Annotated in this window: 54 protein-coding genes, 1 tRNA gene and 1 other RNA gene (2 of these 56 running past the window's edge); 38 read left to right on the top strand and 18 right to left on the bottom strand. The window is 70.3% G+C overall.

All coding sequences use genetic code 11. The annotated features are described in order from the left end of the window. Window positions 1–685, bottom strand: the 5' portion of a protein-coding gene (locus MJ607_RS05820) for an MFS transporter (RefSeq protein ID WP_243074634.1). It extends 587 nt beyond the left edge of the window; only the first 685 of its 1,272 coding nucleotides appear in the window; its start codon is at window positions 683–685; its stop codon lies beyond the left edge, outside the window. 25 nt (window positions 686–710) lie between these two features. Between MJ607_RS05820 and prfB the strand changes: the two genes are divergently transcribed. Beyond that, window positions 711–1,817 carry a peptide chain release factor 2 gene (gene prfB, locus MJ607_RS05825; protein ID WP_243074635.1) on the top strand — a complete coding sequence of 369 codons (1,107 nt, stop codon included), beginning with the start codon at window positions 711–713 and terminating at the stop codon, window positions 1,815–1,817. A gap of 130 nt (window positions 1,818–1,947) precedes the next feature. Here prfB and MJ607_RS05830 read toward each other — a convergent pair whose 3' ends face one another. Beyond that, complete coding sequence (locus tag MJ607_RS05830; protein ID WP_243074636.1) at window positions 1,948–2,553, bottom strand: Ltp family lipoprotein; 606 nt, start codon at window positions 2,551–2,553, stop codon at window positions 1,948–1,950. 95 nt (window positions 2,554–2,648) lie between these two features. Continuing rightward, a complete protein-coding gene (locus MJ607_RS05835; protein ID WP_243074637.1) occupies window positions 2,649–3,293 on the bottom strand; it encodes a PH domain-containing protein in 645 nt (214 codons plus the stop codon). A 236-nt stretch (window positions 3,294–3,529) separates the two neighbouring features. On the opposite strand from MJ607_RS05835, the gene ftsE reads away from it, so the two are divergent. The 3 genes from ftsE to smpB all read left to right on the top strand — a co-directional run bounded on the left by ftsE (window position 3,530) and on the right by smpB (window position 6,146). Beyond that, window positions 3,530–4,693, top strand: a complete 1,164-nt coding sequence (gene ftsE, locus MJ607_RS05840; protein ID WP_243074638.1) for a cell division ATP-binding protein FtsE — start codon at window positions 3,530–3,532, stop codon at window positions 4,691–4,693. Next, window positions 4,690–5,604, top strand: coding sequence for a permease-like cell division protein FtsX (gene ftsX / locus MJ607_RS05845; RefSeq protein WP_243074639.1), 915 nt, complete (start codon window positions 4,690–4,692; stop codon window positions 5,602–5,604). Before ftsE ends, ftsX begins: the two co-directional genes overlap by 4 nt. A 65-nt stretch (window positions 5,605–5,669) precedes the next feature. Beyond that, window positions 5,670–6,146 carry an SsrA-binding protein SmpB gene (gene smpB / locus MJ607_RS05850; protein WP_243074640.1) on the top strand — a complete coding sequence of 159 codons (477 nt, stop codon included), beginning with the start codon at window positions 5,670–5,672 and terminating at the stop codon, window positions 6,144–6,146. Between the two features lie 9 nt (window positions 6,147–6,155). Here the strand turns inward: smpB and MJ607_RS05855 are convergent, their stop codons facing one another. The 4 genes from MJ607_RS05855 to MJ607_RS05870 are packed head-to-tail and all read right to left on the bottom strand — an operon-like array spanning window position 6,156 to window position 10,409. Next, complete coding sequence (locus tag MJ607_RS05855) at window positions 6,156–7,619, bottom strand: MFS transporter (protein WP_243074641.1); 1,464 nt, start codon at window positions 7,617–7,619, stop codon at window positions 6,156–6,158. 60 nt (window positions 7,620–7,679) lie between these two features. Then, window positions 7,680–9,071, bottom strand: coding sequence for a M20/M25/M40 family metallo-hydrolase (locus MJ607_RS05860; RefSeq protein WP_243074642.1), 1,392 nt, complete (start codon window positions 9,069–9,071; stop codon window positions 7,680–7,682). Further along, window positions 9,068–9,733: an SIMPL domain-containing protein gene (locus MJ607_RS05865; protein WP_243074643.1), complete on the bottom strand. Its 666-nt coding sequence runs from the start codon at window positions 9,731–9,733 to the stop codon at window positions 9,068–9,070. The genes MJ607_RS05860 and MJ607_RS05865 overlap by 4 nt, the downstream gene beginning before the upstream one ends. Before the next feature lie 43 nt (window positions 9,734–9,776). Next, window positions 9,777–10,409: a hypothetical protein gene (locus MJ607_RS05870; RefSeq protein WP_243074644.1), complete on the bottom strand. Its 633-nt coding sequence runs from the start codon at window positions 10,407–10,409 to the stop codon at window positions 9,777–9,779. Between the two features lie 159 nt (window positions 10,410–10,568). Here MJ607_RS05870 and ssrA point away from each other — a divergent pair. The 4 genes from ssrA (at window position 10,569) to MJ607_RS05890 (ending at window position 14,808) form a co-directional block, all read left to right on the top strand. Beyond that, window positions 10,569–10,937: a transfer-messenger RNA gene (gene ssrA / locus MJ607_RS05875) on the top strand. Window positions 10,938–11,045: 108 nt separating this feature from the next. Continuing rightward, a complete protein-coding gene (locus MJ607_RS05880) occupies window positions 11,046–11,981 on the top strand; it encodes a hypothetical protein (protein WP_243074645.1) in 936 nt (311 codons plus the stop codon). Beyond that, window positions 11,978–13,741, top strand: coding sequence for a Dyp-type peroxidase (locus MJ607_RS05885; RefSeq protein ID WP_243074646.1), 1,764 nt, complete (start codon window positions 11,978–11,980; stop codon window positions 13,739–13,741). The genes MJ607_RS05880 and MJ607_RS05885 overlap by 4 nt, the downstream gene beginning before the upstream one ends. A gap of 89 nt (window positions 13,742–13,830) precedes the next feature. Next, the gene (locus MJ607_RS05890; protein WP_243074647.1) at window positions 13,831–14,808 is read left to right on the top strand and encodes a zinc-binding dehydrogenase; all 978 of its coding nucleotides are present in this window, start codon (window positions 13,831–13,833) and stop codon (window positions 14,806–14,808) included. A gap of 6 nt (window positions 14,809–14,814) precedes the next feature. Here MJ607_RS05890 and MJ607_RS05895 read toward each other — a convergent pair whose 3' ends face one another. Next, window positions 14,815–15,345 carry a TetR/AcrR family transcriptional regulator gene (locus MJ607_RS05895; protein ID WP_243074648.1) on the bottom strand — a complete coding sequence of 177 codons (531 nt, stop codon included), beginning with the start codon at window positions 15,343–15,345 and terminating at the stop codon, window positions 14,815–14,817. Window positions 15,346–15,549: 204 nt separating this feature from the next. Here MJ607_RS05895 and MJ607_RS05900 point away from each other — a divergent pair, with 204 nt between their 5' ends. Together MJ607_RS05900 and MJ607_RS05905 are read left to right on the top strand one after the other, a co-directional pair. Next, complete coding sequence (locus MJ607_RS05900; protein ID WP_243074649.1) at window positions 15,550–16,335, top strand: SDR family NAD(P)-dependent oxidoreductase; 786 nt, start codon at window positions 15,550–15,552, stop codon at window positions 16,333–16,335. Window positions 16,336–16,389: 54 nt separating this feature from the next. After that, window positions 16,390–17,232: an alpha/beta hydrolase gene (locus tag MJ607_RS05905; protein WP_243074650.1), complete on the top strand. Its 843-nt coding sequence runs from the start codon at window positions 16,390–16,392 to the stop codon at window positions 17,230–17,232. A gap of 12 nt (window positions 17,233–17,244) precedes the next feature. On the opposite strand, the gene MJ607_RS05910 is transcribed toward MJ607_RS05905, so the two are convergent. Together MJ607_RS05910 and MJ607_RS05915 are read right to left on the bottom strand one after the other, a co-directional pair. Continuing rightward, entirely contained in the window at window positions 17,245–17,460 is a 216-nt protein-coding gene (locus MJ607_RS05910) for a hypothetical protein (RefSeq protein ID WP_243074651.1), read from the bottom strand. After that, window positions 17,454–18,935, bottom strand: a complete 1,482-nt coding sequence (locus MJ607_RS05915; protein ID WP_243074652.1) for an SDR family NAD(P)-dependent oxidoreductase — start codon at window positions 18,933–18,935, stop codon at window positions 17,454–17,456. The genes MJ607_RS05910 and MJ607_RS05915 overlap by 7 nt, the downstream gene beginning before the upstream one ends. Before the next feature lie 49 nt (window positions 18,936–18,984). Between MJ607_RS05915 and MJ607_RS05920 the strand changes: the two genes are divergently transcribed. Beyond that, entirely contained in the window at window positions 18,985–19,401 is a 417-nt protein-coding gene (locus MJ607_RS05920; protein WP_243074653.1) for an NUDIX domain-containing protein, read from the top strand. Between the two features lie 9 nt (window positions 19,402–19,410). Here the strand turns inward: MJ607_RS05920 and MJ607_RS05925 are convergent, their stop codons facing one another. The 4 genes from MJ607_RS05925 to MJ607_RS05940 all read right to left on the bottom strand — a co-directional run bounded on the left by MJ607_RS05925 (window position 19,411) and on the right by MJ607_RS05940 (window position 22,951). Continuing rightward, complete coding sequence (locus MJ607_RS05925) at window positions 19,411–20,742, bottom strand: NAD(P)/FAD-dependent oxidoreductase (RefSeq protein ID WP_243074654.1); 1,332 nt, start codon at window positions 20,740–20,742, stop codon at window positions 19,411–19,413. A gap of 208 nt (window positions 20,743–20,950) precedes the next feature. Continuing rightward, complete coding sequence (locus tag MJ607_RS05930; protein WP_243074655.1) at window positions 20,951–21,490, bottom strand: YaeQ family protein; 540 nt, start codon at window positions 21,488–21,490, stop codon at window positions 20,951–20,953. Between the two features lie 28 nt (window positions 21,491–21,518). Continuing rightward, window positions 21,519–22,106, bottom strand: a complete 588-nt coding sequence (locus MJ607_RS05935) for a hypothetical protein (RefSeq protein ID WP_243074656.1) — start codon at window positions 22,104–22,106, stop codon at window positions 21,519–21,521. Next, a complete protein-coding gene (locus MJ607_RS05940; RefSeq protein WP_243074657.1) occupies window positions 22,106–22,951 on the bottom strand; it encodes an inositol monophosphatase family protein in 846 nt (281 codons plus the stop codon). Before MJ607_RS05940 ends, MJ607_RS05935 begins: the two co-directional genes overlap by 1 nt. Window positions 22,952–23,043: 92 nt before the next feature. Between MJ607_RS05940 and MJ607_RS05945 the strand changes: the two genes are divergently transcribed. The 10 genes from MJ607_RS05945 (at window position 23,044) to MJ607_RS05990 (ending at window position 31,928) form a co-directional block, all read left to right on the top strand. Next, window positions 23,044–23,119: transfer RNA gene (locus MJ607_RS05945), tRNA-Lys, on the top strand. A 185-nt stretch (window positions 23,120–23,304) separates the two neighbouring features. Then, a complete protein-coding gene (locus MJ607_RS05950) occupies window positions 23,305–24,501 on the top strand; it encodes a substrate-binding domain-containing protein (RefSeq protein ID WP_243074658.1) in 1,197 nt (398 codons plus the stop codon). Between the two features lie 19 nt (window positions 24,502–24,520). Beyond that, window positions 24,521–25,300 carry an ABC transporter ATP-binding protein gene (locus tag MJ607_RS05955; protein ID WP_243074659.1) on the top strand — a complete coding sequence of 260 codons (780 nt, stop codon included), beginning with the start codon at window positions 24,521–24,523 and terminating at the stop codon, window positions 25,298–25,300. After that, window positions 25,297–26,010 (top strand): ABC transporter ATP-binding protein, encoded by a 714-nt coding sequence (locus MJ607_RS05960; RefSeq protein WP_243074660.1) that lies wholly within the window; start codon window positions 25,297–25,299, stop codon window positions 26,008–26,010. The genes MJ607_RS05955 and MJ607_RS05960 overlap by 4 nt, the downstream gene beginning before the upstream one ends. Continuing rightward, window positions 26,007–26,882, top strand: a complete 876-nt coding sequence (locus tag MJ607_RS05965; protein WP_243074661.1) for a branched-chain amino acid ABC transporter permease — start codon at window positions 26,007–26,009, stop codon at window positions 26,880–26,882. Before MJ607_RS05960 ends, MJ607_RS05965 begins: the two co-directional genes overlap by 4 nt. Before the next feature lie 95 nt (window positions 26,883–26,977). After that, entirely contained in the window at window positions 26,978–28,042 is a 1,065-nt protein-coding gene (locus MJ607_RS05970; RefSeq protein WP_243075266.1) for a branched-chain amino acid ABC transporter permease, read from the top strand. After that, window positions 28,039–29,604 carry a class I adenylate-forming enzyme family protein gene (locus MJ607_RS05975; RefSeq protein ID WP_243074662.1) on the top strand — a complete coding sequence of 522 codons (1,566 nt, stop codon included), beginning with the start codon at window positions 28,039–28,041 and terminating at the stop codon, window positions 29,602–29,604. The genes MJ607_RS05970 and MJ607_RS05975 overlap by 4 nt, the downstream gene beginning before the upstream one ends. Continuing rightward, window positions 29,588–30,271: a TetR/AcrR family transcriptional regulator gene (locus MJ607_RS05980; RefSeq protein WP_243074663.1), complete on the top strand. Its 684-nt coding sequence runs from the start codon at window positions 29,588–29,590 to the stop codon at window positions 30,269–30,271. Before MJ607_RS05975 ends, MJ607_RS05980 begins: the two co-directional genes overlap by 17 nt. Further along, window positions 30,268–31,020: a 3-hydroxybutyrate dehydrogenase gene (locus MJ607_RS05985; RefSeq protein WP_243074664.1), complete on the top strand. Its 753-nt coding sequence runs from the start codon at window positions 30,268–30,270 to the stop codon at window positions 31,018–31,020. The genes MJ607_RS05980 and MJ607_RS05985 overlap by 4 nt, the downstream gene beginning before the upstream one ends. Beyond that, on the top strand, window positions 31,017–31,928 hold the full coding sequence (locus tag MJ607_RS05990; protein ID WP_243074665.1) for an alpha/beta fold hydrolase: 912 nt from the start codon (window positions 31,017–31,019) through the stop codon (window positions 31,926–31,928). The genes MJ607_RS05985 and MJ607_RS05990 overlap by 4 nt, the downstream gene beginning before the upstream one ends. 24 nt (window positions 31,929–31,952) lie before the next feature. Here the strand turns inward: MJ607_RS05990 and MJ607_RS05995 are convergent, their stop codons facing one another. Continuing rightward, entirely contained in the window at window positions 31,953–32,762 is an 810-nt protein-coding gene (locus MJ607_RS05995; protein ID WP_243074666.1) for an IclR family transcriptional regulator, read from the bottom strand. 83 nt (window positions 32,763–32,845) lie between these two features. On the opposite strand from MJ607_RS05995, the gene MJ607_RS06000 reads away from it, so the two are divergent. Genes MJ607_RS06000 through MJ607_RS06015 form a run of 4 tightly spaced genes read left to right on the top strand, consistent with a single transcriptional unit; the run spans window position 32,846 to window position 35,956 of the window. Continuing rightward, complete coding sequence (locus tag MJ607_RS06000) at window positions 32,846–33,625, top strand: CoA transferase subunit A (protein ID WP_243074667.1); 780 nt, start codon at window positions 32,846–32,848, stop codon at window positions 33,623–33,625. Window positions 33,626–33,627: 2 nt separating this feature from the next. Beyond that, window positions 33,628–34,281 (top strand): CoA transferase subunit B, encoded by a 654-nt coding sequence (locus MJ607_RS06005; protein ID WP_243074668.1) that lies wholly within the window; start codon window positions 33,628–33,630, stop codon window positions 34,279–34,281. After that, the gene (locus tag MJ607_RS06010) at window positions 34,278–35,462 is read left to right on the top strand and encodes an acetyl-CoA C-acetyltransferase (protein WP_243074669.1); all 1,185 of its coding nucleotides are present in this window, start codon (window positions 34,278–34,280) and stop codon (window positions 35,460–35,462) included. The genes MJ607_RS06005 and MJ607_RS06010 overlap by 4 nt, the downstream gene beginning before the upstream one ends. A 47-nt stretch (window positions 35,463–35,509) precedes the next feature. Continuing rightward, window positions 35,510–35,956 (top strand): GNAT family N-acetyltransferase, encoded by a 447-nt coding sequence (locus MJ607_RS06015; protein WP_243074670.1) that lies wholly within the window; start codon window positions 35,510–35,512, stop codon window positions 35,954–35,956. 14 nt (window positions 35,957–35,970) lie between these two features. On the opposite strand, the gene MJ607_RS06020 is transcribed toward MJ607_RS06015, so the two are convergent. After that, window positions 35,971–36,225 (bottom strand): hypothetical protein, encoded by a 255-nt coding sequence (locus MJ607_RS06020; RefSeq protein WP_243074671.1) that lies wholly within the window; start codon window positions 36,223–36,225, stop codon window positions 35,971–35,973. 161 nt (window positions 36,226–36,386) lie between these two features. On the opposite strand from MJ607_RS06020, the gene MJ607_RS06025 reads away from it, so the two are divergent. From MJ607_RS06025 to MJ607_RS06055, 7 genes are all read left to right on the top strand, one after another. Beyond that, entirely contained in the window at window positions 36,387–37,820 is a 1,434-nt protein-coding gene (locus MJ607_RS06025) for a trehalose-6-phosphate synthase (RefSeq protein WP_243074672.1), read from the top strand. Continuing rightward, window positions 37,817–38,611 carry a trehalose-phosphatase gene (otsB, locus tag MJ607_RS06030; RefSeq protein ID WP_243074673.1) on the top strand — a complete coding sequence of 265 codons (795 nt, stop codon included), beginning with the start codon at window positions 37,817–37,819 and terminating at the stop codon, window positions 38,609–38,611. Before MJ607_RS06025 ends, otsB begins: the two co-directional genes overlap by 4 nt. 10 nt (window positions 38,612–38,621) lie before the next feature. Continuing rightward, on the top strand, window positions 38,622–40,340 hold the full coding sequence (gene ilvD, locus MJ607_RS06035) for a dihydroxy-acid dehydratase (protein WP_243074674.1): 1,719 nt from the start codon (window positions 38,622–38,624) through the stop codon (window positions 40,338–40,340). Between the two features lie 83 nt (window positions 40,341–40,423). Next, entirely contained in the window at window positions 40,424–42,229 is a 1,806-nt protein-coding gene (locus tag MJ607_RS06040) for an acetolactate synthase large subunit (RefSeq protein ID WP_243074675.1), read from the top strand. 3 nt (window positions 42,230–42,232) lie between these two features. After that, the gene (ilvN, locus tag MJ607_RS06045) at window positions 42,233–42,742 is read left to right on the top strand and encodes an acetolactate synthase small subunit (RefSeq protein WP_243074676.1); all 510 of its coding nucleotides are present in this window, start codon (window positions 42,233–42,235) and stop codon (window positions 42,740–42,742) included. A gap of 68 nt (window positions 42,743–42,810) precedes the next feature. Beyond that, window positions 42,811–43,836: a ketol-acid reductoisomerase gene (gene ilvC / locus MJ607_RS06050; RefSeq protein ID WP_243074677.1), complete on the top strand. Its 1,026-nt coding sequence runs from the start codon at window positions 42,811–42,813 to the stop codon at window positions 43,834–43,836. Between the two features lie 236 nt (window positions 43,837–44,072). Next, window positions 44,073–44,915: a peptidoglycan-binding protein gene (locus MJ607_RS06055; RefSeq protein WP_243074678.1), complete on the top strand. Its 843-nt coding sequence runs from the start codon at window positions 44,073–44,075 to the stop codon at window positions 44,913–44,915. Window positions 44,916–44,948: 33 nt separating this feature from the next. Here MJ607_RS06055 and MJ607_RS06060 read toward each other — a convergent pair whose 3' ends face one another. Further along, window positions 44,949–49,112, bottom strand: a complete 4,164-nt coding sequence (locus tag MJ607_RS06060; RefSeq protein WP_243074679.1) for a BTAD domain-containing putative transcriptional regulator — start codon at window positions 49,110–49,112, stop codon at window positions 44,949–44,951. 161 nt (window positions 49,113–49,273) lie between these two features. On the opposite strand from MJ607_RS06060, the gene MJ607_RS06065 reads away from it, so the two are divergent. The 3 genes from MJ607_RS06065 to MJ607_RS06075 all read left to right on the top strand — a co-directional run bounded on the left by MJ607_RS06065 (window position 49,274) and on the right by MJ607_RS06075 (window position 52,955). Further along, the gene (locus MJ607_RS06065) at window positions 49,274–49,594 is read left to right on the top strand and encodes a hypothetical protein (protein WP_243074680.1); all 321 of its coding nucleotides are present in this window, start codon (window positions 49,274–49,276) and stop codon (window positions 49,592–49,594) included. A gap of 130 nt (window positions 49,595–49,724) precedes the next feature. Then, a complete protein-coding gene (locus MJ607_RS06070) occupies window positions 49,725–52,238 on the top strand; it encodes a lamin tail domain-containing protein (protein ID WP_243074681.1) in 2,514 nt (837 codons plus the stop codon). Between the two features lie 90 nt (window positions 52,239–52,328). Continuing rightward, window positions 52,329–52,955 carry a hypothetical protein gene (locus MJ607_RS06075; RefSeq protein WP_243074682.1) on the top strand — a complete coding sequence of 209 codons (627 nt, stop codon included), beginning with the start codon at window positions 52,329–52,331 and terminating at the stop codon, window positions 52,953–52,955. Here MJ607_RS06075 and MJ607_RS06080 read toward each other — a convergent pair. Further along, window positions 52,942–53,781, bottom strand: a complete 840-nt coding sequence (locus MJ607_RS06080; protein WP_243074683.1) for a class II glutamine amidotransferase — start codon at window positions 53,779–53,781, stop codon at window positions 52,942–52,944. The two genes, MJ607_RS06075 and MJ607_RS06080, sit on opposite strands and share 14 nt — an antisense overlap. Window positions 53,782–53,908: 127 nt before the next feature. Here MJ607_RS06080 and MJ607_RS06085 point away from each other — a divergent pair, with 127 nt between their 5' ends. The 3 genes from MJ607_RS06085 to serA form a co-directional block, all read left to right on the top strand. Then, entirely contained in the window at window positions 53,909–54,445 is a 537-nt protein-coding gene (locus tag MJ607_RS06085; protein ID WP_243074684.1) for a DNA polymerase III subunit gamma/tau, read from the top strand. Then, a complete protein-coding gene (locus MJ607_RS06090; protein ID WP_243074685.1) occupies window positions 54,442–54,789 on the top strand; it encodes a bacitracin resistance protein in 348 nt (115 codons plus the stop codon). The genes MJ607_RS06085 and MJ607_RS06090 overlap by 4 nt, the downstream gene beginning before the upstream one ends. A 171-nt stretch (window positions 54,790–54,960) precedes the next feature. Continuing rightward, window positions 54,961–55,914, top strand: the 5' portion of a protein-coding gene (gene serA, locus MJ607_RS06095) for a phosphoglycerate dehydrogenase (protein WP_243074686.1). 651 nt of this gene lie beyond the right edge of the window; the window shows 954 of its 1,605 coding nt (coding positions 1–954); its start codon is at window positions 54,961–54,963; its stop codon lies beyond the right edge, outside the window.

Below are 55,914 nucleotides of genomic sequence, written 5' to 3' on the forward strand. Positions count from 1 at the left end.
TCCGGAAGACCCCCGCCCGCTCGGCGGTCGGGATCGAGCCCGTGACGGCCTCGCCGGTGTCTTCCGCCGGCACCCGCTCATCCGCCGGGGCGAACTGCTTCTCGGGATCGGGTCCCAGCATGACGAGCAGGACGCACGCGACGAGGCATCCGCCGAAGAACCACACGGCCGCCCGCTCTTCGCCGACCAGGGCGAGCAGAGCCGCCGCGACGAAAGGCCCGATGAACATGCCGAGCCGGAACGTTCCACCGAGCAGAGACAGGGCGCGCGCCCGGAACGACAGCGGAACGCGCGTCGTCATGAACGAGTGCCGGGCGAGGCCGAACGCGGCGGCGCAGAATCCGATGAGGAAGACGGATGCCGCGAGCACACCCAGTACGGGGGCGAAGGCGAGGGCGACGATTCCGACGAGCGAGATCGTCCCGGCGATCGCCATCGTCAGGCGCTCCCCGATGCGCGCGACCGCCCAGCCGGCGGGGATGTTGCCGCACAGCTGGCCCACGACGAGTGCCGAGGCGACGAGAGCCGCGGTCGCGACATCCGCCCCCAACTCAGCAGCGATGATGGGAATGAGCGGGATGACGGCACCCTCGCCGAGCGCGAACAGGACAGTCGGACCGTAGATCATCGGTCCGAATCGCCACAAGACGTCCTTCGCTCTGGGCGGAGGGGCAGTGTCGGACATCGCTTCCACGTTAGTCTGGACTGTCATGCTCGAACTCGATCTCTCCGCCGACATCGAAGCGCTCCGTTCCACCTTCGCCGACATCAAGGCTGTCGTGGACGTCGATGCGCTTGCCTCCGACATCGCCCGACTCAGCGAGGAGGCCGGCGCCCCCGACCTCTGGGACGACGTCGAGAAGGCGCAGAAGGTGACGAGCTCGCTCAGTCACCGCCAGGCGCGCCTCAAGCGCATCACCGACATCGAGCAGCGTCTCGACGACCTCGACGTGCTCGTCGAGCTCGCGATCGAGATGGACGACGAGGATTCCGCCGAGGAAGCCCGCCGCGAACTCGCCGAGCTCGAGGACATCATCGGCGAGCTCGAAGTGCAGACCCTGCTCGACGGAGAGTACGACGAGCGCTCCGCCGTCGTGACGATCCGCTCGGGCGCGGGCGGCGACGACGCCACCGACTTCGCCGAGATGCTCATGCGCATGTATCTGCGCTGGGCCGAGCGGCACAAGTACCCCGTCAAGGTGATGGACACGTCCTTCGCCGAAGGCGCGGGCATCAAGTCGGCGACGTTCCAGATCGACGCGCCCTACGCGTACGGCACGCTCTCGGTCGAGGCGGGCACGCATCGCCTCGCGCGCATCAGCCCCTTCGGCTCGGCCGACAAGCGCCAGACGAGCTTCGCCGCGGTCGAGGTCATCCCCGTCATGGAGGAGGCAGTCGAGGTCGAGATCCCCGAGGGCGACCTGCGCGTCGACGTGTTCCGCTCGTCGGGCCCCGGCGGTCAGTCCGTCAACACGACCGACTCCGCGGTGCGTCTGACGCACCTTCCGACCGGCATCGTCGTCTCGATGCAGAACGAGAAGTCGCAGATCCAGAACCGCGCCGCCGCGATGCGCGTCCTCCAGACGCGTCTCATGCTCCTCCAGCGCGAAGAAGAGGCCGCGAAGAAGAAGGAGCTGGCGGGCACGATCACCGCGAGCTGGGGCGACCAGATGCGCTCCTACTTCCTCTACGGCCAGCAGCTCGTGAAAGACCTGCGCACCGGCCACGAGGTCGGCAACCCGACGCCCGTCTTCGACGGCGACATCGACGGCTTCATCGCGGCCGGAATCCGCTGGCGGAAGCGCAAAGAGGACTGATCCAGAACCCGCCGAGACCGCACGAAGTGCGCGGCTCGACGGGTCGACACGTCTTTCGCGCGTTCTCGCGGTCGCCGAGTGAAACGACAAAGAGCCCCGCACATGGCGAGGCTCTCTGCGAATGCCGAGATCAGGCGTTCAGGTTGTCGATCGCGTAAGCGGCCTCTTCGGGCGTGAACTTCTCGCCATATTCGCTCGTGAGCTGGTCGCGGATCGCCTCGGGCGACATCGCCATGCCCTCCTGGTACGACTTGGCCTTGGCCAGCGCGTTGGCGTTCCAGTCCGCCTGCATATTGTCGATCGCATACTGCGCGGCTTCGGGCGAGAACTGTTCGCCGTACTCGGAGACGAGCTGGTCGTAGATGCCAGCCTTGCTCATGTTCATGTTGTCGGAGTAGCTCTCGGCCTTCGTGAGCGCCGACTCGTACTCGACGGGAACAGCAGGCTCCGCCGGCTCTTCAGCGACTGCGGGCTCCTCCGCCGGCGCAGCGTCCTCCGTCGTAGCCTCCTGCGAGGTCGAGACTTCCGACTTGCCGGCATCACTGTCATCCCCGCCGCTCGTGGCGGCGCTGAAGCCTGCGATCGCGATGATCCCGGCGAGCACGATGGCCCACCAGCGCAGGTACCACGGCTTCTTCTTCTTCGCTTTCTGCTCGGCCGCCGGCGGGGGCGGCGTGGAGACGCCCAGGGTGTCGACGGGGGGCGCGGGCGGGGGCGGAGACTGGAGATCGGTCATCGTGCTTTCCTTCTGGTGTGCTGTCGGCGGCGAGGGTGCCCCGATCAGATGGGTGTCCGGCAACGCCCGGACGGCGTATGCGTGGTGTGCGAGGCTCAGAGCCCGAGGAGCTTGCGCTTGCCTGCGACGAACTCTTCGTCCGTCAAGACGCCTTGGCTGTGGAAGCCCGCGAGTCGAGCGAGCTCGGCGTTGAGATCGCCGGCCGTGGGCGCTGCCGTCGCGAGAGCCGGTGCGGCCGCCAGGACCGTCGTCGCCTGGGCGCCCGTGTAATTGATGTGGCTCGTGTTCTGACGCGTCGTCGCGCGATGCCGCGCGTCGTCGGCGAGGCCGTTGATGACCGTCACGCCCTCGCGGAAATTCGTGATGTCCTCGAGTTCGACACGCTCGTTGCCGCTTTCGCGTCGAGCCCACAGCGTGATGGTGCCCACGCCCCGAGCTTTCTGCGTCATGCTCTGCGTCGCGTCGACGTCGTGGATCTCGCGCATGCGGATCTGCTGGCTCTTCGTCGAAAGTGTGCCGCGCTCGAAGATCAGGTACTCCTCGGTCGCGCGATAGCGCCCGGCTCCGATGCCTGTCAGCGGCTTGCCGACGGCCGCCCAGAGCACTCCGGCCTCGTTCTGCGGAGTGGTCGACGCGCTGGACGCCTGCTGCTGATCGGCGAAATGCTCGGTCCACTGGGCGCCATCCCACCAGCGCTGTCGTCCTGATCCGTCGTCGTACCAACCGGCCGGCGTGCTCATCGTTCTCACCACTCCATCAGGCATCGGCACGCCGCGCCTGGCGGCGCCGTCTCGCGTGCGGATGCGTCGTCTTCGTCGCGTCGGACCCTTGTCCGCAAGGGCCGTTACTTCTCCCAGTGTCGAGGACGCCGCTGGAGGCGACCTGTGGTCTGACCACATGAGCGCTGTGAACGAATGGTGCGGGCCCGGGTGTCGCACATTGCGTTGCGACATCGCCTGTCTAGGCTGGCTGAGCCATGATCCGGTTCGAGAACGTCACGAAGCGCTTTCGCGGCACGGCGAAGCCGGCGCTGCACGATGTCGACTTCGAAGTGGCCCGCGGCGAATTCGTCTTCCTCGTCGGTGCGTCCGGCTCGGGGAAGTCGTCGTGCCTGCGCCTCATCCTCCGCGAGGAGGTCCCCTCCGAAGGGCGCGTCGTCGTGCTCGGGCGCGACCTCACGACGCTCGCGAGCCGCAAGGTGCCGTACTTCCGCCGACACATCGGCGCCGTCTTCCAGGACTTTCGGCTGCTGCCGACGAAGACCGTCTTCCAGAACGTCGCCTTCACCCTGCAGGTGATCGGGTCGTCGCATGCGTTCGTCCAGCAGGCGGTGCCCGAGGTGCTCGCGCTCGTCGGTCTGAAGGGCAAGGAGAAGCGTCTGCCGCACGAGCTCTCGGGTGGAGAGCAGCAGCGCGTCGCGATCGCGCGGGCGCTCGTCAACCGCCCGCAGGTGCTCCTCGCCGACGAACCGACGGGCAACCTCGACCCCGCGACATCCGCTGACATCATGCAGCTGCTCGCACGCATCAATGCGGGCGGCACCACGGTCGTGATGGCGACCCACGAAGCGGGGTTCGTCGACCAGATGCAGCGCCGCGTCATCGAGCTGCGCAACGGCGAGATGGTCCGCGACGAGCGCCACGGCGGCTACGGCGACACCTCGGGCCTGCCGAACCTCGCACCCGAGCCCGAGCGCGGAGCGGCGGCGGTCGCGGCCCTCACCGCCGTGCTCGAGCTGCACCGCGAGATCGTCGAGGGCGGCACGATCGACTCCGCGTCCGTCGACGCCGCGATGGCCGCCGCCGCGGCGACCTCGGATCGACCGGCAGAGTCGCAGCGGGATGCCGCGCCCGCCGGCACCGCGGCCGTCGAGGCCGACACGACGAACGCTGAACCCGCAGCCACCGATACTCAGGCAGACACACCTGAGGTGCCCGAGAAGGCGGAGGCCGCGGCATCCGTCGCCCCGACCGCAGCACCAGCGACGCCGAAGCCGGCGGACGACGCGCACGCGCGCCCGCGGACGGCGCCCATCCCGGTCGTCGAGGAGCTCGAGCTCGACGTCGCCGAGCTGGGTCTCGCCGACCGCCTCGGGCTCGGCGAATCCGGTCCCGAGGACGAAGTGGGGCCCACGACGTGAGGCTCGGACTCGTCCTCTCGGAGGCGCTCAACGGCCTGCGCCGCAATGCGTCGATGGTCATCTCGGTCGTGCTCGTCACGTTCGTCTCGCTCACCTTCGTGGGCGCCGCGATCCTCATGCAGATGCAGATCGGCACGATGCGGGACTTCTGGGTCGACCGCGCGCAGGTCGCGATCTACATGTGCACATCGGTGTCGCAGACGGCCGACTGCGCCGACGGCGCCGCGACGCAGGAGCAGCTCGACGCCGTGAGCGCGAAGCTCGAGGGCGACGCGCTCAATCCGCTCATCCGCAATCTCGAGTTCGTCGACCACGAGCAGGCCTATCAGGAGCTGCTCGACCTCGTCGGCGAAGAGGCGGCAAGCGTCGTGACGCCCGAGCAGGTCAATCAGACCTTCCGCGTCAACCTGATCGACCAGACGCAGTCCGACGTCATCATCGAGGCGTTCCGCGGCATGCAGGGCGTCGAAGAGGTCAAGGATCAGCTCCAGTACCTCGAGCCGCTGTTCTCGGCGCTCACCGTCGCGACGTACATCGCGGTCGGGATCGCGGCCCTCATGCTCATCGCCGCCGTGCTGCTCATCGCGACAACCATCCGCCTGTCGGCGTACGCGCGCCGCCGCGAGCTCGGCATCATGCGGCTCGTCGGGGCGTCCAACGGATTCATCCAGACGCCGTTCATCCTCGAGGGCGTCTTCGCCGCCCTCATCGGATCGCTGCTGGCCGGCGGCGCCGTCCTGCTCGGCGTGCACTTCGGCGTGAACCAGTACCTGCGGGGCCGCGTCGACTTCGTCACGACGTGGGTAGGACTCGAGGAGGCATGGGTCGTCGTGCCCATCCTGATCCTCATCGGGATCGGCCTGGCGGCCCTCTCGGCGGGCTTCGCGATCCGGCGCTGGCTGCGGGCCTGACCGCTCGCTGGGGTATGCTGATGGGCTGCCGCGCGCACGGCGCGGTGAGATTTCAGGAGTGAGAAATGCCCAGGGAACGTGGCGAGAAGGTCGTTGCGACCAACCGTCGCGCGCACCACGAGTACTCGATCGAGAAGACGTACGAGGCGGGCCTCGTGCTCACGGGGACCGAGGTGAAGTCCCTGCGTCAGGGGCGCGCGAACCTCTCGGACGGCTACGCGTACATCGACGGGGGAGAGATATTCCTCGACGCCGTGCACATCCCCGAGTACTCGCAGGGGCACTGGACGAACCACTCCGCCAAGCGCACGCGCAAGCTCCTCCTGCACAAGGAGGAGATCATCAAGCTCTCGCACGCCGTGTCGGCGGGCGGCTACACGCTCATCCCTCTCAAGCTGTACTTCTCGGACGGCCGGGCGAAGGTCGAGATCGCCGTCGCGAAGGGCAAGCGCGAGTACGAGAAGCGTCAGACGATCCGCGAGCGCGAAGACAAGCGCGAGGCCGAACGCGCGATGCGCTCGCGCAACCGCCTGGGCGACTGACTCGGCGGCTCAGCCCGCGTCGACCGTCGCGTCGTGCGCGGCGCGGTCGCTGAAGGCCGTCTTCGGGACGAAGCACAGCAGCACCGCCGCCGCGAGCGCCGTCACGCCGCACACGACCCACACCGTGACGTAGCCCGAGAACGAACCGGCGGTGCCCTCGACGGCACCCGTCGTGCCCTGCAGCAGCGCGATGCCGAACACGCAGGACGCGATCGCACCACCGACGGTCTTGACCGAGTTCGTGAGACCCGTCGCGACACCCGTCTGGGTGGCAGGGGCAGCGGATGCCGCTGCCGCCGGAAGCGCCGCCACGAGGGCGCCCGAGCTGAGACCGACGACCACCATGTTCACGATGACCTGCGTGTAGGTGTCGTGGAACGGCAGGAACATCAGGAATCCGATCCCCACAAGCGTCGCGGCGCCGATGAGCGTGAGCCGCGGCGCCGTGAGCCGTGCGAGGAGCGGGAAGAGCAGGGCGCCCGTGATCATCGCGATGAGGTAGACGCCGATGATGAGCGAGGTCTGGAAGCCGCTCGTTCCGAGTCCGTACCCGTACACCGAGGGGTCGGTGCGGGCGAACGTCGACAGCGGCGCCTGCGCGCCGAGCACGCTCACCCCGAAGAGCCCCGCTGTGAGGAACACCGGCCCGAGCGCGGGGGAGCGGAACATCCGGACATCGATGAGGGGATCGTCGTGGCGCAGCTCCCACAGCGCGAACGGCACGACGAGAAGCACTCCGAGCGCCGTCACGAGCCACGCGATCGGGTCCGCCGGACCGTTGAGCCGCAGCAGGCTGAGCCCGCCCGTGAAGGCGATGAGCGCGAGCGAGATGAGCACGAGACCGACGTTGTCGAGTCGACCGCCGGTCGGCTCGGGCGACTCCTTGACCCCGAACAGGATCACGAAGAAGCACACGACCACGAGCAGCGCCGGCACGAGCAGCACGATCCACAGCGGGAGGCTGTCGATGAGCATTCCGCCCACGAGGGCCCCCGCGATCGCGCCGATCTCGAGCGCCGCGACGAGGAAGCCGGCGGCACGTGCCGTGATCGTCGCACGGCCCTCCATGTGCCGTGAGCGTGACCAGATGAGCGCGATCTCCAGCGGCAGCCACACGACGTAGAAGCCCTGGATCGCCCACGCCGCGAGGAACACGCCGAACGAGTCGGTGAAGGGCAGGACGAGCGATGCCGCGGCCGTGATGCCCGTCGAGATCACGAGCATGCGCTTGTGGCCGACCATGTCGCCGAGCTTCGCGAACGCCGGGACGACGAGGGCCGAGAGCATGAGCTGCGTGCCCTCGAGCCAGTTCACGTCTGCGTCGTGGACGCCCAGGTGGCGCGCGATGTCGGTGAGCATGGGCGTGTAGAAGCCCTGGATGACACCGCTCGTGAACTCGACGAACGCGAGGAATCCGACGACGCTCGCGAGCGCGCCGATCGTCACGCGTGCGGGCATGGCGCTGCGAGTCATCCGTGCTCCTTAGCTACGGCTGCGAGCCGACCGTGCGAGCCGGTCGGGGTCGGAATCGACTCACTCTAAGCGCTGCAGCAGCGCCCGGTGGAACAGCTCGCCCCGCACGAGCGCCGCGATCTCGACGCGCTCGTCGACGCCGTGGATCGATGCGCGCTGCGCCTTGCTCATCTCGAGCGGCGCGAAGCGGTACACCGCGGGCGAGAAGCGGTGGAAATGGCGGGAGTCGGTCGCCGCCATCATGACGTAGGGCACCGTCACCGCCTCCGGATGCGACTCGCGAACCACCTCGGTGATGAGCGCGAACTGCGCGTTGTCGGTCGACGATTCGGGGGACGGCCCATCGCCCTCGACGACCTCGATCTCGACGTGGCGATCCGCGATCCGGCGGCGCACGCGCTTGACTGTGCCCTCGACGGTCTCGCCCAGCGCGATCCGCAGATTGAGGGTCGCGGAGGCCTGCGACGGCAGGACGTTCGCCGCCGTGCCGCCGGACTGCATCGTCGCGGCGACTGTCGTGCGCACGAGTGCGGCGGGCTCGCCGCCCATCGCCGTGAAGACTCGTGCCGTGAGCCGCGGTGTGACCGACAGCATCCGGTACAGAACGCTCGGGATGCCGGTGGTGCGGGTCGCGAAGAGGCGCAGCATGCGCGTGACCGCCGCCGGCGTGCGCGTCGGGAAGGTGGCGGGCGAGAGGCGCTCGACGGCGCGCGCGATGCGCCGGACGGCCGTGCGGACCGGGGGAGCCGATGCGTGACCGCCCTCGCCGCGCGCCGTCAGCCGCAGCGTCAGGACGCCCTTCTCGCCGACGCCGACCATCGCGGCCGTGCCGCGAACGAACGGCAGCGGCGCATCCACCACGGCCCCGCCCTCGTCGAGCACCAGCCACGGGTGGACGCCGCGACCCCGCAGCGCCTCGGCGATGGCACGCGCCGTGCCGCCGAAGGTCTCCTCATCGCCACCGAAGGACAGGTATACGTCCCGCGCCGGCGTGAACCCCGCGGCGAGCAGGTTCTCGACGGCATCCATCACGACGACGAGGGGACCCTTGTCGTCCAGCGCGCCGCGCCCGTAGACCCAGCCGCGCTCGATGCGACCGTCGAACGGCGGGTGCGTCCAGGCGTCGCTCTCGTCCACCGGGACGACGTCGAAGTGCGCCATCAGAACGACGGGCTGCTCCGCCGACCGCCCGCGCCATCGGTAGAGGATCCCCAGCTCTCCGATGCGCTCGCGCTCGAGGCGCGCGTGCACGAGCGGGTAGAGCTCGACGAGCAGATCAGCGAAGCCGTCGAAGGGCTCCTGCCCGCGTTCGTCGCGCTCGGCCGAGACCGTGGGCAGCTGGATCATCTGCGACAGACGCTCCGCGATCCCTTCGCGGGCGACGACCGCTCCCGCGCGGGATGAGCGCGGTGAAGCGGATGCCGCGCCCGCGGCCTCGACGGGGTCGCTCATCGGGCGGCGAACCGCGCCTCGACGGTCGCCGAAACGATGATGTCCTCAGGCTGGAGCTCGACGGCAGGGCCTGCGCCCATGTCCGCTGCGAACGAGGCCTTCATCATCCGCGGCATGGGGGCGGGCGCGGACTCGTCGTGCCGCAGCAGCCCCGCGTCTGCGATCTCGAGCGGCGTGACCGCGGAGAGCCCGAGCGCCGTCGCGTAAGCCGTGGCTCGGTCGACCGCGACGCGCACGGCCTCGGTCGCGACATCCGCCTCGGCCTGCTTCGCCGTCGCTCGCGTGAGCTGCCACTCGACGCCGTCAACCTGCACACCGTCGCGCTCGGCGATCTCGGTGACCCACCACGACAGTCCTGCGAAGTCTGTGAAGACGGCCGAGAACTCGACCGACGCGTAGTGCACGAGGGCGAGCTGCTTGCCGTCGGCGTTCCACGGACGGTTCGCCCACACGGCGACGCGCTGGCTCGACCACTCGCGCACACCGCCCGCCTTCTGCCGCGCCCCCAGGTCGGTGCGCAGAGGCTCGGCGAGCGCCGAGATGCGCTCGACGACGATTCCGCGTTCGGGACCCTCGGCGCGCACCGAGAGGCGGACGACCCCTTCTTCGGGGGCCACGCGGGCTTCATGCTCGCCGCGGACCGTGATGACGACTTCGCTCATGGGGGCGACTCTACGCGAGCGGGAACGGGGCGCTCCCTGTGGATCAGCCTTGTTCGTCGGGCGCCGTGACGAACACGACATCGGCCTTCGTGCGCGCCCAGCGCACGTCGTCGTCGGTGAAGAGGTAGGTCTCGCCGTAGCCCTCGGCATCTGACCAATCGCCCGCCCCTACGAGCGCGAGGTAGACGCCCTCGGGGGCCTCGATGCGCTCGAATCCCTCGTCGACGAGCGCGGCCTGCGCCGCGACTGCGGCATCCGTCCCGATCGGCGCCCAGGCGAGGTCCTCGATGTTGTCGGTCGCGAGATCGGGCGACTCGCCCCATCGGCAGACGATCTGCCCCGCGGGTGCGCCGTCGGGAAAGCGGTCGAAGGGACGCGCGCCGATCTGCTCGTCCTGCGTCTCCCACGAGACCCAGCCGTTCTGGGCCATCATCGCCTGGAACTCGGCCGTCGAGATCGTCTCGCACGTCGCGACGGCGGGCGGTGCCACCGGCGTGAGTGTCGGAGAAGGGGATGCCGCATCCGTCGGCGTCGTCGTCGTCGGTGCGGGTGTCGCTGTCGGGGTCGCCGACGGCTCCGCCTCGCCCGGGCCGCTCGCGAACGCCCAGATCACGAGACCCGCGACGACGGCGATCGCGACGACGCCGACGAGGATGGCCCAGCCTCTCCTGCTCATCGCCTCAGGCTATCGAGGCCGTGAAGGCGGGCACGGAATTCACGATGTCCCGGATCCGTTGTATTCTGATGTGCTCGGATGCCGCGGCATCCGATCTTGGAAACTCCACAGTGTGACAACGGCCCCTTCGAGAGAAGGAACCCCTCGATTCGAGGACACGGGGATGATCGGTTTCGACATCGCCTGTGAATCTGCGGGAAGCGGGCCGAGGATGCAGGGTTATCTCGTAAACGACCTCTGCAAAAACATAATTGCCGATGCAAATCGCAATGACTTCGCCCTCGCTGCGTAAGCGAGCCTGAAGTCCGTGAGGCCGTGTGTGTTCCCGCCACGGATCCTCGCGTCATCTAGGGGACTTGCTGCGTGACGGCGTCTGGACGTCACGCGGGACTCTTCCCAGACTGGGCTCGTCGACTTAGGTGTCTGTGACAAAGGTCGGAGCCGAGCAGAACGTCTCTACAGACTGCGCCCGGAGAAGACGCAGTATCTCAGCGATGGACGGGGGTTCGATTCCCCCCATCTCCACCACGCCGTTGTCACCGGGAAGGGCCCGGGATCCGCGAGAAATTCGCAGATCCCGGGCCCTTCTCGTTTCCAGGCACCTGCCGCCGCAGTGCGCCCTGCTACTTTCGCGACATGGAACCGGTCCGCTTCTCGACCCCCGCCGGCCTCGACGACGTCGGGGCGCCCTCGGACTTCTCCGATCGATGGCATGACCTCGTGAGCGGGCTCATCGCCGCGTCGACCGATGTCAGCGGGCGCGGCGCCTACGTGAACCCCGCCGTGCGCGCATCGCCACGCGGCAACGACCGTGCGCTCACCTGGACGGGCCTCTCACGGCCGCTGCTCATGGAACATCGGGATGACCGCCGCGCGGCGTACACCGCCGCCGAGGAGCGCGACGCGCAGATCGAGTACCTCGAGTGGCATGTCGAGCGGGCGGACGGCAGGATCTCGCGCGTCACCTTCACGACCGAGACGCCCGAGTACTGGGGGCTGCTCGGGGAGCGGCATCCCGAAGCCGTCCTGTCGCTGTACCGGCGCTGGGTCTCGCCGGAGGTCACGAAGGACGAGCTCTTCCCTGACGGCGCCTACGATCCCAGGAACATCTGGAACACGACGCGCGGGATCATGCACTACATCATGCCGATCAACTCGATGGGCGATCTGCTCGGCGTCTCGCAGGAGGTCGAGCCGTCGCAGCACGCCGTCGACGGCTACGACGCGCTCCCGTACTCGCGCGCGACGGGCGCCGACGCGCGCATCAACGTCGATCTGTGGGCCATGTCGCGGCACGGGCTCGAGATCTCGACGGCGCACCCGCCGGGTCTGTACATGATCGGGTGGGATGACTCGGGCTGGACGAGACCCGACGGCACTCCTGTCGCGGACTACTGGACGATCGAGCGCGGCGACCGGGGCGCGGCGCTGCGCGTCACCTACGAAGTGCCCGCGGGCGCAGGATTCCAGGTCGGCGACATCCGGATCGGGGGCCGGCCGATCGAGTTCGGCGCCCAGATCGCCGAGCACATCGTCATGTCGGCGCACGTCGTGAGCGGAGCGTCGACATGAGCGGCGAGGGACTCCACGCACTCGCGAACCTCATGCCCGAGGCGGTTCCGCGACTGTCGGGCATCGAGCTCCCCTCCGCGACGGCCGTGGCCGGTGGCGACGTCGAGCGTCACCTGCTCGGCGACGAACCGGCGACGGACGAGCCGCTCTTCGATGCAGCCGTCACGGCGGATGTGCAGGGCAACGTCGTGCCCGGGTTCAACAAGGACCACCAGCGCTTCCTCTTCCTCGTGATCGACGACGTCACGCGCGCCCGCGCATGGCTTCAGTGGCTCGCTCCACGGCTCAGCAGCATGCAGGAGGTGCTCGACTTCCGGCGCGAGTTCCGACGCGAGCGACTGTTGACAGGCGCGGCGGATCCCTCCGCGAAGGCGACGTGGACGGCGTTCGCGCTGTCGCGATCCGGGGTCGTCACGCTCCTCGGCGAGGACGCCTTGGAGCAGCTGGGAGACGAGGCGTTCCGGCAGGGGATGGCCGAGCGATCGACCTATCTCGGCGATCCCGCCACGCCCGGGACATCCGGGCACCGCGGGGCGTGGCGCGTCGGCGGCGAGGACTGCCAGGCGGACTTCCTCGTGACGGTCGCGGCGGACTCGGCAGACGACGCGGCGGAAGAGGCTGCCGCGATCATCGAGGTGGCGGCCCGCAGCGGCGTCAGACTGCTCTTCGAGCAGACCTGCGCGAATCTGCCCGGCACCCTCGCGGGGCACGAGCACTTCGGCTTCAAGGACGGCGTCTCGCAGCCCGGCATCCGAGGTGTGACCGCCGATGGCGAATACCTGGCACCGCGTTACGTCGACCCCCGCAATCCGCATGCGCGCATCTTCGGCAAGGCGGGCCAGCCTCTCGTCTGGCCCGGTCAGTTCGTGCTGGGGATGCCGCGCCAGAACCCCGCCGATCCGCAGGTTCCCGCGACCGACGAGGGTCGCTTCCCGGACTGGGCGAGGCACGGCTCGTACCTCGTGTGCCGACGCCTCGATCAGGACGTCCCCGCCTTCTGGGACTTCGCCGCGGCCGGCGCGGAGGCGCACGGCACGACGCCCGTGCACTTCGCCTCGATGCTGGTCGGGCGGTGGCCCAGCGGTGCGCCCATCTCGCGGGCGCCCGAGGAGGATGACCTTCCGCTGGCCGGGGATGAGTTCGCGAACAACCACTTCCTCTTCGACGACGACACGGGCGGCTGGGCGCCGACCACGGCCCTGAGCGAGGGCGGTTACGCGGGCGACGGGCATCCGAAGGCGAAGTCCGACCTCTTCGGGCAGGTGTGCCCGATGGCGGGCCACATCCGCAAGGTCAATCCTCGCGACAGCGGCACCGACTTCGGCGCCCCCGCAGACACGTTCCTGAGGCTCATGCTGCGGCGCGGCATCCCGTACGGTCCTCCGCTCGCGGGCGTGCCCGATCCCGCGCCCGAACTCGTGGCGGCGGAGCGCGGGCTCATGTTCGTCGCGCATATGGCCTCGATCGAGGATCAGTTCGAGTTCGTCACGAGGCGCTGGGCGAATTCGCCGCTGCAGCCGAACGCCGGCGGACACGATCCGATCATCGGGCAGAGCGACGTGTACGGCGACCGCGAGCGGACGATCGAACTGCGCGGGGCGAACGGGGAGCGCACGACCTACACGCTCGACCGGGCGTTCGTGACGGCGAGCGGCGGGGGCTACTTCTTCGCACCGCCCATCTCGGCGGTCGGCGGGCACCTCGCCACGACGCCGGAAGTGGACACGGCGCCCGAAGCGACAGAGACGCCGGAGAACTGACGGTCCGAGGGAATGTCGCAGGACGATCCTCGGCTGTACCCTCGGTGGTCGCCCATCCCGCGGCCGTGAATCATCTAAGGAGCACTACCGTGCGTGCAGTCATCCATTCCACCTTCGGCGAAGCGGCAGAGGTCCTCGAGGTCGCGGAGCGTCCGCAGCCCGAGCCCGCCGCGGGGGAGGTGCGGGTGCGCACGGTGCTCGCGCCCATCCACAACCACGACCTCTCGACGATCCAGGGGACGTACGGCTACAAGCCCGTGCTGCCGGCGGCGACCGGCACGGAGGCGGTCGGCGTCGTCGACGCGCTCGGGGAAGGCGTCGAATCGCTGAGCATCGGGCAGCGCGTCGCGGCGGGCGGGGTCTTCGGCGTGTGGAGCGAGTACTTCGTCGCGAGGGCCGCGAGCCTCATCCCCGTCCCGGACGCCGTCAGCGACGAGACCGCCGCGCAGCTGATCTCGATGCCGTTCAGCGCGCTCGCGCTGCTCGACTTCCTCGACGTCCAGCCGGGCGAGTGGATCGTGCAGAACACGGCCAACGGCGCAGTCGGCAAGCTCGTCGCCCAGTTCGCGGCAGCCCGCGGCGTGCGCGTGCTCGGCCTCGTGCGCCGCGACGCCGGTGTCGACGAGCTCGCGGCCCTCGGCATCCAGGACGTCGTCTCGACCGAATCCGGCGACTGGCGCGAGCGCGCCGCCGCGATCCTCGGCGACGACGCACCGCGGGCGGCCGTCGATTCGATCGGCGGCACGGCGGCCGGCGACCTGCTGTCGCTGCTCGGCGAGGGCGGCACGCTCGTCTCATTCGGTGCGATGGGGTCCGGCACGATGAAGCTGTCGTCCGGCATGCTCATCTTCAAGCAGGCGACGGTGAAGGGCTTCTGGGGAGGCCGCGTGAGTCAGACGATGGATGCCGCGACCCGCGGGGCACTCTTCGGCGAGCTGATGCAGCGGATCGTCTCGGGCGAGGTCACGCTGCCGGCGGGCGACGTCTTCCCGTTCGAGCAGGCGCGCGAGGCCGCGGCGGCGAGCGCCGTGCCCGGCCGCGCCGGCAAGGTGCTGCTGCGCTTCTGAGCCCGTTCAGCGCTGGTCGACGAGACCCCACCACGCTCGGTCGAATGCGCCGCCGGAGTCTCTGAAGCCTTCCAGCGACGACGCCACGACGGCGCCGGTGCGTAGGGTGAAGAGCACTTCGGCGGTGCCGTCGGGGTCGGGATGACCGAGGTCCGAGAGCGCGTCGGCCATGATGTCGCGCACCCAGGCGCGATGGCGATCGACGACGACGCGAACCGGGTGTTCGGGGTCGCAGTACTCGGCTGCCGTGTTGATGAACTCGCAGCCGCGGAAGCCGGTGCGATCCATGCCCGCCTTCGCGCCCGCGGCGATCTCACCGAGGACTGCGCGGGCACCGCCCGGGCCCTGATCGCGGATGAGCGTCAGTCGACGACGGGCATCCGAAGCTTGCGTCTCGAGGAAGGCGACGACGAGGTCGTCCTTCGTCGGGAAGTGCCGGAAGAAGGTCGCCCGCGCGACCGAGGACTCGGCGATCAGGCGATCGACGCCGACGGAGCGGATCCCGATCGAGATGAACAGGTCCGTCGCGGTGGCCAAGATCCTGTCCCGCGCCGACGAGGGAGCGCTCCCAAGCCTTTCGATCACCGCGAGTGCGTCATGGGCGGTCTCATTGGCGGGAATCACGTCTTCACACTTGTCCTTCGCACCATCGTACGCGAGACTGCGATTGGCAGAGACAGACGGATCCGTCTACCGGATTTCGCCGGTGCTCGCCACCCATCCTCGAAGAGACGGTGACCCATGGATCTACACCTGTCCGGCAAATCGGCGGTCGTCACGGGCGCGAGCAAGGGAATCGGACTCGCCATCGTGCGCGGCCTCGTCGAGGAGGGCGTGCATGTCGTCGCGGGAGCCCGCACGGCGAGCCCCGAGATCACGGCCCTCGTGGACGGCGGCGGCGTCGACTTCGTGAGCGTCGACCTGTCCGATCCAGACGGTCCGAGCCGACTCGTTCAGCGGGCCGTCGAGCGCGGCGGCCTCGACATCCTCGTGAACAATGTCGGCGCCGTCACAGCACGCCCCGAAGGATCCGGCAGCGTCTCGGATGCGGACTGGGAGCAGACGCTCAATCTCACGCTGCTCGCCGCTGTCCGCACGATCCGCGCGGCGCTGCCCGAACTCGTCCGCCGAGGCGGCGGAAGCATCGTGACCATCAACTCGGTCAACGCGACCCTGCCGGACCCGCTCGTCATCGACTATTCGGCCGCGAAGGCGGCGCTGGGCAACTTCAGCAAGTCGCTGTCGAAAGAAGTCGGAGCATCGCGAGTGCGGGTCAACACGATCAGCCCGGGGCCGGTGGCGACGGCGCTCTGGCTCGGCGAGCACGGCGTCGCCGAGGCGGTCTCGCAGGCCAGCGGTCGTGCACCCGCGGATGTCGCCGCGGCAGCGGCCGCGGCATCCGTCACCGGTCGGTTCACGACCCCCGACGAAGTCGCCGATCTCGTCCTCGTGCTCGCCAGCGACCGCTTCGGCAACGTCACCGGGGCCGATATCCGCATCGACGGCGGGCTCGTCCAGACGCTGTGAAGGCCTGCACCACGCACCAGACCCGCCCTGAGCGGACCGATCAAAGGAAGCCGCATGTCAGAATCCCCTCTCAGCCGCCCCGTGGTCTTCATCCACGGCCTCTGGATCCACGCGAGCGCGTGGCGTCCGTGGCAGGACCTCTTCGAGGAATCCGGGTACCCCACCTCCGCGCCCGGCTGGCCCGGTGACGGCGACACCGTCCAGGCGACGCGCGAGCACCCCGAGTCGCTCAACGATGTGGGCATCACCGCGATCTGCCACCACTACGCCGAACTGATCGATGCGCTCCCGGTCAAGCCGATCGTGGTCGGGCACTCGTTCGGGGGACTCATCGCGCAGGAGCTCCTCGCGAACGGCTACGCCGCGGCGGCCGTCGCGATCGACCCGGCCCCTGTGAAGGGCGTCAAGGTGCTGCCGTTCTCGCAGCTGCGCTCGGGCTTTCCGGTGCTCGGGAATCCCGCCAACAGGAAGCGGACAGTCGCGCTCACCGCCGATCAGTTCCGCTACAGCTTCGGCAACACCCTTACGCCGGAGGAGTCGGACGCCCTCTTCGAGGAGTGGACCATTCCCGGGCCGGGTCGCCCGCTCTTCGAGGACGCCGCCGCATCGTTCGTGCGGGATTCGCCCGCAGCGGTCGACACGCATCACGCCGTTCGCGGTCCGCTGCTTCTCGTCTCGGGCACAGAAGACCACACCGTGCCGCTCAAGGTGACGAAGGCGGTCGTCAAGCTCTACGCAGACAACCCGTCCCGCACCGATTTCCTCGAGGCGGAGGGCCGCGGTCACTCGCTGACGCTGGATGCCGGCTGGCGGGATGTCGCGGCGCGGGTCCTCGGATGGCTCTCCGAGATCGAGCCGACGCTCGTCGAGAGCAGCGGCGAGGTGACGTCGGGGTAGCAGCGACCGACGCTATTTCTGCCGCGGCAGACGCGGGGCGGGCGGCGGCGGCACTTCCTTCGCCGCGATGACGGCGCCTCGCGGGATGCGCTCGATGCCGCGCTTGCCGTCCACGACGATGGTCGCCTCATCGGCGCTCAGCAGCTCCCCGAGCGCATCCGTCGCCTGGCCCGTGGGCAGGATGTAGCGCACGACGACGCGACGGCCGGGCGCCGGGAGGTTCACCATGCGCCGGGGGAGTAGTCCTTGAGGAAGACGCCGAAGAGGTCGTCGCCGGCCTCGCCGCGCACGATCGGGTCGTAGACGCGCGCGGCGCCGTCGACGAGGTCGAGCGGAGCGTGGAAGCCCTCCTCGGCGAGGCGCACCTTCGTCGGGTGCGGACGCTCGTCGGTGATCCAGCCCGTGTCGACGCTCGTCATGAGGATGCGGTCCGTCTCGAACATCTCGCGCGCGCTCGTGCGCGTGAGCATGTTGACGGCCGCCTTCGCCATGTTGGTGTGCGGGTGGCCGGGCCCCTTGTAGCCGCGGTTGAACACGCCCTCCATGGCGCTCACGTTGACGATGTAGGTGCGCCGCGCGGTGCTCGCCGCCATCGACGGGCGGAGCTTCGAGACGAGCAGGAACGGCGCTGTCGTGTTCGCGAGCTGCACTTCGAGCATCTCGAGCGGGTCGACCTCGTCGACCCGCTGCACCCACGAGTTGCTGTGGTCGAGGTCCGGGATGAGCCCGCCTGCGTCAATTGCCGTGCCGGCGGCGAGGCGCTCGAGAGAACTGGATCCCGCGGCCATCGCCTGCTCGGTCAGCTCGTCGGCGCGCGCCGCGGCCGCCGCGAGGATCGGGTGCGCCGTGACGGAGCGCTCGAGGGCCTGCGGATGCTGGTCGTTCGTGTGGCCGAACGTCACGAGCTCGGGGAGCGGCCCGTCGGGCAGCGGTGCGAGCTCGGCGTCGACGAGCGGCTGGTAGGCCCCCGGCGAGCGGCGCACTGTCTGGGTCGCGTTGTTGATCAGGATGTCGAGGCTCCCCGCCGCCGCGACGTCGTCTGCGAGGCCGATCACCTGGGCGGGGTCGCGCAGATCGATGCCCACGACCTTGAGCCGGTCGATCCACTCCGGGGCATCCGGCAGGCCGCTGAACCGTCGCACGGCGTCCCGCGGGAAGCGGGTCGTGATCGTCGTGTGCGCGCCGTCCCGCAGCAGGCGCAGCGCGATGTACATGCCGATCTTGGCGCGGCCGCCCGTCAGCAGCGCGCGCTTGCCGGTGAGGTCTGTGCGCGCGTCGCGCTTGGCGTGGCTCATGGCCGCGCACGTCGGGCAGAGCTGGTGGTAGAACGCGTCGACGATGGTGTACGCCTGCTTGCAGATGTAGCAGGCGCGAGGCTTGATGAGCGTGCCCGCGGTGCGCGAGGTCGTGCTCGTGCTGATCGGGATGCCGCGCGTCTCGTCGTCGATGCGATCGGGTGCACCCGTGGCGGTCGCGGCGACGACCTCGCGGTCGGCCTGGGCGACGGCATCCCGGATCTCACGCCGACGCACCTTCTTGACGGCCTTGAACATCGCGGCGGTCGCACGGCGCACGGCGATGAAGTCGGGATGCGTCTCGTCGAGGCCCGCCATCCCGTCGAGCACCCTCAGAGTGGTCGCGAGATCGTCGGGGTCGATGCCGCTCGGCGGCAGGTCGGAGGCGACGGGGTTCTCGGGAGGCACACGCGATTCTACGTCGGGCGGGATGCACGAATCCTGTTAGCGTGCGTTCGTGACCGCTCCGGATGCCGCTCCCGCCCACCCCCGCAGCATCCACGTGTCGGCGGCCGTGATCCTCGACGCGGTCGGCCGGCTGCTGCTCGTGCGCAAGGCGGGCACGACGGCGTTCATGCAGCCCGGCGGCAAGCCGGAGCCGGGCGAGACGGCGGACGAGACCCTCAGCCGGGAGCTGCTCGAGGAGCTCGGCGTCCACGTCCCTCCCGCGGAGCTGCGCCCGTACGGCTCGTTCACGGCCGCCGCGGCGAACGAGCCGGGCTTCCTCGTCGTGGCCGACGTGTTCGGAGTCGAACTGGGGGAGCGGCGTCCCGTCGCGGGCGCCGAGATCGCGGAGCTGCGCTGGGTCGCGCGCGAAGACGCCGAGCACCTCGAGATCGCACCGCTCGCGCGCGAGAACTTCCTGCCGCGCTGAGCTGAGCGATCAGTCCTCCCGGGTCCAGAGCTGCTCGATCGGGATGTCGCGGCCGAGGATGTTCTCCGCGGCCCGGTGGCCGGAGTAGAGGGCGCCCGGAACCGTCGCGGGGTCGTCGGTCCAGGTCGCCTCGCCCGCGATGTGGAGGACGCCCCCGATCGGCTTCGCGAGGTCGTCGTGGTCGGCCGTCGTCGAACCGACCGCCATGTACGCATACGCGCCATGCGCGAAGGGATCGTCCTGCCAGCGGGTGATCCGCACCTGGGTCGGTTCCCCCACGCGGTCGCCGTAGAGCCGGCGCAGCTGCACGAGGACCGACTCGACGATCTGCTCGTCGCTCCAGGTGCGCGTCGTCTGCGCCGCGGGACCGGCCGCGAACGTCAGGAGCGTCGGCACGCCGTGCAGCGCCGACAGGTCGTACCAGGAGTGCCACCAGCGCCCCTCCGGGCCCTGCTGCCGGATCGCGTAGACGTCGTCGTCCCAGAACTTCTCGGGGAAGCGCAGGAAGACCTTCTCGAACGCGTTCATGACCAGGCGACCGAGGGCCTCCGCCTGCTGCGGCGGGAGGGGCGGCTCGATCACCACGTCGTTCGCGAGGAGCACTCCCGTGGGCACCGTGATGACCGCGGAGTCGGCAGCGAACGTGTCGTCCCCCGCCGTGACGGTGACCCCGTCGGCCGACCACCGCACGTGCGTCACGATGTGCCCGAGCCGGATGTCGAGGCCTTCGGCGATGGTCTGCGGCAGGCGGTCGTAGCCGTCCGGGAAGACGACCTCGTCGCCGTCCACTGTGTCGTCGTCGAGTCCGTGCGCCGCGAGGTCCTCGATCCACGCCCCGTACTGCTCCTCGGTGCGGTGCTCGAGATACTCGCGCACGCGCTGCGCGCGCTCGTCGTCCCAGCCCTGCGCGGCGAGTGCCCGCTCGGTCACGTCGCGGTACGAGTCATCCGGCTGCGAGTCCACCACGACCCGCGCCAGCGCCGCGTCGAGCGCATGGATGTCATCGACGTACGCCCGGGCTGCGGCATCCGTCAATCGCACTCCATCCGGTCCGTAGTGCGCGATGGGGCGGCTGTCCGGCTGATACCCGCCGACGGTGAACTCGACCATCCGCATGGCGAAGGCCGCGGCCGCCGCGGCTACGGGGGAATCGTTGATGCCGTGGATCCACGAGGCGCCGCGGTCGGTCACGAACGCGTCGCTGCGATCCGTCCACATGCGCCCTCCGACGCGGTCGCGCGCCTCGAGCACGACGACGCGACGGCCCGCGAGAGTCAGCAGTCGGGCCGCTGTCACGCCGGCGAGACCCGCTCCGACCACGATCGTGTCGAAATGAACCATGGAAGACCCTCCTCGTGCACGGCATCGTGCGCTCCGACGCTATCGAGCCCGGCGGCGAGGCGCGAGCGCGCGAGCGGCATGGAGGGGAACGAGCCCGACCTGACGTTCCTGCCCGCGGTCTCGACGACCCTGATCGTGGAGACCGCCACGGCTCTGCGTCGGCGAGCGAGGCCGGGCCCGAGCGGGAGGTTCGCGTCTCGAGCCGCCGCTACGCGACCGGCTGGGTGTGGATGTCGGATTCGAGCGTCGTGCCGTTGAGCTCGAGGTAGATCCTCCGCTCGATGACCGACAGCGTCATGGCGTTCCGCCGCTCGATCGTGCGGACGGCATCGTCGATGAACCTGGGATCGAAGCTGTGCAGCGTGATGTCCTCGGCGCGGTGGATGCGCTTGCCGGCCCACGGCGCCGCGACCTTGGCCGGGTCGCGGTGCGTATAGACCACCGCGCGACCCGCCTGCATGCTCCCGAGATGGAGGCGCGCGGCATCCGGTGCGCCCACTTCGATCCACGCCGTGAGCTTGCCGGTGAGATCGCGCACCAGGACCGCCGGCTCGTCCGTCGCCGAGATGCCCTCGGTGAACGCGATGCCCTCCTCGTATTCGAGGCAGTACGCGAGCACGCGGGTCAGCATGAAGGCATCGGTCTCGGATGGATGCCGCGCGACGCGCAGGTTCAGCTCCTCGTAGACGCCGCGGTCGACATCTGCCAGCTGCACCGTGAAGGTGTGGATCGTCGCGCCGGTGGCCATAGGGATCGAGCCTACGGGGTGCGGGCGGTCAGCTCTGCGGCCAGGCCACGAGCACGAGACCCTGCTTCGTGTCGGCGAACTTCACCCAGCCGTCGCCGAAGAGGTAGGTGAGGCCGTAGCCGTCCTCGTCGACCGCGATCGCGGTCTCGCCGCTCTCGGTGACGTAGACGCCCTCGGGTCCCTCTTCACGGGTCCAGCCCTCGGCGACGAGCTCGGACGCGGCCGTCTCGGCCTGCGCCTGCGTGATGGGCGCCCATCCGAAGATCTGGACGTGGTCGGTCGCCGTCGTGAAGTCGCCCCACGTGCACTGGATGCCCTCGGGCACCTCGACGCTCGCGACGCGGAACACGTCGGCGAGCGCGGTCCATCCGAGCGAGGCGAAATCGGCCGCGGTCGTCGGCGAGATGATCGTGTCGCACTCGGGAGCATCGGCCGCCTCGGCATCCGGAGCCGGCGTCGGATCCGACTCCGCCTCGGGAGCCGTCGTCTGGGCGGCATCCGCCGTCTTGCTGGGCTGGGGCTCGGCGTCGGGCGCAGGGGACGAGCAGGCGCTCGCGAGCATCGCGGTCGTGGCGATGGCGAGCACCGCGGCGAGCCGCGTGAGGGGTCGGGTCATCAGGAGGTCTCCGTGGGGGCGGGGGGATGGAGGAGGTCCAGGTAGTCCTGGTGCAGGATGCCGTTCGTCGCGAGGGACGAGCGGTCCGAGATGGAGTCTTCTCCGCGGTACGACGTGAAGCGGCCGCCGGCCTCGCGCACGATCGGCACGTGGGCGGCGAGGTCGTACTCCTTGACGCCGAACTCGGCGACGAACTCGAGGCGGCCTTCCGCGAGCAGCATGTACGGCCACGCGTCGCCGTAGCCGCGGTCGCGCCACACGGCGCTCGTGAGGCGCTCGAGGCTGTCGAGCTCGCCGGCCTCGCGCCATTGCGCGATGCTCTGGAAGCTCACGCTCGACTCGGCGATCCTGTCGACGCGCGAGACCGAGATGCGGCGCGTGGCGCCGTCGCTCGTGTTGGTCCACGAGCCGAGTCCGGATGCCGCCCACCAGCGGCGACCGATGGCGGGCTGGCTCACGACGCCCACGCGGGGCACGCCGTCGATGCTCAGAGCGATGAGCGTCGACCACATCGGGATGCCCTTGAGGTAGTTGGCGGTGCCGTCGATCGGGTCGATGATCCACTGGCGCGCGGAGTCGCCCGTGATGCCGAACTCCTCGCCGAAGATGCCGTCCGCCGGCCGCTGCGCCTCGATGAGCTCGCGGATCACGCGCTCGGTCGCGAGGTCGGCCTCGGTCACGTGCGAGGCATCCGCCTTCGTGCTCACGTCGAGGTCGGGCGCGTCGAAGCGGCGCATCGACGCGGCATCCGCGGCATCCGCGAGGCTCAGCGCGAAGGCCAGGTCGTCCTGCAGATCCCCGTCGAAGGGCACGTCGAACGGCGCGGGCGAAAGGGGGGAGGGCACGCATCCAGGATACGCGGGCGAGGGGGCCTCGATTTCCGTATGGCGCGATCGTGATGTAACGTAATCCCTCGGTTCGCCTCGTTGCGAATCACGCACCTCTAGCTCAATCGGCAGAGCAACTGACTCTTAATCAGTGGGTTCTGGGTTCAAGTCCCAGGGGGTGCACCACCTGCCGAAGGGCCTCGCGAAAGCGAGGTCCTTTGTCGTTTCCGCGTGTCGCGAATCGATAACGACCCGCCCGGATCAGCTCGCGTCGACTTGACGATCCGCGGGAGATTTCTTAGATTGCAAAGACCTGAATCAGCTTTCAGGTTCATGCACCGAGAACCCTTCCAATGGTGAAAGGCACGCACATGCGGGTTTCAAAGAAGTTGCTCCTGGGCTCCGTGGTAGCCACGGCAGCCCTGTTCCTGGCGGCGTGCGCGCCGACCGACACGCCGTCGCCGACGAACGAGGCGGAGGGGCCCTCCGAGATCACGGTCGGCATCGTCACGAGCGAAACCGGTCCGCTCGCGGGCTACGGCAAGCAGTACCTCGACGCCTTCAAGGCCGGACTCGACTATGCCACCGACGGCTCGGGCGAGATCGACGGCACGACGATCACGGTCGAGTACCGCGACGACGCGGGCGACCCCGACAAGGCCGTCACGGCGGTCAAGGAGCTCATCGGCTCGGGCGTCAACATCATCGCGGGCACGGCATCGTCGGGCGTCGCACTCGCCGTCGCGGAGCAGGCCGAGCAGAACAAGGTGCTCTACATCTCGGGCCCCGCCGCCGCCGACGCGATCACGGGGATCAACGACTACACGTTCCGCTCGGGCCGCCAGAGCGCACAGGATGTCGCGACCGCCGGCACGTTCCTCGACGACCTCGAAGGCAAGACGATCACGGTCCTCGCGCAGAACACGGCGTTCGGCACCGGCAACGAGGCGGCCGTCAAGGCGATCCTCGGCGCGCAAGGCGCCACCGTGAACTCCGTGCTCGTCCCCGAGGACGCGACCGAATTCACACCCTTCGCGCAGCAGGTCCTCGCGAACGCGCCCGACCTCGTCTTCGTCGCATGGGCCGGCGCGACCTCGGGTGCCATGTGGCAGTCGCTCAGCCAGCAGGGCGTCCTCGACGCGATCCCCGTCGTCACGGGACTCGGCGACTCGGCGACCTTCGGCGCCTACGGCGAGGCCTCCGAGAAGATCAGCTTCCTCAACCACTACTTCCCCGGCGGGCCCGACAACGAGGTGAACGACGCGATGGTCGAGGCCATCGAGGCGGCAGGCGGCACGCCCGACCTCTTCAGTCCCGACGGCTTCAACGCGGCGATCATGCTCGTGCACGCCATCAAGGAGGGCAAGGGCGACGTCGACGCGATGATCGCGGCGCTCGAGGGCTTCGAGTTCGACGGCCCCAAGGGCAAGACGACGGTGCGCGCGAGCGACCACGCCCTCATCCAGGAGATGTACCAGGCCAAGCTCGTCGCCGACGGCGGCGCGTTCGTGCCCGAGCTCGTCGACACGGTCTCGGCCGACGACGTCGCTCCGGCCGAAGCGCAGTGACGCGCGGGAGCCTCCACGCATGAGCACTCCAGTCCCGTCCGCGCCTCGCGGATCCGCACTCGAAGTCGAAGGCCTCGGGCTGCAGATCGGCGGCGCGACGATCCTCAAGGACGTCGACCTCGACGTCGCCGCGGGCTCGCTCGTCGGCGTCATCGGACCGAACGGCGCCGGCAAGACGACGCTCTTCAACGCGGTCTCCGGCCTCGTGAAGCCGACGTCGGGCCGGATCCTCCTGGACGGCGCCGACATCACGTCGGCGTCCGTGCCCGCACGGGCGCGGGCGGGACTGGGGCGCACCTTCCAGACGTCGAGCCTGTTCCCCAAGCTCTCGGTGCTCGAGAACGTGCGCCTCGCGGCGCAGGTCTCGATCGGGGGCGACTACTCGCTCCTCCGCTTCCCTCGGGCGACGGATGCCGCGACCCGTGTCGCGCGCGAGAAGCTCGAGGCCGTCGGACTCGCGCACAAGAGCGAGGCTCTCGCGGGCGACATCTCGCACGGCGACAAGCGCAAGCTCGAGATCGCCGTGCTCCTGGCGACGGAGGCGAGCATCGTGCTCCTCGACGAGCCGATGGCGGGTGTCGCCTCGGGCGACGTCGCGGGACTCGTCGAGAACATCCGCGCGATGCAGCGCGAGAAGGGCTGCACCGTCCTCATGGTCGAGCACCACATCGACGTGCTGATGGGCCTCGTCGACCGCGTCGCCGTCATGTACTTCGGCAGCATCATCGCGTTCGACACTCCCGAGAAGGTCATGGCGAACCCGCTCGTGCAGAGCGCGTACCTGGGCAGCGCCGCATGAGTGCGGAGGCGATCCTCGAGGTCGCGGGTCTCCGCTGCTCGATCGGCGGCCAGCAGGTCGTCGAGGACGTCGGCTTCACGGTCCCCGCGACCGGGATCACCGCGATCCTCGGCCGCAACGGCGTGGGCAAGACCTCGACGCTGCGCGGCATCCTGGGTCTCATCCACCGCAAGGGCGAGGTGCGGCTCGCCGGTGAGCGCATCGACGGGCTCGCGACGCATCGCATCGTGCAGCGTGGCGTCGGGTACGTCCCGGAAGACCGCGAGGTCTTCTCGAAGCTCACGGTCGCCGAGAACCTCGCGCTCGCCGAGCGGCAGCGCAATCCGCGTCGCGAGTTCGTCGACGCGCTCTTCCCCGATCTGGTGGCGCGCCGCGACCAGCAGGCGGGGACGCTCTCGGGGGGCCAGCAGCAGATGGTCTCGGTCGCCCGCGCTCTCCTCAACGACAACCGCATCCTGCTCGTCGACGAGCCGACGAAGGGGCTCGCGCCCAAGATCGTGGGCGAGGTGGCCGACGCGCTGCAGGAGGCGTCCAAGACCGTCCCGATCCTGCTCGTCGAGCAGAACCTCGAGGTCGTCCGGCGACTGGCGGGTGACGCCATCGTGATCGGAGGCGGTCGCGTCGTCCACACGGGCCCCGCCCTCGACATCCTCGACGACGACGATCTCACCCGCCGGCTGCTCGGCGTGCACGCGGAGGTGACGCAGTGAGCACCCTCATCCTGACCCTCATCACGGGCGTCGGGCTCGGCGCCCTGTACTTCCTCGTCGCAAGCGGGCTGAGCCTCATCTACGGGCTCATGCACGTGCTCAACTTCGCGCACGGTGCGTTCCTGACGCTGAGCGCCTTCCTCGGCTGGATGGTCGCGCAGGCGCTCGGCACCGACTCGTGGGGGGCGTTCCTCGCGTCGATCGCGGTCGGGGCCGTCGTCGGAGCCGTCTTCGCGACGCTCACCGAGCTCGTCCTCATCCGCCCGCTGTACGAGCGGCACATCGAGCAGGTGCTCGTGACCGTCGGGCTCTCGTTCGCCGCCGTCGCCCTGTTCGAGGGCATCTGGGGGACCGACCCGATCCACGTCTCGGGGCCCGCGTGGCTGAAGGAGACGACCGACGTGCTGGGTGCCCGCATCCCGAACACGTACTGGGTGCTCATGATCGCGGCGGTCCTCGTGCTCGCGGCCCTCGTGCTGTTCCTCAAGAAGACCCGCTACGGCATGGTCATCCGCGCCGGCGTAGAGAACCGGTCGATGGTCACGGCGCTGGGCATCGACGTCCGTCGGTCGTTCACGCTCGTCTTCGCGATCGGCGGCGCCGCGGCCGGCATCGGCGGTGTGCTCGCGATGCACTACTCGACCTTCGTCTCGGCCCACCTCGGCTCGACGCTGCTGATCTTCGCCTTCATCGTGACGGTCGTGGGCGGGCTCGGCTCCCTCACGGGCGCCGCGATCGCGTCGGTCATCGTCGCGGTCCTGCAACAGTTCGCGAACTTCTACCTCGGCGGGACGGGCGACTTCATCGTCGTCATCCTGCTGGCCGTCGTGCTGCTCGTGCGGCCGTCGGGACTCCTCGGGAGGAAGGCATGACCCTTCGACACGCTCAGGGACCGGATGCCGCGCAGCGACCGGGTCTCGTGCGCCGCTTCGTGCCCGCGATCGCGGGAGCGGCCGCCGTCGTCTTCATGGCGCTCCTGCCGCTCCTGAACATCTCGATCCCCGGCATCCTTCCGACGCCGACCTACCAGCCGGGCACGCTCGCGCTCCTGTCGCTGTGCATGGTGTTCGCGGCCCTCGCGCTCTCGTACAACCTGCTGCTCGGCACCGCAGGGATGCTGTCCTTCGGCCACGCGCTGTACTTCGGCGCCGGGGCGTACGGGCTCGGCATCGCGCTCGAGCTCCTGGGCGTCCCGCTGTGGCCCGGCATCTTCCTCGCGCTCGTGGGCGGCATGCTGATCGCCCTCGTCACGGGGGCCGTCGCGATGCGGGTATCGGGCATCCCGTTCGCGATGGTGACCCTCGCGTTCGCGCAGGCCGGATCCGTCCTGGTGCGGCGCAACTCCGAGGTCACGGGTGGCGAGGAGGGACTGAGCCTCAACACCGACAACGTGCCGGACGTCCTCATCGGCGTCGTCAACACGCGCAACCTGTACTGGCTCACGCTCGCCGTGCTCGTCATCGTCTATCTCGTGACGCTCTGGGTCGACACGTCGCGGCTGGGGCACCTCGTGCGCGCGACGCGCGAGAACGAGCAGCGCGTGCGCGTGCTCGGGCTGCGTCCCTACAGGGCGAAGCTGTTCGTGTTCGTCATCGCGGCGGTGCTCGCGAGCCTCGCCGGCGTCGCGTACATGCTCCTGCAGTCGGGGACCGTGCCGCGTGCCGTGTCGGCCGACCTCACGATCACGGTCCTCGTCATGGTCGTGCTCGGTGGCGTGGGGTTCCGGTGGGGTGCCATTGTGGGCGGTGTGCTCTACACGCTGCTCGATCAGCGGCTGACCGTCCTCGCCGGTTCGGAAGCGATCGCGGGGCTTCCCGACGTCCTCCGCGTGCCGCTCTCCGAGCCGCTGTTCCTGCTCGGCGTGCTGTTCATCCTCGTCGTGATGTTCCTGCCCGGCGGCATCGCGGGCACGGTCGACGCCTGGCTGCGTCGTCGGAGAGGCGAACGCGCGCGGGTCCTGCTCCGCGCGATCGATGACGCCGAGAGGGTCCCCACGGCACAGGCCGCGACCGAGAGCCAGGCGCGCGTATGACGTGGGACGCGCTGCTCGACGACGAGCCGCACACGATCGGGCGTTGGATCACCGACCGGGCCGCACAATCGCCGCACGGCATCGCGATCGACGACCGGGGCGTGACGATCGACTACGCGACGCTCGCCGCCCGGGCCCTGGGTCTCGCCGACGGACTGCGCGCGGCAGGCTACGGGCCCGGACAGCGGATCGCGACGGTGTCGGGCAACTCGACGGACCACGTCGTCGCGTTCTTCGCGTGCGCGCTCGCCGGAGTCGCCCTCGTGCCGCTCTCGTGGCGGCTCACGCCGCGCGAGCTCACCGACGTCCTGCGCCGCTCCGAGCCGGCGCTCGTGCTGATCGAGGACGACTACGCGACGCTTGCGGGCGAGGCGCTGCGCGCCCTCGACACCGAGCCGCTCGTCGCGACGCTCGGCACGACGGGGGTGGAGGCATCCGTCCCCTTTGCCGCAGAGCGCGCGCAGCGACGGCCCGTTCGTGACGACGACCCCGTGCTCGTCATCTTCACCTCGGGCAGTGAGGCAGCCCCCAAGGGTGTCGTCCTGACCCACGCGAACTGCTTCTGGACCAACCTCGCGCTCGCGCGGACGCTCCCGCTCACCGAGGACGACGTCGTCCTCGCGATGCTCCCGCAGTTCCACATCGCCGCCTGGAACTGCCAGCCGCTGCTCGCGTGGTGGGTGGGGGCCACGGTCGTCCTCGAGCGCTCGTTCCAGCCGTCGAGGGCGCTGCAGCTCATCCGCGAGCGCCGCGTGACGGCCATGATGGGCGTCCCTACGCAGTACGCGCTCCTGGCTGCGGAGCGCACGTGGGCAGACTCCGACCTGTCGAGCCTGCGTCTCGCGGTCGTCGGCGGGGCGACCATGTCGATCGACCTCTACGAGGAGTGGGCGGCGCGCGGCATCGCGCTCGCGCAAGGCTACGGCCTCACCGAGGCGGCCCCGAACGTGCTGCACCTCGCGGCCGACGAGGGGGCGCGGCATCCGGGTGCCGTCGGCCGCCCGTATCCGCACGTGTCGGTCTCGATCGTCGATCCCGACACTCAGCTCGCGCTCGAGGGTCCCGCGACGGGTGAGCTATGGGTGCGCGGGCCGAGCGTCTTCGCGGGCTATCTCGGCGACCCCGAGTCGACGGATCGCGCCTTCGCGGGAGAGTGGCTGCGCACGGGCGACCTCGTGCGGCGCGACGCGGACGGCGTTTTCCACGTCGTCGACCGCATCAAGGACATCTACATCTCGGGCGGCGAGAACGTCGCGCCCGCCGAGGTCGAGCTCGCACTGACGCTGCATCCGCTGATCGAGGCCGCCGCCGTCGTCGGCGTGCCCGACGCCGTATGGGGCGAGCGCGGCGTCGCGTTCGTGGTCCCGGCGCCCGACGCGCTCCTGTCGGCGGACGAAGTGGTCGCGCACGCGCGCCGCAACCTCGCGGCGTTCAAGGTCCCCGTGCACGTCGAATTCGTCTCGTCGCTGCCGCGCTCGACGATCGAGAAGCTCGCGCGGTCCCGACTGCGCGATCGCGCCCGCCGCCTGTGGGAAGGGATGGACCATGAGCATTCCCGGTGAACTGATCGACGAGGAGGCCGCGCCGGTCTCCACCGCGACGGGCAGACCGCTCACGAAGCGGGGCGAGGCGACGCGCCATCGTCTGCTCGAAGCGGCTGAGGCCGTGTTCGCCGAGCAGGGCTATCACGAGGCCTCGATCGTCAAGATCACGGAGCGCGCCGGCATCGGCCTCGGTACGTTCTACCTCTACTTCGACAGCAAGCAGACGATCTTCGAGGCGCTCGTGCTCGACCTCAACCGTCGCGTCCGGCACTCGATGTCCGAGGCGATGACGGGGGCGTCCTCGCGCATCGAGGCCGAGCGCGCCGGGTTCGCGGGGTTCTTCCGCTTCACGGCCGAGCATCCCGCGCTGTACCGCGTTGTGCGCGAGGCGGAGTTCGTCTCACCCGAGACCCTGCGCCTGCACTACTCGCGGATCGTCGACGGGTACGAAGCAGGACTCCGGGCCGCGCAGCAGGTCGGCGACGTCGATCCGCGGCTCGACCCGACGGTCGCCGCGTGGGCGCTCATGGGCATGGGCGAGCTCATCGGCATGCGATTCCTGCTGTGGGAGCGGGATGCCGACGGCCGGCCGCCCGCGCAGATCGACCCCGCCGTCACCGATGCCATGGCGCGCTTCATCGACAATGCGCTCGCCCCCCGTGGCGCACAGGAGGAGGAGAAGTGACCGATCAGGATCTCACCGGCAAGCGGGCGCTCGTGACGGGAGGGGCGAGCGGCATCGGACTGGCGTGCGCGCACGAGTTCGCGCGACGCGGAGCGCACGTGGTGATCGCGGACCTCAACCGGGAGGCGGCCGAGGCCGCGGCATCCGCTGTCGCGGGGGAGGCGTGGGTCGTCGACCTCGCCGACACCGCCGCGCTCGAGGACCTCGCCCTCGACGTCGACATCCTGGTCAACAACGCGGGGATCCAGAAGGTCGCGCCGATCGAGGAGTTCGATCCCGACGCGTTCCGGTTCATCCTGCGCCTCATGCTGGAGTCGCCGTTCCTCCTCATCCGCGCGGCCCTGCCGACGATGTACGCGCGCGGCTGGGGACGCGTCGTCAACATCTCGAGCGCCCACGGGCTGCGCGCGAGCGCCTTCAAGTCCGCGTACGTGTCGGCGAAGCACGGCCTCGAGGGGCTGTCGAAGGTCACGGCCCTCGAGGGCGCGCCGCACGGCGTCACGAGCAACTGCATCGATCCCGCCTACGTCCGCACCCCGCTCGTCGAGAAGCAGATCGCGGACCAGGCGCGCATCCACGGCATCCCCGAGAACGAGGTGGTCGAGAAGATCATGCTGACCGAGACGGCGATCAAGCGCCTCGTCGAGCCGGACGAGGTCGCGTCGCTCGCGGGCTGGCTCGCGTCGGACAGAGCGGGAATGGTGACGGGCGCCTCCTACACGATCGACGGCGGATGGACGGCCCGATGACCCGGTACCGCACCCTCGATGTCGCCGTTCCAGGGGGCGACCTGCGCGTCGGGGTCTGGGAGCCGGTGGATGCCGCCGACCCCGCGTCGGTCGACACCGTGCTGCTCATCCACGGCGTGACCGCCTCGCATCAGTCCTGGCCGGGTGTCGCCGAGCGCCTTCCCGGCGTCCGCGTCGTCGCCCCCGACCTGCGCGGGCGTGGACGAAGCAACGCTCTCGAGGGTCCTGCGGGGCTCGCGACGCACGCGCGCGATCTCGTCGCCGTGCTCGATGCGCTCGGCATCGACCGCGCCCTCGCCGTGGGGCACTCGATGGGAGCCTTCATCGCGCTCGTGCTCGGGGACCGGCATCCTGGCCGCGTCACGGGCGTCGTGCTCGTCGACGGCGGGCTCCCGCTCGACCTGCCCGAGGGGCTCTCGCCCGACGAGACCATCCGGCTCGTGCTCGGCCCGACCGCCGAGCGGCTCGCGATGCGGTTCGGCTCGACCGAGGAGTACCTCGACTTCTGGCGTGCGCACCCCGCCTTCCGGCGCGACTGGTCGCCGATCCTCGAGGCGTACCTCGCGTACGACCTCGTGGGGGAGGCTCCCGACCTGCGCCCCGCGACGAGCTACGCGACGCTCGAGGAGGACTCGGTCGACCAGAACTCCGGGTCCGCGATCGCCGACGCGCTGGCCGCGCTGCGGCACCCGACCGTCCTGCTCACGGCGGAGCGCGGACTGCTCGACCAGCTGCCCGCGCTTTACGCGGCCGAGCGGCTCCCGAATCTCGTGAGCGCGCACCCGGGGCTGCGCCACGAGGCGGTCCCCGACGTGAACCACTACACGATCGTGCTGTCGGATCGGGGAGCGGATGCCGTCGCCGCCGTCGTCCGGCGCGAGCTCGCCGCGGCCCACGTCGGGCCGTGAGCCTCTCGAAGAGTCGAGCCGCGGTCAGCGGGCGGCGGCGAGCCGCGTCGTCAGCTGGTGCGCGTGGGCGAGGAGCGTGCGGCCGAGCTCGGGGAGCCGGTCGGGGCCGAACCGGAACTCGACGCCCGTGAGGCTCAGCGCCCACTGCGGGTGACCCTCCTTCGTGAACACGGCGGCGCCGAGACCGTAGCTCCCCTCCACGATGAGCCCCGGGTTGAGCGCGTAGCCGCGCGCCTGCGTCTCGCGCAGCCGTGCGCGCAGTCGCGGTTCGGTGTGCGCCGCGCCGCGCTCGACGCCCAGCTCGGGGTGCCGCTCGAAGTATGCGTCCACATCGTGAGGCGGAAGGAAGGCGAGGATCGCGAGTCCCGCCGATGCGACGCCGAGGGGGAACCGCACGCCCTCGGACAGCACGAACGATCGGATCGGGAAGCTGCCCTCCTCGCGCAGCAGGCACACCGTCTCGTCGCCGCGGCGCACCGAGAGGAACGCGCTCTCCTCGGTGCGAACGGCGAGCGATCGCACGATGTCGCGGGCGATCGACGTGATGTCGTACCGGGATGCCGCGACCGTGCCCATGAGATACAGCTCAGGCCCCGGCATCCATCGCCCTGTCCGTTCGTCCTGATCGACGAGGCCCTCGTGCCGGAGCGCTGCGAGCAGGCGATGCGCCGTGGGACGGGTCAGTTCGGCGCTGCGCGCGAGCTCGGCGACGGCGAGCCCTTGGTCGCCCGCCGCAGTGACGAGCCGCAGGACGCGCGCCGCGCGCGCGATCGACTGGGCGCCCGGCACGGATCTCGTCCTCCCGCTGTCCACGATATGGACGCTACGCGGCATCCCATCCACATGGCAAGCCGGGACGTGCATGCGCCCGGCGCGAGGCGCAGGCTGGAGATCTGGTCCACACGAAGGAGTGACACGTGATCGACAAGACCGTGGGGTCGGCGGCCGAGGCCGTCGCCGACATCTCGGATGGAGCGAGCCTCGCCGTCGGCGGGTTCGGACTGTCGGGCAACCCCATCGCCCTCATCGAGGCGCTCCTCGCGCAGGGGACGAGCGATCTGAGCATCGTGAGCAACAACTGCGGCGTCGACGACTGGGGTCTCGGGGTGCTGCTGAACGCCAAGCGCATCCGCAAGATGACCTCGTCGTACGTCGGCGAGAACAAGGAGTTCGAGCGGCAGTTCCTCTCGGGTGAGCTCGAACTCGAGCTCACTCCGCAGGGCACGCTCGCCGAGAAGCTCCGCGCGGGCGGCTCCGGCATCGCCGCCTTCTACACACAGACCGGCGTCGGCACGCAGGTCTCGGAGGGCGGACTTCCCCGCAAGTACGACGGGCAGGGCGGCATCGCCGTCGCTTCGCCGAAGAAGGACGTCCGCACGTTCGACCTGGCCGGCGAGCCGCGCGAGTTCGTCCTCGAAGAGGCGATCGTGACGGACTACGCCCTCGTGCACGCGGCGAAAGGCGATCGCCACGGCAACCTCGTCTTCAACAAGTCGGCGCGCAACTTTAACCCGCTCGCCGCGATGGCCGGGCGCGTCTGCATCGCACAGGTCGAAGAGCTCGTCGAGCCCGGCGAACTCGACCCCGACAGCATCCACCTGCCCGGCATCTACGTGCACCGCATCGTCGAGGTCGGCACGGGCATCGAGAAGCGCATCGAGCGCCGCACGGTCACCGCGGCGCCGGAAGGAGCATGACCATGACCCTGACCCGCAACGAGATGGCAGCCCGCGCCGCGCGCGAGCTCGGCGACGGCGCGTACGTCAACCTCGGCATCGGGCTTCCGACGCTCGTGCCCAACTACGTGCCGGACGGCGTGACGGTCGTGCTGCAGTCCGAGAACGGAATCCTCGGCGTCGGTCCGTACCCGACCGAGGAGCATGTGGATCCCGACCTCATCAACGCCGGCAAGGAGACCGTCACGACGCTTCCCGGCGCGGCCTTCTTCGACTCCGCGACGAGCTTCGGCATGATCCGCGGCGGCAAGATCGACGCCGCGATCCTGGGCGCGATGCAGGTCTCGCAGACGGGCGACCTCGCGAACTGGATGATCCCCGGGAAGATGGTCAAGGGCCCGGGCGGCGCGATGGACCTCGTGCACGGGGCCGCCCGCGTCATCGTCCTGATGGAGCACGTCGCGAAGGACGGCACCGCCAAGATCGTGCGCGAATGCTCGCTCCCGCTCACGGGCAAGGGCGTCGTCGACCGGATCATCACCGACCTCGCGGTCATCGACGTGACCGCCGAGGGCCTCGTTCTCGTCGAGGTCGCGCCCGGCGTGACGGTCGACGAGGTCATCGCGGCCACCGAGCCGGAGCTCATCGTCCGCGTCGGAGAGAGGATCAACGCATGAACCAGGACGACGTCGTCATCGTCGCCGCGGCGCGCACGCCGCAGGGACGCCTCAAGGGCCAGCTCGCCCCGCTCACGGCGGTGCAGCTCGGCTCGATCGCGATCAAGGGAGCGCTCGACCAGGGCGGCATCCCGGCGGGTGCCGTCGACGCTGTCCTCGTCGGCCAGGTGCTGCCCGCGGGCGCGGGGCAGAACCCCGCGCGGCAGGCCGCGATCGGCGCCGGCATCGGCTGGGACGTCCACGCCGGGTCGGTCAACAAGGTGTGCCTGTCGGGCCTCACGGCGATCATCGACGGCGCCCGGATGCTGCGCCTCGGCGATGCGACAGTCGTCGTGGCCGCCGGCATGGAGTCGATGACCCGCTCGCCGCACCTGCTCGTGGGCTCGCGCGACGGCTGGGCGTACGGCTCGATCGAGGTGCTCGACCACATGGCCTACGACGGCCTCACCGACGCCTTCGACCGCGAGAGCATGGGCGCCTCGACGGAACGCCACAACGGGCGCTTCGAGATCACGCGGGAGGCTCAGGATGCCGTCGCCGCGCGATCGCATCAGCGCGCGGCCGCCGCGCAGTCCGCGGGCGCCTTCGACGCCGAGATCGTCCCCGTCGAGATTCCGCAGCGCAAGGGCGCCCCCGTGGTCGTGACGAAGGACGAGGGGATCCGCCCCGACACGACAGTCGAGACCCTCGCGGGCCTGCGTCCCGCGTTCGCCGAGGGCGGCTCGATCACGGCCGGCAACTCGTCCCAGATCTCGGACGGCGCCTCGGCGGTCGTCCTGACGACGCGCTCGCACGCCGACGAGAACGGCTGGCCCGTGCTCGCCGTCGTGGGCGCGGCAGGCCAGGTCGCGGGCCCCGACAACTCGCTGCACGCGCAGCCCGCGCGAGCAATCGAGAAGGCACTCGAGAAGCAGGGTCTCACCGCCGAAGACCTCGACGTCGTCGAGATCAACGAAGCGTTCGGCGCGGTCGTCGCGCGGTCCCAGGCCGAACTCGGCCTCTCGGACGACGTCGTCAACATCCACGGCGGCGGCATCGCGATCGGCCACCCGATCGGCGCCTCCGGCAACCGGCTCGTCGTCCACGCCGTGCACGAGCTCGTGCGGCGCGGCGGGGGCACGGCGGCTGTCGCGCTGTGCGGCGGGGGCGGCCAAGGCGACGCGCTCATCCTGACGCGGTGATGCGGGCGCGGTGACGCGAAGGCGAGGGGCGCGCTAGCGTCGTCCGAATGACGACCATCGCGCCCCTCACCCTCGCCGATCGCGACGAGTGGCGGGAGCTCTGGCACGGCTACCTGACGTTCTACGAGGCATCGCTCTCGGATGGCGTGACCGAGGCCACCTTCGCGCGGCTCGTCGGTGACGAGGAGCTGCACGGCGCGATCGCGCGCGACGCCGCGGGACGCGCTGTCGGCATCGTGCACTGGCTCACGCACGCCGCGACGTGGACGGCGACCACGTACTGCTACCTCGAGGACCTGTTCGTCGCGCCCGGCACGCGCGGCGGGGGTGTCGGACGCGCCCTCATCGCGCACGTCCGGTCATGGGCAGAGGACGAGGGATGCCGCAAGGTGTACTGGCTCACGCACGAGACGAACGCCACCGCTCGCACGCTGTACGACCGCGTCGCGACGGGAACCGGGTTCGTGCACTACGAGATCCCGCTGCGCGACTGACGCCGCACGGAGGCTCAGCGGGCGAGGCGCTTCCGGAGGATCTTGTCCTCTTGGCCCGCAATGGGGGAGTCGGGGGCGACGAGGCCGCCTCGCCCCGCGCGGCGCACGTCGAGGATCGCCCCGACCGCGAGCGCGAGCGAGATGCCCCAGCTCACCCAGGCCAGCGCGACGCGCCACGTGAACGGCGCGTTGTTCCGGAGTGCGCGCAGCAGCGCGACGCCGCCCATGATGACGCCGAACAGGCCAGTGCCGAACAGGTACTTGCGCATGGCACCACGCTAGTGCCCGCACGAGGCCGTCGCACGGAGCGGCCCGCCCCTTCCCACGCGGCGCTCCGCGCCCTAGCATGTCGCGTCTCCGGATGCATGCCCCCGCGGTCGCGCGAGACCCGCTGTTAGCCTGGTCGCACCCATACGGAACCGGAGCGCATGTGTCACTGGCAGAATTCGTCGTCGTCGCCAACCGCCTGCCCGTGGACCGGGTCCCTGCCGCGGACGGCGAAGCCGGCGACTCGTGGCGGCGTTCGCCGGGCGGGCTCGTCACGGCTCTCGAGCCGGTCATGCGCGACGCGGACGGCGCCTGGGTCGGCTGGCCGGGCCAGGCGGATCTCGAGGCGGAGCCGTTCGAGTTCGAGGGCACGCACCTCGTCCCGGTGTCGCTGAGCGCCGAAGAGGTCGAAAACTACTACGAGGGCTTCTCGAACGACACGATCTGGCCGCTCTACCACGATGTGATCTCCGAGCCCCGGTACCGGCGCGTCTGGTGGGATGCGTATGTCGCCGTCAACCGGCGCTTCGCCGAGGCAGCGGCATCCGTCTCCGCCGAAGGCGCCACGGTCTGGGTGCAGGACTACCAGCTGCAGCTCGTGCCGGCCATGCTGCGCGCGGCCCGGCCCGACCTCACGATCGGGTACTTCCACCACATTCCGTTCCCCGCATACGGCCTGTACTCCCAGCTGCCGTGGCGACGTCAGGTGCTCGAGGGGCTTCTCGGCGCGGATGTCATCGGCTTCCAGCGGGTTCAAGACGCCTCCAACTTCGCGCGCGCCGTCCGGCGGCAGCTGCGCATCGAGACGAAGTCGTCGGGCATCGTCGTCGCGGAGGCGGACGGCTCGACGCGGACGGCGCTCGCGAAGGCGTTCCCGATCTCGATCGACGCGTCGTCCTACGCGGAGCTCGCTGCCCGCCCCGACATCCGGGCGAGGGCGCGCGAGATCCGCGAGGGCCTGGGGAACCCGAAGAAGGTGTTCCTGGGCGTGGACCGCCTCGACTACACGAAGGGCATCCGCCACCGCCTCAAGGCGTTCGGCGAGCTGCTCGACGACGGGCGCCTCACGGTGCAGGACGCGACCCTCGTACAGGTCGCCAGCCCGAGTCGCGAGCGCGTGGGCGCCTATATGCAGCTGCGCGACGAGATCGAGCAGGCGGTGGGTCGCATCAACGGCGACCACGACACGGTCGGGCACACCGCGATCCGGTACCTGCACCAGACATATCCGCGCGAGGAGATGGTCGCCCTCTTCCTCGCCGCCGACGTCATGCTCGTGACCGCGCTGCGCGACGGCATGAACCTCGTCGCGAAGGAGTACGTCGCAAGCCGCAGCGACAATCGCGGCGTGCTGCTGCTGAGCGAGTTCGCGGGCGCCGCGGACGAGCTCGGCAGCGCAATCCGCATCAATCCCCATGACATCGACGGACTCAAGGACGCCATGATGCGCGCCGTCGAGATGCCCGCCGCCGAGCAGGGCCGCCGCATGCGGGCGCTCCGCAGGAAGGTCGTCGAGAACGACATCGCGCGGTGGTCCGAATCGTTCCTGAGGGCGCTCGACGGCGTCCGCAGGGCAAAGGAAGGAACCCCGCAGTGACCGCCCCCGCTCCTCTCGCCACGCCCGAATCGCTCGACGGGGTCGCGAGCGCGACGCCGCTCCTGGTCGCCCTCGACTTCGACGGGACGCTCTCGCCCCTCGTCGACGAGCCCATGCAGGCTCGGATGCTGCCGGCGGCGCGCACCGCGGTCGACGCCCTCGTCGCGGTGCCCGACACCTTCGTCGCGCTCGTCTCGGGCCGCAGCCTCGACGATCTGCGCATCATCGCCGAGCACGACGACGATTCTCCGCTGCTCCTGGCGGGTTCGCACGGCGCGGAGTACTGGATCCCGGGGGAGGGGCGCATCGAGCCCGTCGACGAGCCCGGGGCCCTCGAGCTGCGCGACCGGCTGCGCGCCGAGGCCGAGCGCGCGACAGCCGATCTCGAGGGCGTGTGGATCGAGCCCAAGACCTTCGGATTCGGAGTCCACACGCGGAGGATGGATGCCGCGTCCGCGCACATCGCGAACCGCCGCGTCGACCGGATCGTCGCCGAGAACGCCCCGCACTGGCGCCGGCGCACAGGCCACGGCATCATCGAGTTCGCCTTCCGCCACGAGGGCAAGGACGCCGGCGTCGAGGCGCTGCGCGCCCGGACGGGCGCGAGCGCCGTGCTCTTCGCGGGCGACGACGTGACCGACGAGGACGCGCTGCGCAAGCTCCGGCCCGAGGACCTCGGCGTGCACGTCGGCGGCGGACCCACGGCGGCGCGCGTGTCGGTGCGCGACATCCCCGCGATGGCCGACCTGCTGGCCTCGCTCGCGATCCGCCGGACCGCCGCGCGGCAATAGACTTCTCGGCATGCCACAGCCCTCGGAAGACCTCGAGCACGCCATCGACATCAAGCCCCGCAGTCGGGTCGTCACGGACGGCATCGAGGCCACGACATCCCGCGGAATGCTCCGGGCCGTCGGCATGGGCGACGAGGACTGGGACAAGCCCCAGATCGGCATCGCGTCGAGCTGGAACGAGATCACCCCCTGCAACCTGAGTCTCGACCGCCTCGCGCAGGGCGCGAAGGAGGGCGTGCACGCCGGCGGCGGCTACCCGCTGCAGTTCGGCACGATCTCGGTCTCGGACGGCATCTCGATGGGGCACGAGGGCATGCACTTCTCCCTCGTCTCGCGCGAGGTCATCGCCGACTCGGTCGAGACGGTCATCATGGCCGAGCGCCTCGACGGATCCGTGCTGCTCGCGGGCTGCGACAAGTCGATCCCCGGCATGCTCATGGCCTCCGCGCGCCTCGACCTCTCGAGCGTCTTCCTCTACGCGGGATCGATCGCCCCGGGCTGGGTCAAGCTCAGCGACGGCACCGAGAAGGACGTCACGATCATCGACTCGTTCGAGGCCGTGGGCGCCTGCCTCGCGGGCAAGATGAGCGAGGCCGACCTCAAGCGCATCGAGTGCGCGATCGCGCCCGGCGAGGGCGCGTGCGGCGGCATGTACACCGCCAACACGATGGCCTCCGTCGCCGAGGCGCTCGGGCTCTCCCTCCCCGGCTCGGCCGCCCCGCCGTCGGCGGACCGCCGCCGCGACTACTTCGCGCACCGCTCGGGCGAGGCGGTCGTGAACCTCCTCCGCCAGGGCATCACGACGCGCGACATCCTCACGAAGGAGGCGTTCGAGAACGCGATCGCGCTCGCGATGGCGCTCGGCGGCTCCACCAACGTCGTGCTGCACCTGCTCGCGATCGCCCGCGAGGCCGAGGTCGAGCTGAGCCTGCACGACTTCAACCGCATCGGCGACAAGGTCCCGCACGTCGCAGACATGAAGCCCTTCGGCAAGTACGTCATGAACGACGTCGACCGTCACGGCGGCATCCCGGTCATCATGAAGGCGATGCTCGACGAGGGCCTGCTGCACGGCGACGCGCTCACGGTGACGGGCAAGACCCTCGCCGAGAACCTCGCCGAGCTCAACCCCGACCCGGTCGACGGCACCGTCATCCACTCGTTCGACAACCCGATCCACGAGAAGGGCGGCATCACCGTCCTGCACGGCTCGATCGCCCCCGAAGGCGCCGTCGTGAAGTCGGCCGGCTTCGACGCGGACGTGTTCGAAGGCCCCGCTCGGGTCTTCGAGCGCGAGCGCGCCGCGATGGACGCGCTCGAGGCCGGCGAGATCGCCGCAGGCGACGTCGTCGTCATCCGCTACGAGGGCCCCAAGGGCGGCCCCGGCATGCGCGAGATGCTCGCGATCACGGCCGCCATCAAGGGCGCAGGGCTCGGAAAAGATGTACTACTCTTGACGGACGGCAGATTCTCAGGCGGCACAACCGGCCTGTGCATCGGCCACATAGCACCCGAAGCGGTGGACGCTGGTCCCATCGCCTTCGTGCGCGATGGTGATCTGATACGGGTCGATATCGCGGCTCGCACTCTCGACCTACTCGTCGACGAGACCGAGCTGAGCTCCCGCCGCGAAGGCTGGGAGCCGCTTCCCCCGCGCTATACCCGTGGCGTCCTCGCCAAGTACTCCCGTCTCGTCCGCTCCGCTGCGGAAGGCGCGACGACCGGGTAAGTGCGGTCCGCCGAAACCCGGTGGTTGAGTAGCGGCGCAGCCGCAGATCGAAACCCACTTCTTCAGATTCGAAGGTCACCATCATGTCCGCCGACTCCGTCATGGCCGTTCCACGGCCGCCCGCCCGAAATGCCTCCGCGGCGCCGGTGCTCACCGGCGCTCAGGCTGTCGTCCGCTCGCTCGAGCTGCTGGGGGTGACCGACGTCTTCGGTCTTCCCGGCGGCGCGATCCTCCCCGTCTACGACCCGCTCATGGATTCGACCGAGCTGCGTCACATCCTGGTGCGCCACGAGCAGGGCGCAGGTCACGCGGCCGAGGGCTATGCCGCGGCATCCAACAAGGTCGGCGTCGCCATCGCGACGTCCGGCCCCGGCGCGACCAACCTCGTGACCGCGATCGCCGACGCTTACATGGACTCGGTGCCGATCGTCTGCATCACGGGGCAGGTCTTCTCCAACCTCATGGGGACCGACGCCTTCCAGGAGGCCGACATCGTCGGCATCACGATGCCGATCACGAAGCACTCGTTCCTCGTGAAGCGCGCGGAAGAGATCCCCGGTGCCATCGCGGCGGCGTTCGAGATCGCCGGCACGGGCCGGCCCGGTCCCGTCCTCGTCGACATCACGAAGGACGCGCAGCAGGCCGAGGCGCCGTTCATCTGGCCGCCCAAGATCGATCTGCCCGGCTACCGCCCCGTGACGAAGGCCCACGGCAAGCAGATCCAGGCGGCCGCCCAGCTGCTCGCGACCGCGAAGAAGCCCGTCCTCTACGTCGGCGGCGGAGTCATCCGCGCGCGAGCCTCCCAGGAACTCCTGACGCTGGCCGAGACGACGGGCGCGCCCGTCGTCACGACGCTCATGGCGCGCGGCGCCTTCCCCGACTCGCACGAACAGCACCTCGGCATGCCCGGCATGCACGGCACCGTGCCGGCCGTGCTCGCGCTGCAGGAAGCCGACCTCCTCGTCTCGCTCGGTGCGCGGTTCGACGACCGCGTGACCGGCAAGGCAGCCCTCTTCGCACCCAACGCGAAGGTCGTCCACGTCGACATCGACCCGGCCGAGATCGGCAAGATCCGCACGGCGGACGTGCCGATCGTGGGCGATCTCAAAGACGTGCTGGTCGACCTCGAGGGCGCCTTCCGGAGTGCCGCCGAAAGCGCGAAGCCCGACACCGACGAGTGGTGGTCGTTCCTCGACGGACTGCGCTCCGAGTTCCCGCTGGGCTACACGCAGCCCAGCGACGGCCTCATGTCGCCGCAGTACGTCATCTCGCGCATCGGCGAGCTCACGGGCCCCGAGGGGGTGTACGCCGCGGGTGTCGGCCAGCACCAGATGTGGTCGGCCCAGTTCATCAAGTACGAGCGTCCCAACTCGTGGCTCAACTCGGGCGGCGCCGGCACGATGGGCTACGCCGTCCCGGCCGCGATGGGCGCGAAGGTCGCCGAACCCGACCGTCACGTGTGGGCGATCGACGGCGACGGATGCTTCCAGATGACCAATCAGGAGCTCGCGACCTGCGCGATCAACGACATCCCGATCAAGGTCGCGATCATCAACAACTCGTCGCTCGGCATGGTGCGCCAGTGGCAGACGCTCTTCTACGACGGCCGCTACTCGCACACGAACCTCAACACGGGCCACGGCACCGTGCGGATCCCCGACTTCGTCAAGCTCGCCGAGGCGTACGGCTGCCTCGCGATCCGGGTGGAGAAGGAGGAGGACGTGGATGCCGCGATCACGCTCGCCCTCGAGACGAACGATCGCCCCGTCGTCATCGACTTCGTCGTGAGCGCCGACGCGATGGTGTGGCCCATGGTTCCGCAGGGCGTCAGCAACAGCTACGTCCAGTACGCGCGTGACCACGCGCCCGCGTTCGAGCAGGAGGACTGAGCCATGCCGAGTCACGTGCTGAGCCTCCTCGTCGAGGACAAGCCGGGTCTGCTGACCCGCGTCGCCGGCCTGTTCGCCCGCCGCGGCTTCAACATCGAGTCCCTCGCCGTGGGCGTCACCGAGGTGCCGGGCCTGTCCCGCATCACGGTCGTCGTCGACGTCGACGAGCTGCCGCTCGAACAGGTGACCAAGCAGCTGAACAAGCTCGTCAACGTCATCAAGATCGTCGAGCTCGACCAGACGGCGTCCGTCCAGCGCGAGCACATGCTCGTCAAGGTCCGCGCCGACAACCAGACGCGCTCCAACGTGCTCGAGGTCGTAGGCCTCTTCCGCGCGCAGATCGTGGACTACGCGCCCGACGCGCTCGTGGTCGAGGTCACGGGCGACAAGGGCAAGGTCGAGGCCTTCCTGCGCGCGCTCGAGCCCTTCGGCATCAAGGAGCTCGCCCAGTCCGGCCTGCTCGCGATCGGCCGCGGCGGCAAGAGCATCACCGAGCGCGTCCTGCGCGGCTGACCCATCCCTCGAGCGTTTCTTCCCGCTTCGCTCCCCAAAACGACCGGAAACATCAAGGAGTAATCCCCATGGCTGAAATCTTCTACGACGCCGACGCCGACCTGTCGCTCATCCAGAGCAAGAAGGTCGCGATCGTCGGCTACGGCTCGCAGGGCCACGCGCACGCGCAGAACCTGCGCGACTCGGGCGTCGAGGTCGTCATCGCGCTCAAGGAGGGCTCGAAGTCGACCGAGAAGGCCCAGGACGAGGGCTTCGAGGTCAAGACCGTCGCCGACGCGGCCGAGTGGGCCGACGTCATCATGATCCTGGCCCCCGACCAGCACCAGCGCGGCATCTACAGCGACCACATCAAGGCGCACCTCACGCCCGGCAAGACGCTCGCGTTCGCGCACGGCTTCAACATCCGCTTCGGCTACATCGAGGCGCCCGAGGGCGTCGACGTGATCCTCGTCGCACCCAAGGCGCCGGGTCACACGGTGCGTCGCGAGTACGTCGCGGGCCGCGGCATCCCGGACATCATCGCTGTCGAGCAGGACGCTTCGGGCACCGCGTGGGACCTCGCGAAGTCGTACGCCAAGGCGATCGGCGGCACGCGCGCCGGCGTCATCAAGACGACCTTCACGGAAGAGACCGAGACCGACCTGTTCGGCGAGCAGGCCGTCCTGTGCGGCGGTGTCTCGCAGCTCGTCCAGTACGGCTTCGAGACGCTGACCGAGGCGGGCTACCAGCCGCAGATCGCCTACTTCGAGGTGCTGCACGAGCTCAAGCTCATCGTCGACCTCATGTGGGAGGGCGGCATCGCCAAGCAGCGCTGGTCGGTGTCGGACACCGCGGAGTACGGCGACTACGTCTCGGGCCCGCGCGTCATCGACCCGCACGTCAAGGAGAACATGCAGGGCGTCCTCGCCGACATCCAGTCCGGCGCGTTCGCCTCGCGTTTCATCGGCGACCAGGATGCCGGTGCCCCCGAGTTCCTCGCACTGCGCGAGAAGGGCGCCCAGCACCCCATCGAGGAGGTCGGCAAGGACCTTCGCTCGCTCTTCGCGTGGAAGCAGCAGGACGCGGACTACATCGAGGGCAGCGCGGCGCGCTAGCCCGAGATGCCCGGGATGCCTGGGTTGAGCAGCGGCGAAGCCGCGAATCGAAACCAGGGTTCCGCCGCCCGCTGACGCGCGCACAGACCGCCGGCACATCCGCTCGGCTCATGGAGACTCCCGCCCCCGCACCCAGGGGCGGGAGTCTTCTTTCTGTCGCGCGCAGACGCGGCCGACCCTATGCTCGGGCGCAGGGGGATCGCTCCGATCCGGGGGAGAAGCGGAATGGAGCATCTGTGAACGTCGAACCGTGGTCCACGATCTCGGAGGGTGCCTCGGGCCCCGTGGTGAAGGGCGCGCAGTATCTGCTGCGCGCGAAGGGACATACGATCGCCGCGGACGGCGCTTTCGGGCCACTGACCCGCGCGGCGGTCATCGCCCAGCAGACCACGGCGGGCGTGCCGGCGGACGGGGTCGTGGGCCCGCTCACGTGGCCGCACCTCGTGACCCCGGTGAGCCAGGGATCCACGGGGGACGCCGTACGCGCCGTCCAGCAGTTCGGCCTTCTGCGCTCGCCCGGCGACACGGCACTCGTGCCCGACGGCTCGTTCGGGCCGATCACGAAGGAGCACGTCGAGTTCTTCCAGGAGTCGTGGGGCCTCTCGCTCGACGGCGCCGCCGGCCGCGAGACCTGGTCGTTCCTGAGCACGGCGGTCCCCGGTCCTCGCCCCTGGCCTCTCGTGAAGCAGGGCTCGACGCAGGCGACGAACTGGCGCGTGCTCGCGGCGCAGCACCTCCTGCGTGCGCACGGCGCCACGATCGCAGCTGACGGCGTGTTCGGACCCGCGAGCGGTGCAGCGACGATCGCGTTCCAGCAGACGCTGCGCGCAGTCGAGATCTCGAGCACGATCGGGCAGCTGGACTGGCCCTCGCTGATCGTGACCGTGCGCCTCGGCGATCACGGCGAGGCCGTGAAGGCCCTGCAGACCCTGCTCGCGGGTGAGCTCACCGTCGACGGAGACTTCGGCCCGCTGACGGATGCCGCAGTGCGCTCGTTCCAAGACGTCTTCGCTCCGCCATCCGACGGGATCGTCGGACCCGTCACGTGGTGGTCGCTCGTCGTCCGGCTGTTCGACTGATCGAAGCCGCGCTCGGCGGACGGCGTCGCCCGTTCAGCCGAGCGCGTCGGCGCACGTGGCGTGCTGCGCGCCGAGGTCTTTCAGATAGGTCGCCCACTCGGAGGCCGTGAGCTCGCGGCCCGCGAGGTGACAGGCCGCAGCAGCCTGCTCGGCGGGATCGAGCGGCCAGACGAGGATCCCGTCGCGCGCGTTCGAGTAGAGGTGCTTGCCGTCGGCGGACAGCACCCCGCCGAGCGCGTCGTCGCCGCTGTCGGCGTCGACCGGGTCGCCGAGCACGACGTCGCGGGTGAGGTCGTACAGCGTGAGCCGGTGGTTCCAGCCGACGTTCAGGAGGGTCTGGCCGTCGGGCGTGACCGAGAGCGCGCGGCTGCCGCCTGCGGCTCGCGGAAGGCTGGCGATCAGGTCGTGCGTCGCGAGGTCGACGCGCTGCACCGTCTCGTCCGACACCGTGATCAGCTCTTCGTCCGAGAGCACGAGCGAGCCGTCGAGGCCGTAGATCTCCGGCGCGACCCGTTCGCCGGTGGCGAGGTCGAAAGTGCTGGTCACGGTGCGCTCGGCGGCGGCATCCCACCACGTCACGACAGCGCGATCCTCTGCCGGCGTCTCCGATACGGAGAGCATGCCGAACGCCGCCTGGGGCTCCGAGAGGATGAGTCGAGGACCCGTCTGCGCTCCGGTGTGCGGATCGATCCTGACCACCTGGCTGTCGAAGGCGACGAACGTGTGCTGGCCACCGTTCCGGAATACCCAGAAACTGTCCGGCAGATCGGGGATGACGTAGGTGTGCGTCTTCCCCGAGGCGAGGTCCACGAGCACGGAACCGGTCTCCTCGCTGCCTCGCTCGATGACCCCCGAGCCCAGCGTTCCCACCCAGTCGGCCTCGGCGCCCACAGCGCAGTCGCAGTCGAAGTCCCACAGCTGCATGCGCCCGCCACCCGCGGTCATCGTCGGGGTGAACCCGGTCACGTCGTCGGCGAGGTCGACGAGTCGCCTGCCGTCCGCGGCCAATCGCGAGCCGGGCCCCGAGCCGTCGAGACGCAGCACGAACCACATCGACGAAAGAGCGGCGTTGAGAAGGAGCGTGCTGTCATCGAGGACCGTCGACTGCACCACGTCGTCGAGCTGTGTGCGAATGACCGGGCCGATGGCTGCACCGTCCGTGACATCGTGCTCGGTCACCGCGCCGAGCGTGGAGCAGGCGAACGCGTCGCGGTCGGGAAGGAGGACGAGTTCGTTGCAGACCTCACTCGGCGTCGTCGGCCGCTGCCACACGACGGCTCCCGTGTCGGCGTCCAGGCGCGCCGTCGCGTCGGCGCCGCTGATGATGAGCCCGCCGTCACCGTCGGAGATCATGGCCCAGTTCGCCAGCTCGCTGGCGAGCGGAATGCTCTTGATGCGCGCGAGCGAGTCCCTGTCGTAGACGTCGATGCGATCGCCGGTCCCTGTGGCGATGCGGTGGGCGTCGATCGAGGCGATCGCGCTGTACAGCCCCTGCTCACCGGTGAAGTCGTCGAACGCGCCGGGGCTCGAGGCGCGCACCTCACCCGTCCGGCCGTCGATGTTGATGAGGTCGCCGGTGATCGGGTGCTCGATGAAGAGATCCGCGGATTCGCCGTCGAGCACCATGCGGGTGCTCGTCCGCATCCGAAGGAGCTGAGAGCCCGGCAGCGCTTCACCCGTCGCGAGGTCGATGAAGGTGATCCAATTCCAGCAGCAGGTGTTCACGTCGCCTGCCACGACGTTCTGCGATACCTGCGCGACCGCGAGCGACCCATCGTCGCTCACGATGACGTCCCGCTCGAAGCGCGTCCCCGCGGGCGGCAGCACCACGTCGAGCGTTCGCAGAGTCTCGCCCGACTCGGCATCGACGATCTGGGCGACGGGGCCGTCTGCGCGATCGACGATCGCGAGCGCTTCGCCGGCTCCGGGGATGGCGACGACCGTCGCGCGCTCGGCGTCGATTCGGTTGGTCGCGGCGATGGCGCCGGCCGACGTCATGGTCCCCCACAGCGCGGAGCGCACGCGTCCGTCCTCCGGCCAACGACGATACGCCTCGGCCGCGAGGAGCGCCGCGACCTCGCGATCCGAGGTCCGCAGGGCGAGGGACGTTGCCACGACCGCCTCGATGCGCGCGTTCTCGGCCGCCGCTGCCGCCTCCTGCCCGCGGACGGCCGCGAAGCTCCCCGCCACGATCGCCGCGACCAGCAGGACGCCGGCCCCTGCGAGCGCGGTCCGGAGGATGCGATTGCGGCGCCTGTCCCGCCCGGCGCGCTCCTGGAGGTCGCGCAGCTCACCCTGCTCCCGTTCATCGGATGCCTCGAGGAAGTCGCGCTCGACCGGCGTCAGATCGGGGGCCGTCGCCTCCTGCCACGTGAGGGCGCTGTGCAGGCGCGCCCCGCGGAGCAGGTCGTCGTCGTCTCGATCCCCGGCGGCCCACACAGCCGCTCCGGACTCGATCGACCGCAGCGTCCGCGCACCTTCGGCGTCCTCCTCGAGCCACCCGTCCAACCGCGGCCAGGCCGTCGCGACGGCTTCGTGGGCGACGACGACGGCGTCCCCGTCGAGGGTCACGAGCCGAGCGCGCGTCAGCGCCTCGAGCACGCGTCGGCGGGCCGCATCCGAGAGCAGCGGCTCTGCGGCCACCCGGCGGCGGCTCGACACTCCGTCGGCTCCTCGGTCGATGAGCCTCAGCAGGAGCGTGCGGCACGTGGACTGCTCGTCCGACGTGAGCCGGCGGAAGGCCTCCTCGGCGGACTGGGCGATGGCGCCGGGGATCCCGCCCGAGCGCTGATAGCCGTCGACGGTGAGCGTCGCGCCCTCGCGCCGGGCCCACGTCTCCTGCAGCGCGTGGGAGAGGTGCGGGAGTGTCGAGGAGCGATCGCCGGCATCACGCACGGCCACCTCGACGAGCCCCGGCTCGAGCACGAGGCCCGCCTGCCGCGCGGGCGCCTCGATGGCGCTGCGGTAGGCGGCATCCGTCAATCCGCCGACGAGGTAGACGCCACGGCCGATCTCCTCGCCGATGTCGGGAAGCGCCCGGAGGCGGTCGAGTGCGTCGGAGCGGACGGTGAGGATCAGGGCGTTTCCCTCGTCGAGGAAGGATCGCGCCGTGCGGGCGAAATCGACGGCGGCTTCGTCGTCGGCGGAGAGGATCTCTTCGGCCTGGTCGACCGCGATGAGCTGCGCGAGCCCCGCGGAATGCCGGAGCGCCGCGGCGCCCCCGACACTGGGGCGCACGATCTCGACGACGCTCCCGCGGGCGCGGAGTCGAGGGATCAGCCCCGCAAGCAGGAGCGACGACTTTCCCGTCCCCGAGGCCCCCGCGATCGTGACGATGCCGCCCGGAGTGACGCGTTCGAGCAGTGCCTCGATGTCGTCGTCGCGCCCGAAGAACACGTCCGAGTCGTCGGGGCCGAACGGACGCAGCCCCGGGTACGGGCACACGCCGATCGTGGGGGCCGCTGCGAGCGGTGCGTCGAGCGAGGGATCCCGCCGCAGCATCGCGAGTTCGAGGGACGCGAGGCGCGGGCCGGGCTCGATGCCCAGCTCGTCCGCGAGCCGCTCGCGCGCGCGGCGGAGGACGGCAAGCGCCTCGGCCTGGCGGTTGGCTCGATAGTTCGCGAGGGCCACGATCGCCCAGCGGTCCTCGCGCAGCGGCTGTTCGCGCAGCAGCCGCTCGGCATCCGCGATGACGGAGCGATGCTCGCCCGCACCCAGCCGCGCATCCAGAAGCTCCTCTTCGGCGCTCGCGCGGATCTCGCCGAGGCGCATCGCCTCGACGACGCCCGGCTCCCAGCGCGTGACGTCCTGCAGCGGCGCGCCGCGCCACAGCGCGAGCGCCCGTCCGTACGCGTCCACGGCACGGTCGTGCTCGCCGCGCAGCACGTGCCCGCGCGCCGCCGAGACGAGACGCTCGAAGCGGACGGCGTCGATCGCGTCGGGGTCGAGGTTCAGCCGGTATTCCCAGCCGAGCGTCTCGATGCTGCTGCGACCGAGTCGTGCACGGATTCGTGCGATCGAGTTGCGGACCTGCTGCTCCCACGTCCGGGGCGGCGTCTGGCCCCACCAGGCTTCGGCGAGCTCGGACGGTGCGATCGTGGCGCCCGCCCGCACGATCAGCGCCGAGAGCACCGTCCGTTCGCGCGGGCTGAGCGGTTCGGTGCCGGTTTCGAGCGGGCCGAGCACTTTGACGACCATGAGGGAAGTGTCGACCTGCAGGCGATCCGGGTCAACATGCTCGTCCGACGCGGATATCGGCTGGATATCGGCGACGGGGCCTGCGGATATGGCGGGGGCGGAACGTCGATATCCACAGACCGGCCGCACCCGTCGGCCGGCGAAGGCAAGGAGACGCAGAGATGCGAAACACAGTCGAAGCCCGCTTCATGACCCGCACACTCGTGCTCGTCGCGATCGCCGGTGCGGCCCTCGGGCTCGCGGCCTGCCAGACGGCGGCAGAGAGCGTCGCACCCGTGCCCGTCGTCGCACCGCAGAGCGGGCCCGTCGATCAGCGCATGATCGACGAGTATGCGGGTCGTCCCGCCGACCGCGTCGCGGAAGACCTCGAGCGCAGGGTGCGCAACGGCGAGCTGCCCTCGTCGAGCTGCCGGCGGCACACCGTCGTCGAGCACCCCGACGGCGGCTACCACCTCGTCTGCACGGAGCGCGTCGGCGAGTGAGCGGCGCACGCCGATCGGATTCGGGATGCCGCGGCCCGGGTGAACGCGAAACCATCGTCCGCCGTTCACCCGGCGCTCGCGCCCGGGGCGACATCGGTTCACCGCGCGCCACCACGGTGGACGCGTGCGGATGCTCCGGCCCCTCGCGGCCACCTCGCTCGTCCTCGCTCTTCTCATCGCGGGAGTCCCTCCGGCCCACACCGCGGAACGCGCCGACGCGGCACTGCCCGGCGACGTCGCCATCGCCGAGATCGCCGCGAGCGGTCCGGGCGGGCCGTCGCAGGGGTTCTTCGAGCTCCGCAACGAGTCGCCGCGCACCGTCGATCTGTCGGGGTGGAGCGTCTTCCGCTGCAGCGACGAGGGCCTGCGCGCCAAGCCCACGGCCTCGGACGCACTGCTCGACTCTGTCGTGCTCGCGCCCGGTGAGACATTCCTCGTGGCGCACATGAGCGCCCGGCTCTCCGCACGACCGAACGCCGTCTTCACGCAGGCGATGTCGCCCCGCGGCTTCGGTCTCGTGCTGCTCGCCCCCGACGGCGCCGTGGCGGACAGCGTCGCCGTCTACGCCTCGGACGACGCGCCCGCCCTCAGTGAATGCGGCGACGAGCCGCTCCCCGTCGCCCTCGCCGAGGTGCTCGACGAGAGCTGGCAGCGCACGGGCGAGGGGGAGTGGGTGCGCGCGCGAGCCACCCCCGGGGGCGCGAATGCGCAGGAACCCGACACCCTCGCCGAGTCCGGGATCCGCATCGACGAGATCGCCGCCGCAGGTCCAGGAGGTCACGGCGACGACCTCGTCGAGCTGCGCAACACCGGCACGGACGACGTCGATGTCAGCGGCTGGCGGCTCTACCGCTGCACGGCGGAAGGCGTCGCATCGGCCGACACCCTCCAGCACACGTTCGAAGCCGGCCGCACGATCGGGCCGGGGGAGCGCGTCGTGATCGGAGGTCCCGAGTTCACGGGTCGCGCGGACGCGCGGACCCGCACTTCGCTCGCCGATGTCGTCTCGGGCGTGCTCCTGACGACGCCCGACGGACGGCGCGTCGACGGCGTGACGGTCTCGTCTCAGCACGACACGGCGTGCCAGATCGATGCCGAGCGGCTCCCGGCGATCCTCGACCACCGCACGGGCGAGAGCTGGCAGCGCACCTCCGCGGACTCCTGGGTGGTGGCGCCCCGCACGCCCGGCGCCACCAATGCGGCACGCGACGACCGGCTCCCCGTCGACGGATTCGCCTACCCCGCGGCGCGCGGCGTCGCGATCAGCGAGCTCGCGACCGACCCCCGCCTCGCGCGGAGCGGGTACACGCAGCACGCCTACGTCGAGCTCGGCAACTACGGCGTGGCCGCCGCCGATGTCTCCGGCTGGCGGCTGATCGCGTGCGGCGCGGACGGGTACCGCTCCGCAGAGACGCTCGCGACGATTCCGGACGGCACGAGGCTGCCGGCGGGACGGACGTGGCTCGCCGCGCTCGCCGGGACCCGGACCGCGGCATCCGCCGATGCCGTCTTCGACACGCCGTTCGAGCTCGCAGGCGCGGGAATGTGGCTCGAGGATGCCGAGGGCCGCCGCGTCGACAGCGTCGGCGTCTATCACCGCAACGAGATGGACGAGAGCGTCGAACGCGCGAGCCCGTGCACGAAGGGGCTCGCCCTCGCGACGTTCTCGGTCGACCGGCTGCGCGGCGAGACATACCAGCGCGCGGGATTCACGGGCGACGACGCAAGCGACTTCGTCGAGGCGGCGGCGACCCCCGGCGCGATCGACGAGCGCCCGCCCGTGGAGCCGGCTCGGCTGCTCGCCCAGGCGGGCACTGCCGCGACGTCAGCGCTCGCGACGCCCTCGCGGGCGGCACGACTCGCGAGCACTCGAGCGCTGACCGGCCCGCCCGCGCAGATCCTCGAGGCGTTCGCGGGCGCATCGGCCGCTCCTCTCGTGGCCCGAACGGCACCGGACGAGCGCCGTTCCGCGCCCGCGGCGTCGCTCGCCCGCGACGACGGCTACGGACTGCCGTACCTCCGGCTGCGGATCGCGATCCCCGCGGCCGGAGGCGACTTCACGTGGTCGGGTCGCACGGTCGGCCGCAGCGCCGTGCGCCTGTCGGCGTGGGATCCGGATGCCGGCGCCTGGCGCCGCCTCGACGAGAAGACCGGCGCCGCCACGGCGGCGACGGCCGAGGCCGCGGCATCCGTCGTCCTTACCGGCCGTGTGCGCGCGGCAGAGGTCGTCGACGCATCCGCCGAGGTGCTCGTGCAGGTCGTGCCGCGCGCCGATGCACGCGTGGCCGAGGCGCCGGGCATCGCCGCGCCTGCCGATTACGACGTCGCGATCACGCACATCACCGACACGCAGTACTACTCGGAGGCGTATCCCGAGGTGTACGCGGGCGAGATCGCCTGGATCCTGCGCAACGCCCAGGCGCGCAAGATCGGATTCTCGATCCACACGGGGGATCTCATCCAGAGCTGGGTCGATCCCGACCAGCGCGAGGATCGCGCCCGGCGCGAGTTCGCGATCGCGTCGGAGCTCCAGTCCGCGCTCGATGACGCGGGTGCCGCCAACAGCGTGCTGCCCGGCAACCACGACAACAAGCGCGGCCTCACCGACGACCTCTTCAACGAGTACTTCGGACCGGAGCGCTAGGCGGGCACAGGCTGGTACGGCGGCTCCATCGCGGCCGCCGACAACAGCGCGAACTGGTCGCGCTTCGAAGCCGGCGGTGCGAGGTTCGTCGTGCTGTCGCTGCCGTACGCCTACGGCGAGCGCGAAGTCGCGTGGGCCGAGCAGGTCGTGGCGCAGCATCCCGACGCCAACATCGTCGTCGCCACGCACGAGCACGTGACGCCCAAGACCGTGGAGGCGGCGGCGGCGCGGTCGAACTCGTCGCGCTGGCTCTCGCACGCCGATCTGCTGTGGAACCGCGTCATCGCGCCCCACCGCAACGTCGTCCTCGTGCTCTCAGGGCACTTCCACGGCCTCGGCGCGATCGTCACGGAGGATGCAGGCGGGATCGCGGGGCACACCGTCGTCGAGGCGCTCGCCGACTACCAGGAGTTCCGCACCCAGACGGGGGAGCGCGCGACGGGTTTCCAGCGCCTTCTGCAGCTCGATCTCGCCGCCGGCATGCTCGCCGTCGACACGTTCTCGGTGCCGCTCGGGGCGAGCGCGAGCCATCCCTACGACTACACGCAGTTCGTCCCCGAGAACGGCAGCGACGACATCCACTCGAACGAGAAGCCGTGGAACGTGCTCGACCGCGGCCTGCAGCAGCGCTATACGGAGGGTGACGACGCGTTCGCGGTGCCCCTCGTGCTGCAGCGTGCAAAGGCCGTCGAGACGGATGCCGTCACGATGCGGTGAGGAAGGCCTCTGTCCGGACGTCCTCCGCATCGAAGACCGTCACGGTGGACTCGGGCACCTCGACGAAGGCGCCCGGGAGGTCGGTGAGCGGCTCCGACACGACGACGCGCGCTCGGTCGCCGAAGCGGGAGAGCCGCCGCATCCCGGGGTACATCTCCTTGAGGGTCGTCATGTCGACGGAGTGGAAGAGCGTGCGCGAGCGGTGCGCCGTCGAGTAGCGGAAGGCCCACAGGGTGCCCCCCTCGCTCACGGCGAAGGTGCCCTGCACGGCATCCGCGACGCCGTGCCGCGCCGCGACCGCCTCGACCTCGCGGATCGCGCGGCCGAGACCCGCGACGGGGTCCTCCTCGAGCCCGTAGGTGATCGCGAGGTGGAACAGCACCTCGGAGTCGGTGGTGCCGCGCACGAGCGGGAACAGCTCGGGGTCGATCGCGAGCATGAGGTCGCGGCGCACGCGGGAGAAGTGAGCGAGCCCGCCGTTGTGCATGAAGAGCCAGCGGCCGTGGCGGAAGGGGTGGCAGTTCGTCTGCTGGATCGGCGGACCCGCCGCCGCGCGCACGTGCGCGAGGAACAGGGGGCTCTCGATCGCCTGCGTGAGCTCCCGCAGGTTCTCGTCGTGCCACGCGGGCTCAATGCTGTGGAACATCGCAGGCGGTGCGCCGGGCGCGGCATCCTTCCCGTACCAGCCGACGCCGAACCCGTCGCCGTTCACCGTCTCGAAGCCGAGCGGCGAGTTGAGCGACTGCGCGACGAGCGAGTGCTTCGTCTCGAGGATCAGCGTCGACGGCTGCAGCGGCTCGCCGATGTACGCCAGCCAACGGCACATGCGATCACCCCCGTGTCGCGGCGCCAGCGGCGGCGCCGTGCAAGCCGAGGCTAGCCGCACGCCGCACCCGCGTCATCCCTTGTCGCGTCGGGCGTTGTCGCGTCGGGCGCGCGGCTACGCTGGGTGCGTGACACCAGGACGAGACGACGACGCCCTGAGCTGGGACGGCGACGACGACCCGACACTCGACATCGGCGCGACGGCCTCGGTCGCCGCCGACGAGACCGCGGGGACGGATGCCGCGGCCCCCGCGACGACGTCGGCGCTGCCCGAGGGCTACACGGCGGTCGGCAAGGGCAGCGAGGACGTGGGCCCCGCGTCGGAGCCCGAGACGCAGCCCGCGGCAGCAGAGTCCACGACCGAGCGGCAGGCGATGGGGAACGCGGCACTCGTGGGGATCGGCATCCTCGCGGGCGTGTACCTGCTGCTCTCGATCGGATGGCTGCTCGGAGCCGCACGGCTCCAGCTCGTCGCCCAGCTGTTCCTCGAGCCCGCCGCCTTCCAGGTGACTCTGTGGCTCGCGGTCCTCGCCCTTCCGCTGTGGTTCGTCACCGTGCTGTGGTTCACACGCGGCGGCCGGGCGTGGGTGCGCTTCGTGCTCCTGATCGCCGGCGCCGTGCTGCTGATCCCCTGGCCCTTCGTCCTGGCAGGAGCCGCGCTGTGACCGCCGCCGACGCATCCGTCCGCAGGCCCGCCCTTCCGGTGTGGCTCATCGTCACGATCGCGGGAGTGTTCGCGCTCCTCTACGCGTACGTCGTCTGGACGGCGCTCGGCTTCCTCATCCAGCAGGCGACCGGAGTCGAGGGACTCAGCGGCTACGGCTGGTTCGTCCTGGTGCTCCCGGTCGTCTTCCCGCTCGTCGTGTTCGGCGCCGCCTTCGCGATCGGCTGGCGCCGGCGGGCGGGTCAGTTCGCGATCGTCCTGCTCACGGGCCTCGCCCTCATCGCGGCGTTCTGGCTCAACATCTTCGCCTACGCGGCCTCGTCGAGCGCTCTCTACGGGAGCTGACCGAGACGGGTCAGGTGAACGCGTTACCCGCGCGCACGACAATCAGTCCGAACCGTCATACGGTCGGGGCGCGTGCGAGGGTCACGGTAGGCTGACACAGCCCGCCCCGACATGTGCGGCGCGGCATCCCACCGCCTCTGCCGTCGTGCACCGCTCCGAAGGTCTTTCGCCGTGTCCAAGCCTGTCGTCCTGATCGCCGAAGAACTCTCACCCGCCACGATCGACGCCCTCGGGCCCGACTTCGACGTCCGCAACGTCGACGGAACCGATCGTCCCGCCCTGCTGTCGGCCCTCGCCGACGCGCACGCCGTGCTGATCCGCTCGGCGACGCAGATCGACTCCGAGGCCCTCGCCGCCGCGCCGGCCCTGAAGGTCGTCGCGCGCGCCGGCGTCGGACTCGACAACGTCGACATCAAGGCGTCGACCGCCGCGGGCGTCATGGTCGTCAACGCGCCCACCTCCAACGTCATCTCGGCCGCCGAGCTCACGGTGGGTCACATCCTGAGCCTCGCGCGGCACATCCCGGCAGCGCACGCATCGCTCGCCGATGGCCTGTGGAAGCGCAGTTCCTTCACGGGTACCGAGCTCTTCGAGAAGACGGTCGGCATCTTCGGCCTCGGCCGCATCGGCGCACTCGTCGCCGAGCGACTGCGCGCCTTCGGCGTCCGCGTCGTGGGCTACGACCCCTACGTGACGCCCACGCGCGCCCAGCAGCTGCAGGTCGAGCTGCTGTCGTTCGACGAGGTGCTCGCGCAGAGCGACTTCGTCACGGTGCACATGCCCAAGACGCCCGAGACGACCGGCATGATCTCGACCGAGCAGTTCGCGATCATGAAGTCGTCGGCCTACGTCGTCAACGTCGCACGCGGCGGCCTCGTCGACGAGGAGGCGCTGTACACGGCGCTCACGACGGGCGAGATCGCGGGCGCCGGCCTCGACGTCTTCACGAGCGAGCCGCCCAAGCCCGACTCGTCGGCGGCGCGCCTCGTCTCGCTGCCCAACGTCATCGTGACGCCGCACCTCGGCGCGAGCACCGACGAGGCGCAGGAGAAGGCGGGCGTCTCGGTCGCGCGCTCCGTCAAGCTCGCCCTCGAGGGCGACCTCGTGCCCGACGCCGTCAACGTC

Origin of the sequence: Microbacterium sp. SS28 (assembly GCF_022761035.1) — a bacterium.
Classification (GTDB): domain Bacteria; phylum Actinomycetota; class Actinomycetes; order Actinomycetales; family Microbacteriaceae; genus Microbacterium.

Bases quoted from the DNA above. Each gene is read 5' to 3' on its own strand.
- prfB (WP_243074635.1), top strand. From the start codon at position 711: ATGCTCGAACTCGATCTCTCCGCCGACATCGAAGCGCTCCGTTCCACC.
- MJ607_RS05830 (WP_243074636.1), bottom strand. From the start codon at position 2,553: ATGACCGATCTCCAGTCTCCGCCCCCGCCCGCGCCCCCCGTCGACACC.
- MJ607_RS05835 (WP_243074637.1), bottom strand. From the start codon at position 3,293: ATGAGCACGCCGGCCGGTTGGTACGACGACGGATCAGGACGACAGCGC.
- ftsE (WP_243074638.1), top strand. From the start codon at position 3,530: ATGATCCGGTTCGAGAACGTCACGAAGCGCTTTCGCGGCACGGCGAAG.
- smpB (WP_243074640.1), top strand. From the start codon at position 5,670: ATGCCCAGGGAACGTGGCGAGAAGGTCGTTGCGACCAACCGTCGCGCG.
- MJ607_RS05855 (WP_243074641.1), bottom strand. From the start codon at position 7,619: ATGACTCGCAGCGCCATGCCCGCACGCGTGACGATCGGCGCGCTCGCG.
- MJ607_RS05860 (WP_243074642.1), bottom strand. From the start codon at position 9,071: ATGAGCGACCCCGTCGAGGCCGCGGGCGCGGCATCCGCTTCACCGCGC.
- MJ607_RS05865 (WP_243074643.1), bottom strand. From the start codon at position 9,733: ATGAGCGAAGTCGTCATCACGGTCCGCGGCGAGCATGAAGCCCGCGTG.
- MJ607_RS05870 (WP_243074644.1), bottom strand. From the start codon at position 10,409: ATGAGCAGGAGAGGCTGGGCCATCCTCGTCGGCGTCGTCGCGATCGCC.
- MJ607_RS05880 (WP_243074645.1), top strand. From the start codon at position 11,046: ATGGAACCGGTCCGCTTCTCGACCCCCGCCGGCCTCGACGACGTCGGG.
- MJ607_RS05885 (WP_243074646.1), top strand. From the start codon at position 11,978: ATGAGCGGCGAGGGACTCCACGCACTCGCGAACCTCATGCCCGAGGCG.
- MJ607_RS05900 (WP_243074649.1), top strand. From the start codon at position 15,550: ATGGATCTACACCTGTCCGGCAAATCGGCGGTCGTCACGGGCGCGAGC.
- MJ607_RS05905 (WP_243074650.1), top strand. From the start codon at position 16,390: ATGTCAGAATCCCCTCTCAGCCGCCCCGTGGTCTTCATCCACGGCCTC.
- MJ607_RS05910 (WP_243074651.1), bottom strand. From the start codon at position 17,460: ATGGTGAACCTCCCGGCGCCCGGCCGTCGCGTCGTCGTGCGCTACATC.
- MJ607_RS05925 (WP_243074654.1), bottom strand. From the start codon at position 20,742: ATGGTTCATTTCGACACGATCGTGGTCGGAGCGGGTCTCGCCGGCGTG.
- MJ607_RS05930 (WP_243074655.1), bottom strand. From the start codon at position 21,490: ATGGCCACCGGCGCGACGATCCACACCTTCACGGTGCAGCTGGCAGAT.
- MJ607_RS05935 (WP_243074656.1), bottom strand. From the start codon at position 22,106: ATGACCCGACCCCTCACGCGGCTCGCCGCGGTGCTCGCCATCGCCACG.
- MJ607_RS05950 (WP_243074658.1), top strand. From the start codon at position 23,305: ATGCGGGTTTCAAAGAAGTTGCTCCTGGGCTCCGTGGTAGCCACGGCA.
- MJ607_RS05955 (WP_243074659.1), top strand. From the start codon at position 24,521: ATGAGCACTCCAGTCCCGTCCGCGCCTCGCGGATCCGCACTCGAAGTC.
- MJ607_RS05960 (WP_243074660.1), top strand. From the start codon at position 25,297: ATGAGTGCGGAGGCGATCCTCGAGGTCGCGGGTCTCCGCTGCTCGATC.
- MJ607_RS05970 (WP_243075266.1), top strand. From the start codon at position 26,978: ATGGCGCTCCTGCCGCTCCTGAACATCTCGATCCCCGGCATCCTTCCG.
- MJ607_RS05975 (WP_243074662.1), top strand. From the start codon at position 28,039: ATGACGTGGGACGCGCTGCTCGACGACGAGCCGCACACGATCGGGCGT.
- MJ607_RS05980 (WP_243074663.1), top strand. From the start codon at position 29,588: ATGAGCATTCCCGGTGAACTGATCGACGAGGAGGCCGCGCCGGTCTCC.
- MJ607_RS05990 (WP_243074665.1), top strand. From the start codon at position 31,017: ATGACCCGGTACCGCACCCTCGATGTCGCCGTTCCAGGGGGCGACCTG.
- MJ607_RS05995 (WP_243074666.1), bottom strand. From the start codon at position 32,762: ATGCCGCGTAGCGTCCATATCGTGGACAGCGGGAGGACGAGATCCGTG.
- MJ607_RS06005 (WP_243074668.1), top strand. From the start codon at position 33,628: ATGACCCTGACCCGCAACGAGATGGCAGCCCGCGCCGCGCGCGAGCTC.
- MJ607_RS06010 (WP_243074669.1), top strand. From the start codon at position 34,278: ATGAACCAGGACGACGTCGTCATCGTCGCCGCGGCGCGCACGCCGCAG.
- MJ607_RS06015 (WP_243074670.1), top strand. From the start codon at position 35,510: ATGACGACCATCGCGCCCCTCACCCTCGCCGATCGCGACGAGTGGCGG.
- MJ607_RS06020 (WP_243074671.1), bottom strand. From the start codon at position 36,225: ATGCGCAAGTACCTGTTCGGCACTGGCCTGTTCGGCGTCATCATGGGC.
- ilvD (WP_243074674.1), top strand. From the start codon at position 38,622: ATGCCACAGCCCTCGGAAGACCTCGAGCACGCCATCGACATCAAGCCC.
- MJ607_RS06040 (WP_243074675.1), top strand. From the start codon at position 40,424: ATGTCCGCCGACTCCGTCATGGCCGTTCCACGGCCGCCCGCCCGAAAT.
- ilvN (WP_243074676.1), top strand. From the start codon at position 42,233: ATGCCGAGTCACGTGCTGAGCCTCCTCGTCGAGGACAAGCCGGGTCTG.
- ilvC (WP_243074677.1), top strand. From the start codon at position 42,811: ATGGCTGAAATCTTCTACGACGCCGACGCCGACCTGTCGCTCATCCAG.
- MJ607_RS06060 (WP_243074679.1), bottom strand. From the start codon at position 49,112: ATGGTCGTCAAAGTGCTCGGCCCGCTCGAAACCGGCACCGAACCGCTC.
- MJ607_RS06065 (WP_243074680.1), top strand. From the start codon at position 49,274: ATGCGAAACACAGTCGAAGCCCGCTTCATGACCCGCACACTCGTGCTC.
- MJ607_RS06070 (WP_243074681.1), top strand. From the start codon at position 49,725: ATGCTCCGGCCCCTCGCGGCCACCTCGCTCGTCCTCGCTCTTCTCATC.
- MJ607_RS06080 (WP_243074683.1), bottom strand. From the start codon at position 53,781: ATGTGCCGTTGGCTGGCGTACATCGGCGAGCCGCTGCAGCCGTCGACG.